We start from the raw sequence: 43,430 nt of genomic DNA, 5'->3' as shown, positions 1-43,430 counted from the left end.
GCATCGAACAAAAACGCGGCGCTCCTGTTTCTTCCAGCAATTCTCTAAAGTCCCTGTCGCGATGTTTATATCCCCTACCTTCTATATGAAGATGATAATGACAGAGTTCGTGTTTGATGATGCCTTCGAGTTCAACATAGCCAAACTTCTCGTAGGAGCTTGGATTGATTTCAATATTGTGGGAACGCAACAAGTATCTGCCTCCTGTGGTTCGCAACCGAGAATTGAAAAGACCTTCATGGCGGAACGACTTATGAAATATTGCCAGTGAAATCTCCTTGATCAGTCCTGTTAGTTCTTCGTTCGTCATATTAACTCCCCTATGTTCAATGTTAAAGAGTTTGCTCTTTCGGCTGTAGCATCGTTAAGGCAATGCGCCCTTTGTCTTTTTCCACTTTTTCCACCCAAGCCGTGACAATGTCTCCGACCGCTACCACTTCCAGCGGATGCTTCACAAAACCTTTTTTCAATTTCGAGATGTGTACCAAGCCATCCTGCTTTACACCAATATCAACGAATGCGCCGAAATCGACGACATTACGGACAGTTCCCTGAACTTCCATGCCTGGCAGCAGATCTTCCATCTTCAAAATATCGTTCTTCAACAGAGGTTGTGGGAATTCATCGCGTGGATCACGGAACGGTTTCTTTAGTGCATCCACAATATCTTTTAAAGTGATTTCCCCGACGCCCCACGTCTCGCTTAACCCAGATAACTCTAGCGTCTCTAATTTTTCGGAGACGCCTGTTTTTCCGACAGATTTTTTGTCTTCGCCCACTAGCTTCAATAGCTTTTCCGCTATGTCATAGCTCTCCGGATGAATCCCTGTTGCGTCGAGTGAATTCTTGCCTTCTGGAATCCGTAAGAATCCAATCGCCTGTTCATAGGTTTTTGCTCCTAAACGCGGAATCTTTTTCAGCTGGACACGTGAAGTAAAGCGGCCATTCTCATCGCGGACCTTGATGACATTTTCTGCTACGGTTTTGCTTAAGCCAGCCACGTATTGCAATAAAGAAGAAGATGCCGAATTGACGTTGACACCAACCTGGTTAACGGCTGTCTCTACGACAAAGGTCAGCTGATCTGCTAGCTTCTTCTGAGAGACGTCATGCTGATACTGTCCAACACCGACCGCTTTCGGATCGATTTTCACCAGTTCAGATAATGGATCCTGCAGACGGCGTGCAATCGATGCCGCACTTCGCTCCTCAACTTTCAGATCTGGGAACTCGGCACGTGCGATATCAGATGCCGAATAGACACTGGCACCCGCTTCATTGACGATAACATACGAAATGTCCGCTGAAGTTTCTGACAGGAAGTCCGCAACAAACTGTTCGGTCTCGCGCGACGCGGTACCGTTGCCGATTGCCATGATCTCAATCGGGTATTTGGCCGTCAAACGTTCCATGATTTTCTTCGAGCCGGCTTGATCTGATTTAGGTGGGTGCGGATAAATGACTGCAACTTCCAGCATTTTACCTGTCTCGTCGATGACTGCCAGCTTGCATCCTGTCCGATAAGCCGGGTCGACACCCAATACCATTTTGTTTTTCATCGGTGGTTGCAATAGTAGATTCCGCAGGTTTTCGGAAAAGATGTGGATAGCTTGAGTTTCTCCTTTTTCACTCAATTCAGTTCGGATTTCCCGCTCAACTGACGGTTGAATCAACCGCTTATAGCTGTCTTCAATAGCTATAGCGACCACTTCGCTTGTCGAACGCGCCTGTTTCATCCATTTGTTTTTCATCAATGTTACGATGCGGTCGACCGGTGGATTGATGGAAACTTTCAAGACATCTTCTTTTTCCCCGCGGTTAATGGCCAAAATACGATGCGGCACAATTTTCTGAATGGCTTCTTCGTATTCATAATACATTTGGAAGACTTGCTTCTCGTCCTCGTGATTTTTCTTGGCAACAGTAGCAATTGTTCCGTCTTTACGTGTCATGTAGCGGGTTTTTTCACGGATATCCGGATCATCCGCAAATAGTTCTGCCAAAATATCCTGTGCTCCTTGAATTGCTTCTTCTGCTGACGCGACACCCGATTCTTCGTTTACAAATAGCAGCGCTTTATCGGATAATTTTTCATTGCCAGGCTCCATTAGCCAATCCGCCAATGACTGCAGGCCTTTTTCTTTCGCGATGGTCGCTTTAGTACGGCGCTTCTGCTTGTATGGCCGGTATAAATCTTCGACACGCTGCAGGACCGTGGCATTGTGAATTGTCTTTTCAAGTTCATCTGTCAACTTTTCCTGTTCCGAGATAGAACGAATCACTTCTATTTTCCGTTGCTCTAAATTCTGAATGTATGTATACCGGTCATCAATTGCTTTGATCTGGACTTCATCCAAAGATCCGGTTGCTTCTTTTCGGTAACGTGCGATAAAAGGCACGGTATTGCTATCTTCAATCAATGCGATGACTTGCGCGACCTGGTTGTTCCTCACGCTAGTTTCTTTAGCAATCAAAGCGTGTATCTGCTGCATTTCCATCTGGACACTTCCTTTCAGTTCCTTTTTATTTTAACACATTCAGAAAAGTGTACGCGTGCCAGAGCCAAGCAACTAATGCAACTGCGTGTTCTGTACACAATCCCGAAAGACTCTTTTAAGCCACCAAGCTATCCCCTTAAAGCAAATCTTGAAATATAATTCTCCAGCAAACAAAAAAAGAAACCATCTCATTTGAGAAGGCTTCCTGCTATAAATGTTGCATCGTCACCCGTTTGAATAGATGCCAAGATGTCACGGTATAATTGCTCGGGAACTGCAGCTTTACGCATCATGGCTTTCGGATTCCTTAAATCCACTCCATCGGAATGAATCAGGAACAAATCGTTTTCCTCGTATGTGTAAAGCTGAGTGCGCAATTTCTGCGGTCGTCCTGACAGATATCCCATTACCGGCAGCGGATAGATGATCTCATCTGTCGCTTTGCGGTATAGGTAAAATCGGATATTGCCGACACAACTGTATTCAAGCGTTTTTTTATTAAAGTCGACTTTAAAGATGGCTACGGCAGCCCCGCGTTTTTGGAGCATCAATCCGTTAAAGCGATACATTAATTGATCAATTGTTTCATGGTGATATTCTCGTAAAATTTCGGGAATGACTTGAGACGATTCACGCGCCACAGGACCACTTCCCAATCCATCGGCTACAGAGCAAATGAAATAATCGTCCGTCAACACAGTGTGATAGCTGTCGCCGGATTCAAAATTCCCTTTTTTTGCTTCGTTGAAAATAAAAGCATTTACGAAACTATGCTGAATTTTCTCCACTACGAAACCCCACCGGCCGCGAGAATAGCTTCCTGAAGTTTTTTAATGGCTTTTCTTTGCAAACGGGAAACATGCATTTGAGAAATACCGAGTTTGTCTCCGGCTTCTTTTTGGCTCAGCTGCTCTATGTAAGTGAATTGGATGATCTGCTTTTCTCGTTCAGAAAGCACATTCATCGCTTCAGCTACAAGCATCCGCTGATCCGCTTTCTCGTATCCATCATCTTCTTGTCCGACTACGTCAAATAATGTAACTGTACTGCCGTCTGAATCCGCCTCTAAAGAGTGGTCCATTGAAAGTGCCTGATAGCTTTTGCCCATTTCCATTGCTTCCAGAACATCGTCTTCTTCAACATCCAGATATTCGGCGATTTCCCACACTTGCGGTGAACGCTGAAGCTCTGTTGTCAGCACTTCCACCGTCGCTTTGATACGTGGCCCCAATTCCTTTATGCGCCGCGGAACATGGATTGCCCAAGTTTTATCGCGCAAAAAGCGTTTGATTTCGCCGATAATTGTAGGCACGGCGAAAGCCTCGAAGCTACGACCGAATGAAGGATCATAGCGCCTAATGGCTCCTAAAAGTCCCAACATGCCTACTTGCGCGATGTCTTCGTGGTAAGATTTACCATTAGAGTATTTTCGCGCAATGGATTCAACAAGACGCTTATAATTCAACACTAAATTTGTCTGGGCTTCTTCATCTTCTGTCTTTTGATAAGCTTCAATCCACTCAAGCACCTGCTCTTTAGTAGGCTGGTTAGGATGAGACTGTTTCGACATCCTTCTCCACCTGCTCTCCTTCAACATGCTTTGTCATGAAGATTGTTACTCCTTCTTGATGGTGAACTTTGACTTCATCCATTAATGTTTCAATTAAATACAAGCCGAGACCTCCTTCACGAAGAAAAGCACCTTCTTCTTGATCGTGGTAAGGACCTACTTTTGCCTTAGTTTCTTCAAAATTGAAGCTTTGGCCGTGGTCTGCTACCATAATTTCAATCTTATCTTCATACAGTGCACAACCGATGACGACTTCGCCTTCTTCACCTTCTGCGTAAGCGTGTTGAACTGCATTGGTCACCGCTTCACTTGAAGCGATTTTCAAATCCTCTATATCGTCAAACGAAAAACCGATACGGCTTGCCAGACCCGAAATGGTCAGTCTTGCAACACCTACGTATTGGGATTTAGCAGGAACTCTCATTTCCACATAATCGAAAGGGCGCATGTCAGTTACCCTCCTTCGCGGCGGATTCGATATCCATAATATCGCCTAAACCTGTGATATCGAAAAGCCGTTTTAATCGTGCAGAGAGTCCTTTTAACTTCACATGGCCACCATTTGCATTGACCGACTTGTAAAAAGCTACGAAAACTCCCAATCCTGTACTATCCATATAATCAACGTCGGAAAGATCCAACTCTGCCTTTAAACCTTGGTGATTCTGATAAGCTTCTAATTTTTCACGTAGAACCGGTGCGGTATGTGCATCGATTTCCCCGTGCACAAAGCCCTTCAGGACATTGTTCGACTCCGTTAAGTCTACTTGAATATTCATTGTGATTCGACACCCCGTTTTTTTGAATTCAATCCCGCTTTTTTGCAAAAGCTGTTCTAAGCTCTAATACCACAATTTATGCACAATTAAACCTTGCCTTACACTTTTTTATAGATCACTAGTGTAAAATCATCCTGAAACTGTGCGTTTTGCATACGTTCAAGCTCATCATAAACGTATTGTACAATCGTTTGTGCAGACTCGTTTTTTTTCTGTTCAACCAATTCAAAAATAACTTCACGCTCAATAAAGCCTTCGTCGTTCCGGCCTTCTGTTACGCCATCTGTCATCATGATCACCAAGTCGCCTTTTTCCAAATCAACCGTATGTTCTTCATAGACAGCCGCCGGAGAGACGCCCAGCAACAGACCTTTTGCGTGCAGCTCAACAAACTCCTTGTCTTTGGAGCGATACATGATAGCCGGTTCGTGTCCTGCCGAGCCATAAGTCAATCGCGCTTGCTTAGAGTCGTAATTGCTGTAGAACATGGAAACGAACATCGAATCATCAACACTTTTCTCAACAATCCGGTTGATAACGCTCAATACGTCTTTTGGCAGCGCATGTGAACTATTCAAACTGTCCATGCCGAATTTAATCATGGACATGCAAAGAGCAGCCGGAAGGCCTTTGCCAATTACATCTGCAATAGCCACCCCAGCATAACCATCATGATCACTGACAAAGTAAATATAATCTCCGTTCATTTTTCGCGCAGGAATAGACAGAAGACCGATATCCAAACCTTCAAGTAAAGGCAATTTAGTTTTTAGCAACGTTTCCTGAACATTCGCAGCCAAATCCATTTCCACTTTCAGCTCTTCTTGCTGCTTTAAGAGGCTTTGCCGTTCCTGAAGTGCCAACCCATAATTGATCATCATTTCAATCAGAAAATCAAAAGAATGCCATACGACATCCGGCAACTCACCATAAAGCTCTTGTATTGCCACTTTGTGCATGCTGATGACGTCTTCTGGAGCAATATTTTCCAGAATAAGCTGCCGACTGAAATTTTGGCCGACATACAAATTCTGTTCCGTCTGTTTTTTCATGTATTCATTTAGAATCTCTTTATATTGATTCTCAATTTCTTGAACCATCGGGCGTTCCCCCTAACGAAGCCACTTGGTAGCTCTTATATCTGTACCTTCGCCTAAAATTGTTTCGATTTTAAAATCATCCATCAACCGCTTGACTCCTGGAAGTCCCGCTCCTAATCCACCAGAAGTCGTAAAGCCATCTTCCATCACTTTGCGAATATCTGGTATTCCAGGACCACTGTCTGCAGCAATAATTAAAATCCCTTTGATGCCATTTTCAGTTAATTGCTGAATTTCAATTCTGCCTTTGCCGGCATATAAATAAATATTGCGAGCAAGCTCGCTGATGGCCGTCGTAATACGGGCCTGGTCAACTGTACCAAAGCCAAGCTCTTTCGCCACATTGCGTCCGAGTTGTCTTGCAGCAACAATATCCCATTCTGTCAAAATTTCCACCGAGGACTGGTCGCTCATTTTTAAGCCTCCAATTCCAATTGAAGTTTATCCAAACCATTTTCTAGATCTAGTGCTGTCATAACATCTTCAAGTCGAATTCCCAACTCGATCAAAGTGATAGCAACTGCTGGTTGGATGCCGGTAATGACTACTCTGGCCCCCATCAGGCTTGACATGCTGATGACGTCCCCCAGAACTTTCGCAATAAATGAGTCGATAAAATCAATAGACGTCAAATCAATCACGACGCCGCGTGCACTTGTTTCGTGCAGCTTTGCCAATAAATCCTCCTGGAATTGAAGGGCTGTCTGGTCATCAAGTTCCCACTGGATCGAAACAATTAATGTGTCTCTTAACTTTAAAATTGGAATTCTAAAATTCATCAGTCTTCAACCTCCACAATTTTCCGATTTGTCCAAGCCAATGCCTGTTCCACGCCTCGCTGCAAAGTGCTTGTTGTTGTAAAATCATTCAAATTAATGCCGAGCGTAACGATTGTCTGGGCAATTTCGGGACGAATTCCGACGAGCATGCACTTTGCTCCGACCAGACGGACAGCATCTGCAGCTTGGATAATGTGATGAGCGACCATTGTATCCACTACAGGAACACCGGTAATATCGAGCAATACGACTTCTGCCCGATGCTTTACGACACCTTCTAGCAAATTCTCCATAATCAATTTTGCTCGCTCTGTATCGATTGTTCCGACTAATGGCATAACTGATACCTTTTCGAAGACAGGAATAAGTGATGCTGAGAGTTCCTGCAGGGCAATCTTTTGCAAGCTGACGGTACGCTCCCATGTTTTGGCGTATGCCTGAATCGTGCTCTCACGAATTGGTGATATCCAATTACTGAATTCCTTTACATAAGCAGCAATATTGCCTTCATGAATAACTCCTTCATTGCTCATACTTTCATAAACAATTTCAGCAAAATTACCAATTGCTTTTGTCACGAACGTAACGGACCATCCGATGCGAACCACTTTTTCAGCAAAATCATTCAATTGGCTTTCATAGGCTTGATGGCTTTCAAGTAAATTTGAAATCATCAACTCCGCGAACTCATGGCTGGTTTGATTCATCAATTCTTGAGGCATCACCTGAAAAGAACGTTCATTTTGCTCGCTCTTCATTTTTTCCTGCCATTGCGAAATGATTTCGGTTAAGTTGCCCTGTATATGTTGAGCCATCTGGTTATTCATACTGGTTAAAAACCCTCCCTGCGACACTATGTATCTTAAATTTTATCTACTACCCTTTATTGTATCGGAAATTCGTTTTTTTCACATCTTTTTTGTCGGCAAGTCTATCCCCTAAAAAAAGACACCTCGAGAAAAACTCTCAAGGTGTCTTTGAAGGAGTATGTATGCTCAAAATTTCACGAGGCCAACGCTAATTTCCAATGCTTCGTCCACTTTTTCCATCAACGTGTCATCAAGTTGAGTGATTTTATCGGTCAGTCGAGACTTGTCAATGGTCCGCAATTGTTCAAGCAGAATAACTGAATCACGCTCAAAGCCATACCTCTTGGCGTTGATCTCCACATGAGTCGGCAATTTAGCTTTTTGAATCTGCGCTGTAATTGCAGCAATGATTACAGTAGGACTGAAACGATTGCCTATATCATTTTGAATCACCAGGACAGGACGGGTCCCACCTTGCTCAGACCCGACGACCGGTGATAATTCTGCAAAAAAAACATCCCCGCGTTTTACAATCAAGTTGTCACCCTCCGCTTACGAGTCGCACTGTCGTGTGCTCCGCTTCGTACTCAGCGTGAGAACATTCACAAGCAATCGATAGATTGATCTGTGACATCTCTACGTAGCCCTTGATCATCGCTTCCCGAATATGATATGAGTTGTACAGATTCTTTGTCACCCGATGCGTGGAAACATAAATAAAATCTCCACTTTCTTGAACACGTTCATCTGAATGAGTTGTCAACTCCGAAATAAATTGTTTTGGCAATTTTACAACCACTTCTTTTGTTTTTGACTTCTCGTACACAGCCGACACCTCCGAAAATCCCGTTCTTATGTCTTTATCTTTCTCATCTTAACATTATATCAGGCTCCTGAAAAGGTAAATTGGAAACTTCGGTACTATCCGAGTAAATCCGCGGCACTCGTTTTGTTAAAATACAGGGAATTTCATACGGGATTGTTTCCAGTCTACGTGCCCATTCATCAATGAAAATCTGCTGCCCGCCTTGGTGTCCAATTAATTGCACTTTTTCTCCAACCGGTAACTTTTCAGAAAGGCGTATCATGCATTGATCCATGCAAATCCGCCCTACCACCGGCACGCGCTGCCCTTTCACTAAAACGTCTTGCCCCTGCAGCCCACGCAGCATGCCATCCGCATAACCAATTGGCAAAGTCGCAATCCATTCATCCTGTTCGGCACGGTAAGTAGCGCCGTAACTCAGCCCTTCGCCAGTTTTTATTTGTTTCACGTGAATGATTTCCGTCTCTAGGCTGAGAGCTGGATATAATTTAAAGTCCATTTCCTCTCCCACATAAGGCGAAGGTGCGATGCCATATAGCGAAATTCCGATGCGCACCGCATCGCAAGCCAATTCCGGATGCATGGTAGCAGCAGCACTATTGGAAACGTGGACCATAACAGAAGGATCCTCCAATATATCGATGACGCTATTCATCGCGTGAACCTGCTCATGAAACAGCGAAGAATCTTTTTCGTCGGCAGTCGCAAAATGTGTGAAGATGCCTTGAAAGGCAAAATCATGATCAGCGATAAAACCAAAGGCCTCGTCTACTTCATCCAATTGAATGCCGATGCGCCTCATGCCGGTGTCTACTTTTAAATGAATTTTTAGCTCGTTCAAATCCGGAGACAACTGAACCGCTGCCATTGACAACCACTCTAAAGAAACTGCAGTGACGATTATATTGCGTTGCTGCGCGACTGGAATAAAACTAGATGGGGTTGCACCCATTACCAGCAACTCAGTTTCGATGCCTTCGTTGCGCAAAAAAAGCGCTTCATCCGGAGTTGCGACTGCCAGCATACTGACGCCATTTTCGATTACCGTCTTTGCTACTGCTAAAACTCCGTGCCCATAAGCATCCGCTTTTACTACTGCGATTACTTGAGCATCCCCGCTCTTTTGTTGAAAAGCCACCAGATTCTTTTTGATTGCACCTAAATCAATGACCGCTTTTGTCGGTCGATAATGTTCCGTCATCGTAACACCGCCCAATTAATTTGTTTGTATCAGAACTTGCGCTGCTGCAAATTCTTTTGAATGCGTAATGGAGACGAGACCCGTTTCTATGTCCCGGAAATAAACAGATGGCTTGCCCTTGGCATCTTTTCTGACTTCGATATCTTGGAAAGAACAGGAACTGCCGATTCCGGTGCCTTTAGCTTTAGAAAAAGCTTCTTTTGCTGCAAAGCGCCCTGCTAAAAATTCTACTTTTCGCGCCACTGTTAATTGATCGTATTCAAGTTGTTCGTATTCAGTTAAAATACGCTCACGAAATTTCGGTGATTTGGCATCCAACCGTCGGATTCGTGACAATTCAACGACATCCAACCCGATTCCTGTAATCATAAATGTTTCTCCTTTCAATCGCAAACAGGTAACAGGTATAATTAAAGATATGAAATAGAGGTGACAAAATGTTTATTCGAACAGAAAGCTTTAAGCAATACCTGCGTATGTATCCGGTCGTTTCCACTTTGATCGCTCTTAATCTGTTGGTCTATGCACTGACATGGCTGCCTTTGCTTGGTGATTGGCTTTACTTTTATGGTGTCGGCTCCAACTTTTACATTGCAGAAGGCCAATGGTGGCGCTTCTTTACGCCGATTTTTTTGCATGGCGGATTGATGCATTTGCTGTTTAATATGTTTTCATTGTTCCTATTCGGACCTGAATTAGAGCGTTTAACAGGCAAAGTCCGCTTTACCACAATTTACCTGTCGGCAGGATTGTTCGCTTCAGCGGCTACTTACTTTTTACAGCCGCTCGATTATGCCCATGTTGGAGCTAGTGGTGCGATTTTTGGAGTCTTTGGCGCATTTGGAGCATTGGTGTATTACGGGGGGCGCGCTTTGCCTCAACTCAAACAAATTATACTCCCAATTATCGTCATTAGTATAGTCATGACTTTCCTGACGCCGAACGTCAATGTTACAGCTCATATCGCTGGAATGATTACCGGGTTTCTAATTGGACTCAGTTATTTCCATCCAAAACGGATCGTCAGCTGGCGGGCTAAAAAATAAGAACAGCCGGAATTAAAAATTCCGGCTGTCTTTTTTTTGAGAAAATATCATTTATCAGCTTTTTATTTCTTTCGTTCCAGACGGTTCATACCAGGCCAAAATTCGGCTGGCGTCTTCTTTTTCCATATGTTGAGTGGTTGCGGTAGCTCCCATCATTCCCGATTTGATGGTCGAATTGATGGAAGCAATCCCTTTGCGTCGCTGAAAATAACTTTGTGTTACTTGAACAACCTGTACCCGCTTCTTCAACATGAAAAAGCGGTGCTTGCTAAGTCCTCTGAATTGCATTGTCAGTTGTTTTTCATCCAGTGCATAGCCTACAGTCCGATGTTGCCAAACTCCAATGGCTACAACAATTGGCACAAGGATTAGTCCCAGCAAGCCGTACGGATAGAAAAAGTAACCTGCTGCGGCCAAAAAAGGCGACAGCCAAAGCAGATCCAGACGATAGAAAAAGTGGACGCTGCGTTTCGGCGCCTTCACCAATTCCGGTGTCCATTCCAGCTCCGGAAACAATTCAACCAGAATGGGGATCATTCGGTCTTTTTTCACCAACGGAAACAAGCGGATTTTTTCATCTTTATCGCCGATCGATCCTCCCGCACTTTCAACCAGGACCGTTGCGTATCCAAAAAATTCACGCAGCGGATTTTGACTCACTTTGATTCCTTGGACGCGTTTCAATGGTACTGAAACTTTTTTCTTTTCCAACAATCCTCTAGTGATATAGATATGATCCTCGTCACGTTGAATGGTGAATTGGTAATTCGCCACGACGGTCATAATAACCGAAATGACCCATGCAACCAACAGCACTAAAAAGATTGTCAACACCACAATCAATGCCCCAAAACGCAGAAACAGCATGACTTCCTCGTAAATGGCATTGTACGGAATCAGTTCAGAAAACTGTGATAGGAAAAGCGCAACTGCCGAAATCACCACGCCGATTCCTCCGGAGGTCGTTGCGAGAATCAATAATTCCTTGATGGACATGCGATAAAGTACTTTCACCTCTTTTTTAGCCGGCGTTTCTACATATTCTACTGGTCCCATCGCTGCAGTAGCTTCTTTCAGATGATATTTAGCGTTTTCCATTTCATTTTCGATACGATCCGCGTCTTCCCTTGATATTGCTGTTAGTTCAGCTTCCGCCTCCCCCACTTTGCCGGAACCCCCTGTTTCCACCTTCACCTTCACCAAGCCAAGCGGCCGATGGAAAATGCCTTCTGTGTAATTTAAGCTTTGGATGCGGTCAAAAGGAATATACCTCTTTTTCTTTACAAAAAGCCCATATTCAATACGCAATTCCCCGTCTTCGAACCAATAAACAAAGCGTTTCCACTTAATGATTCCAGCAATTAGTAAAAAAACAAGAATGACACTGCCCACCATGATAGGAATTAACCCCTGCCACCCTTGATTGAACATCGAACCGACGCCACCGTCTCTGAATATATTGACCCCAAAAATGATAATGAACGGTAGAATCAGTTCCTTTAAACCCTTAATGAAATTTAAAAATGCCGAAATGGGATGCAATTTATAACGTTCTTCATACATCATCTTCCGCCACCCTTGCCAACACTGAAATCCTTGCTCTCAGCTCATCTGCTTCTGCGGTTACTAATGCTGGAATCGTATGAGTGGTTGCAGCTGTCGAAATCGAAATTTCTGCTAAGTCGTATTTCCGCAAAATCGGTCCCTGTTCGGTATCCACATGCTGTACCCGCACCATCGGCACCAATGTCCGGGTAACGATAAATAAGCCATGCTGCAATTCAATTTCCTGCTCACGCACCTCGTAACGCCAGCGTTGCCAGCGGATTTTCGGGAACCAGTAAATCAGCAGGAAACCAAACAGCAAAGTGACTGCTCCGTAAACAGCATACAGCCATTGTGGCCAATCAAAGATATACGTTAGAACACCTGCTCCAATAGCAACCAGCGCAATAACTGCAGTTTCCATGCTGCCGTATACACGCCACACCGTTAAGCCTTTTCGTGAAATTTGATTTTTTGGTTGGTTGTCCATTTTCTTCTCTCCAATCGCGCGCCTATTTATTATACGATTTATTCACAACAACGTTTCATTTCATTGTAACTGATATTCGGACAGCAAAAAAGGACGTATACAAAACAGTTTCCTGTTTTGTATACGTCCTTCGAGTTAATCGGTATTAAGATTCGCTACGGCGAGTCGTACGTCCTGGACGTCCGCCACCAGTTCCGCTTCCGCCTTCACGACGGCGGCTTGCGCCTGAGCTAGCTCCGCGGCTTGAAGATGGACGAGATGAGCTTGAAGAGCGATTGCCTTTATAGCCCCCGCCTCCGCCACTGCGTCCGCTTCCGCCTTTACCTTTATATCCGCCGCCTCCGCGTGATGGCAAAGGACGTTCTTCGGAAATAGAGACTGGAACATCTTCCGGTTCTTTAGTCATTGTTTTAAGAGCTGCTGCAATCAAGTCAACCGCATCATGCTTTTCAAGCATTTGCGTCGCGAATTCGCGGTAATCGCCAAGATTGTTTTTCTCTGTCATTTCAAACAATTGCTCCATCGCAACGCGTTTTTGGCCAAGTACAGCTTCGTTAGCAGTTGGAGGAACTAGTGCTTCCATTTTTTTCTTCGTAGTGCGTTCAACAATGCCCAAGTAGCCCATTTCACGTGGTGTTACAAACGTGACTGCGACTCCTTTTTTACCTGCACGACCCGTACGGCCGATACGGTGAACATAGCTTTCCGGATCTTGTGGAATATCAAAGTTGTATACGTGTGATACGCCTGAGATATCAAGTCCACGAGCTGCTACATCTGTTGCTACCAAGATATCGATTTTGCCTGCTTTAAATTGCTTCAAAACTGACATACGTTTTGCTTGGCTCAAGTCGCCGTGAATTCCTTCAGCAAGATAGCCACGGATATTCAAAGCTTTCGCTAATTCGTCAACACGGCGTTTTGTACGTCCGAAAACGATCGCAAGCTCCGGCTGTTGAACATTCAAAAGACGTGAAAGGAAATCAAATTTCTCGCGCTCTACAGACTTCACGTAGAACTGCTCAATGTTTTCAACAGTCATTTCTTTTGATTTGATTTTAACGATTTCAGGAGTTTTCATGAATTTCTCTGCAATGCGACGGATTGCATCCGGCATAGTTGCTGAGAATAACAATGTCTGACGAGTATCAGGAACACTTGCCATAATTGTTTGAATGTCTTCGATAAAGCCCATGTTCAACATTTCGTCTGCTTCATCGAGGATTAATGTGTTTACATTATCCAATTTAAGCGTGCGACGGTTGATATGGTCTAATAGACGTCCTGGAGTACCAACGATAATTTGCGGACGGTTTTTAAGTGCACGGATTTGTCGGCTAATTTCTTGGCCGCCGTATACTGAAAGAATACGTACGTTTTTATCTTGTCCCAATCTGTAAAGTTCTTCAGAAACCTGGATTGCCAATTCGCGTGTTGGTGCGATGATCAATCCTTGAACATTACCGTCTTTAGTGTCGATTTTTTCAATTAAAGGAATCCCGAAAGCAGTTGTTTTACCAGTACCTGTTTGCGCTTGTCCAATAATGTCCTTACCTTCCATTCCAAGACGGATTGTTCCCTCTTGAATTGGTGTTGCTTCTTCAAACCCCATGCGTTTTACGGACTTTAAAGTTGTTTCGCTAATATTTAACTCTGAAAATTTTACCAAATTTTTTCAATCTCCTTTTGTCTTCATCTGATTTACAAATGGTGTACATTTTAGATGAATTCGTGACAAGGGCGAGCCTTTATGAGGAAGTTTCACGTCGAAAATCATACTCTGTAGTTTTAAGTCAGAGGGGATGTGTGAACAGGAAAAGCTCGGGCTTTGCCGAGCGGTCTGATCGACGGGTGTTTGATGCCCTATCTATAGAACAAACCGTTTTGCTCAAAAAAATACTCTTCACGGGGAAGAGTTTCTCAAAAATGTATCCATTGCTTTCAAAAGAATAACATGTATTTTTTCCATTTGCAATCAATACGCAAAGGTTCCAATAATCAGTTTACTCTGCGACTTTATTCATAAATTCAAAAACTTCGTTAAACCAACTGTCGCAATCGTCGCTGTAACAGATTAAATGCTTGCCGGTTTCTGAATAAATTTTATACTTTTCATCTGAACCAACGTGGTCATAGATGAAGTCCGCTGCAGAAGCCGGGACCACACTGTCCTTGCCGCCTTGAACAATGCAAACCGGGACTTTAATCTTGTCATAATAAGGTTCCACCATTTTTACGATTCGCAGAAATTCAACGGCTGAACTGACAGGCGTATTCATCAGTTTGTATTCGTAAAGATGAAAAGATGCATTTTCCGCCATTTTTCCAGATAACACATCCCGCATTGCCTCCTGCACTTCCTCAAAAATCTGTGCAGGACTGATGTATTTAGCAGCGGCGCTCAACAAAACCAAGCGATCGACCTTGTAGCGCATCGCCAAGTACATCGCGATCAAGCCGCCCATCGAAAAACCAACAATGATGATGCGATCCGCTGATTTCTTCAATTTTTTCAGTGCCAGTTCCGCTTCCATCATCCAGCTTTCAGCTGAAATGCTCTTTAAAGCCAATTTTTCACCGTGTCCGGGGAGTGTCGGTATTTCCACAATCCAGTCGGTCTGCTCGATTAGAAAATCAGCAAATGGTTCGACTTCAAAAGGGCCTCCTGTAAAGCCATGTATACAAAGGACGCCAGTTTTCAAATCCTTCTCCTCTTTTCAACGCTTGAAAGCCTACACTGCTTCGAGTCATAGGCTGTATCAGTCGCTTGCGCTTTTCTTATTATCCAGATTTCAGGATTTAGCAAAGGGTTCAATAATGTTTTCCAGAGCCATGCCCCGGGAGCCTTTCACCAAAATCACCGAGTTTTCATTTGTGTATTTTTTCAATACAGTGATAATCGGTTCATAATCCGTTTCGCTCCACAACAACTTGCCATTGTAGCTGGTTTGCAACTTGTCGTACAGCCATTTCATACGTGGACCGTAAAGACAAACACCCATCAGATTTTCGGAAATGTATTTGCTCAGTGCTTCATGATACGATTGCTCATCGTCTCCAAGTTCTAACATATCACCAAGAACAACCCACTTCTTTTCCTTCATCGTTGTTTCGCGAATAAAATTCAAAGCCGCATTCATTGATGAAGGAGCAGCGTTATACGCATCGTTGATGAAAATGGCCCCGTTATCTGCTTGAATCATCTGCATGCGCATATCGGTCAATGCGGCATCTTTTAGGGATTTCCGGATTTGCTCCTCAGACAAGCCTGATTCAAGAGCGATCAAAATGGCTGCTAAGGTGTTTTTCACCTGATGCTCACCCAATACTGGAATTGTGAACGCAGCGTCAATAATTCCGCTGACCATGAAGCTGCTGCCATTTTCAGTGGCTTTGATGTCTGTGACCGTCAATTCGTTATTGTCGTCGAACCCAAAAGAGACACCTTGTGGAAAGTTTTCCATGAATGGCTGCAATAGCGGCTCATCCCCGTCATAGAAAAGTTTGCCATGCGGCTGCAGGCCAGCGGTGATTTCAAATTTTGCTTCTGCGATCGCCTTACGCGATCCAAGATCCTGCAGATGCGCTTCTCCAATATTAGTGATGATGGCGTAATCAGGGCGCGCCAGTTCAGAAAGAAATTCAATCTGCCCTTTGCCACTCATGCCCATTTCGAGGACAGCGACTTTGGTATCCTCATCTAAAGACAAGATCGTCAAAGGCAGTCCCAACTCATTATTGAAATTACCCGGTGTTTTTTGCACTTTGAAATAAGGCTTCAAAACGCTTGCCACCAAATCTTTCGTCGAAGTTTTGCCGTTGGAACCTGTGATTCCAATGACAATTGCCGACAGTTCATCGCGGTAAGCGCGGGCCATCTCCTGCAATGCCACTTCGCAGTCATCCACGAACAGCAGAGGCAAATCTTCTGGAGCACCCGGCTCGTCGCGCTGCCATAAAGAAGCAGTTGCGCCTAATTCGATGGCTGAACGGACATACTTGTGCCCATTCACTTTTTCGCCACGGAAAGGAATGAACAAATCGCCTGGCTCAAGCGTTCTCGTGTTGATCGAGACCCCCGTAATGTCAAAGCCTTTTAAGTTAGTTTTGATATTCAGCCACTTGGCTACTTGCTCAATCTTTTTTTTCATTTGGCTTCTCCACTCAATCTATTTTAACTTGAAGTAATTGTTTTTCTTCGTGCCGTTCAATCGCTAAAGCGATAAGACGTTCGATTAGTTCCGGATACGGCAGCCCTGTATGCTCCCAAAGCAGTGGGAACATACTATATGGCGTGAAGCCCGGCAAGGTATTGACTTCATTAATCAGGATGTCATTGGCCTCAGTGACAAAAAAGTCTGCACGCACAAGCCCAGAGCAATCCAGGATTTTAAAGGCTTTTTTGGCGTCTACTTCAAGTTTTTCATAAACTGATTCAGCCAATTCAGCAGGGATAATCATCGCTGTATTGCCATCCTTATATTTTGCTTGATAATCATAAAACGCTTTTAAAGGTTTGATTTCTCCTGCGACTGAACAGGCAGGCTCGTCATTCCCAAGAACACCCACTTCGATTTCACGGGCGACTACTCCCTGTTCAACGACGATTTTGCGGTCGAATTTCAAGGCTTCTTTTATAGCAGCAACCAATTCTTCGCGATTATCCACTTTGCTGATGCCGACACTTGAGCCTAAATTAGCAGGCTTTACGAAAACCGGCCAAGCGAGCTCGGTTTCTATCTTATCCAACCAGAAGTCCTGATTTTTGTCCCACTCTCTTCTTATAAAATACACATATGGCGTTTGTTTTAAACCTGCCTGTTCGAACAATTGCTTCATCACCACTTTGTCCATTCCTGCTGAAGATGCTAATACACCATTTCCGACATATGGAATATTCATGACTTCTAGAAGACCTTGGACCGTTCCATCTTCTCCATTTGGTCCGTGCAGTAAAGGAATGATGACATCTAGCATCTCGCTGCTTTGTGACGGGAGGAAACCAGAAATATCATTCGGTTTTGAAGATTCTCCAGACAATTGAAGCTGTTCAATCGTTTTTGCGATTTCTTCAAGGCGATTGCCTTTTTTCCACTCGCCATCTTGTGTGATATAGATTGGATAAACTTCATATGCATCAAAATCAATTGCTTTTGTAACTGCCAAAGCTGTCGACAGCGAAACTTCATGCTCTGCCGATTTCCCTCCATATAATAAACCAATTCGTTTTTTCATCCAAGAAACCTCATTTCGTTTTCCATATTGCTTAGTTTATCATGAACCTTCAGTGACGAATATTTTTTTCCTGTCAGCCGCCAAAAATTTTCAGGCCGACTACTCCGGCAATGATGCAAGACAGAAAGAATAACTTCGCCGGCTGCCGGCTTTCATTGAAAAACAACATGCCAACCAAAACACTGCCAGCCGCGCCGATTCCGGTCCACACTGCATACCCTGTCCCCAGCTCAATAGTCGTTAAAGCTAATGACAATAGATAAAAGCTGAGCGCACCGGACACAATGGTCAAAGCTGTATATCGTTTCACTTTAAAACCATTCGATAGTTTCATTGTCGTAACAAAAACCACTTCAAATAATCCAGCGACAATCAAAATCAGCCAATCTATCATGACTCCACCCTCTTGCTAGTCGTTTCTTTTCCGTCCAGCACTTTTAGCCCGATAATGCCGAACAGCAGCAAACTTAAAAAGAATAGTTTTTCCAAACTGGCATTTTCGTTAAATACCAAAACTCCCAGAATGGCCGTTCCTACAGCACCGATGCCGGTAAAAACTGCATAGGCTGTACCGATCGGGATTGTCTTCATCGCGATGGCAAACAGCCAAAAGCTGATAACGATAAAAATTAATGTTATGAGAGAAGGAACTAAATTTGTAAAGCCATCAGCAAGCTTCAAGCCAATCGCCCAGACAATTTCCGTAACCCCCGCAATCAAAAGATAAATCCAAGCCACATAATTTCCTTCTTTCATTTTCAGACATGCTTCACTGTCTTACCGCAACTGAAAGTGAGCCCGAAAAAAATGATACCTGTTTCCAGGTATCATTTCCATATTTTTTGTTTTCTGTCATAGATGATCTTGCGTGAAATCCCCTGTTTTGTGTATTCTTCAATATCGGACCAGAACTCGTCCAGAAAGGAAATTTCCTCTACTGGGCGAATATGCAATTCGATGGTGTTTTTAGTTTTTTCGGGGTCTGCCAATGAGATGAGCACGCCTTCACGGTAATTCTTTTTTAAGGATTGCAGAATTTCAGCTGGCAATTCCGGAATCAGATCCTTGGCTTTTCGGCGCCAGAAATTCTGTCCATTCTCTTCCCGGCGAATTAAATACGTAAAGTAATTTCCAACAAGCTCATTCAGGCGTTCTAATCTGCGGAAGTAAATTTTTGTGGTTTCTTCTTCTTCGCTGGATAAATACACAAATTCATTTTGAAGAGTTGAATAGAACGGTGTCTTAACCGGCTCTTTTTTGTGTCCAATATACAATAGTTCAGCTTGCTCCTGAGGTGTCAGAGAATTTAACTGCTTTTCACTTTTAAAATCAATCCAGCAAAATTCGCTTTTTTTGTTTGCCCGCGCTTTCCGCAACTGTCCAAACTCTTCCTGTGTAGCGAATTCCATGTGAGTGTGCATGTTAAAAGACGCATCTTCATATGGGTGTTTTAACAGCAGCAGGTTTTTAGGCAATTTCATGGCATCCAAAAAATGGGCAAAGGTAAGTCCGCTGAATAAGGCAAACTGATCAGATTCGTTTAGATAAATGTACAAATGCTGTATGTACGCATCCGTGTTCAACGGTTTTTTTACCATATCCCCCACTCCATTCCATTCCATTTACTATTATACGACCAAAAGAGTTAAATATGAAACATACCTGCTCCGAATGCGTCATTACTTTTGTCATGCGCATATTACAGATATATACGTTATAATAGTTTTCGACTCATAATAATAAAAAGTACAGGTGAAATTACATGCAAACTAACAAAAGCTTTACCGACCGAATCGATTGGTCGCTGGCTTTCATCTTATTTCTGTTCTTTATCGTCAGTCTGGTGGCTATTTCTTCTGCACAGACTTCCGGTCAGTATTTAACGAATTTCGTTCCAAGGCAAGCTGTGTTTTACATCATTTCTATCGCAATGATCGGAGTTTTGATGTATTTTGACCCTGAGCAATATAAAAAGATGGCTTATTATTTATACGGTTTCGGTGTCTTCCTGCTCGTCCTGTTAATGATTTCGCCAGACGGTGTAGGGCAGATTGCTGAACCGGTCAACGGCGCAAAAGCCTGGTTCCATACGCCGTTTGTTAATATTCAGCCGGCTGAATTCATGAAAACCTTCTATATATTAGCACTCGCAAAAATGATTTCTTCCCATCATGAACAAAACCTGTTGAAAACCATTAAATCTGATTTTTATTTACTGGGAAAAATCGCCCTTTGTCTGGTCATTCCACTAGGCTTTATCCTTCTGCAGCCGGATCTTGGGACTGCTCTCGTGTTTATCGCTATCACTTTGGCTATAGTAGTGGTTTCAGGAATTTCCTGGAAAATCATCGTGCCGAGCTTTGGCGGAGTTGCCGTCGTTGGTGCCTTGTTGCTGTGGATGACTATCAATGCGCAGAACTTCCTGTCTAACGCCTTTGGTTTGAAGCCCTATATGTTTGAACGTATTTATACGTGGCTCGATCCCTATTCCTATGCAGAATCCGGGGGATACAACCTGATTGCCGCAATGAATGCCATCGGATCGGGAGAAGTCTTTGGAAAAGGTTACCAGGGACGACAAGTTTATGTACCGGAAAACCATACAGATTTTATCTTCACGGTTATTTCAGAAGACTTCGGGTTTATCGGAGCTAGCGCCGTCATCATCTTATTCTTCATGTTGATTTATCACTTGACGAAAATCACATTGCAGTTCAAGGACACATTCAGCACGTATGTATGCGCAGGGATTATCGCCATGATTACCTTTCACGTATTCCAGAATATTGGCATGACAATTCAACTTTTACCCATCACCGGCATTCCGCTTCCTTTTATCAGCTATGGAGGCAGTTCGCTGATCGGCAACATGCTGGCACTCGGAATTGTCTTCAGCATGAAATTCCATCATAAAAATTATATGTTCGATAAAAACAAACAATAAAAACTCCGACGTCCTACGTCGGAGTTTTTATTGTTGAGAATGCGCTTGAATTGGTTGAGGCAAGGCAATCGCTTTAATTAATTCAACGCGGGATTTTGTGATTTTTGCTTGGATTCCAAGTTTCGATAAGTTTGAAACAATAGTGCGAACATCTACGTTTTTCGCCATCCATATCACCTCTTTGTATTTTTCGTTACTTATTAGAGACGTATTTGAACTTGCCTTGTTTCGAGGACAAGTTATAAATTGTTGACTTTTCTGTGTCTATGTTTATAATACCATCATTTCATGATTTTAAACTTATCATTTTGATGACAATTATGAATATGGTGTAAATCGATTGATTTGCATACCCCTAAGAGGTATGCTACAATCAGAAATAAGGATAGGAGGATCTTCAGATGAGCGAATTGATTGAAGAAACCTTTGCACTGGACAACTCTTGCCGAAAAAGCCACCACCCCCTTTCCGTCAAACGGGATTTGTCCAATCGGTTGAACCGGGTGGAAGGACAGATACGCGGTATTAAAGGCATGGTGGAAAAAGATGTTTATTGCGATGATATCATCACGCAGCTTGCCGCCACACAGTCGGCATTAAACAGTGTCACCAAAGTTTTGCTAGAAGGCCATTTGAAGGGCTGCGTCAAAGATCGCCTGGAAAATGGCGAAGAAGAAGTATTAGATGAATTACTTATCACCATCCAAAAAATGATGCGTAAATAAAAGGAGGAATTTTTCATGAAAGAACAAATCAACCTACAGGTTAGCGGCATGACATGCCAGCATTGCGTGAGTTCAGTAAAAGACAGCGTCATGGCTTTACCAGGAGTCGACAAAGTGGAGGTCTCTCTGGAAAACGGTTCTGTTGACATCGCTTACGATACTTCGGCAGTAGAAGTCAGTCAAATTGCAGAAGCAATCGAAGATCAAGGATACGATGTTGCCACTTTAAGTGAATAGTGAATAGCTGCGGAAACGCAGTTATTTTTTTCAAAATAATATACCCCTAATAGGTATACAATCTCAAAAAAGGCGGGATTACTATGAGCACCAAACAAACTGAATTGGCGATTACCGGCATGACTTGTGCTGCATGCGCCAATCGCGTTGAAAAAGGACTTCAAAAATTGCCAGGCGTTTCGGAAGCTAGCGTTAATTTCGCCACTGAGAAAGCTTCCGTGATTTTTGATGACCAGCAGGCTTCCATGACTGATGTACAAAAAAAAGTAGAACAATTAGGATATGGTATCCAGCAGGAAGAAGTCGATTTTTCCATACAGGGCATGACTTGCGCCAATTGTTCGGCACGTATTGAAAAAGTTTTGAATAAAATGGAAGGCGTTCAACTGGCCAATATCAATTTGGCAATGGAAACCGGCCATGTATCGTATAGTCCTAACACTGTCACTCCTGAGGATTTTGTCAAACGGATTCAGTCATTAGGCTATGATGCTGTGCTCAACCAGGAAACCGAAGAAGCAACAGATCACAAGAAACAAGAAATTAAAAAGAAAACACGCCTGTTCTGGATTTCTGCTGCACTTTCCTTTCCATTGCTGTGGACCATGTTCAGCCACTTTTCCTTTACGTCCTGGATGTATGTACCTGACATCTTGATGAATCCACTTGTCCAATGGGCATTGGCAACACCCGTCCAATTTTGGATTGGCGCTTCTTTCTATAAAGGTGCATATTTCGCTTTGAAAAACAAATCTGCCAACATGGACGTTCTGGTCGCACTCGGGACATCAGCCGCTTATTTCTATAGTGTTTATCTGGTTCTGGCTAATTGGAGTATGAACCACAATATGGGGCTGTATTTTGAAACCAGTGCCGTTTTGATCACACTGATTATTTTAGGAAAAGTTTTTGAAGCAAGAGCTAAAGGCCGTTCTTCTGATGCCATCAAAAAGCTGATGAAGCTGCAGCCCCAACATGCATTGGTTGAACGCCGAGGTGAATTCATCAGCCTACCAATTTCTGAGGTTAACACCGGAGATATCCTGCTGATTAAACCAGGAGCATCCATCCCGGTCGATGCCGCTGTCCTTTCCGGCAACTCGGCCGTTGATGAATCCATGCTGACTGGTGAAAGTTTGCCGGTCGATAAAGAAACGGGTGACGCGGTATTCGCTGCAACCGTCAATTCTAACGGCTCGCTCCGTGTACGCGCCGATAAAATCGGCAAAGATACGGTTCTATCGAATATCATCCGCGTTGTCGAACAGGCGCAAGGCTCCAAAGCGCCGATTCAACGTCTCGCTGACAAAATCTCCAGCATCTTTGTTCCGATTGTCGTGGGCATTGCCATTGTTACGTTTGTCGTCTGGTATTTCCTGGTTGCACCCGGTAACTTTGCGGCTGCACTTGAAAGTACCATCGCGGTTCTGGTCATTGCCTGCCCTTGTGCACTCGGCTTGGCTACACCGACATCGATTATGGCTGGCTCCGGGCGGGCTGCCGAGCAAGGTGTTCTGTTCAAAACAGCAGAATCCTTGGAGAATACTAAACACGTCGACACTATTGTGCTGGATAAAACAGGCACCATCACCAACGGGCGCCCTGTCGTAACGGACTTTATTCCAGCGGACCATTTTGAATTATCGGAATTGAAGAATTTAGCAGCCAGTGCGGAAAGTCAATCTGAGCACCCAGTGGCACAGGCCATCTCCGAGTTTGGCGAATCAAACCTAAGCGTCAGGTCTTTTGAAGCGGTGCCAGGTCACGGCATCCGGGCTACAGTAGCCGACCGGAAAGTAGTCATGGGAAATCGCCGCTTGATGGAGGGGCTCACAATTGACGAAGCTCAGGCTGAGGCTTTTGAACGTGACGGCAAAACTGTCATGTTCATCGCAGTGGATGGCCAATACAGTGGACTCGTTGCTGTTGCCGATACCATTAAAGAAACGGCCAAACAAGCAATTCAAGAAATGAAGAATATGGGATTACATGTCGTCATGTTAACAGGAGACCAGGAACGGACAGCATTGGCAATTGCCAAACAAGTTGGAATCGATGAAGTTTTTGCAGGCGTCCTTCCGGCTGAAAAAGCGGATGTTGTCCTCAAGCTTCAAGGGCAGGGCCGCCGCGTCGCGATGGCAGGAGATGGGTTGAACGACGCACCCGCACTCGCCAGCGCGGATGTGGGCATGGCAATGGGCACTGGAACGGCCATCGCCATGGAAGCCGCTGACATCACCTTAATGCAAGGCGACTTGATGCGGGTTGTTGATGCTATCCAACTGAGCCGGCTGACTGTTCGTAACATCAAGCAGAACCTATTCTGGGCACTTGCTTATAACTCAATCGGCATTCCTATTGCCGCAGCAGGCTTTCTTGCTCCTTGGCTTGCCGGTGCAGCTATGGCGTTCAGCTCCGTATCAGTTGTCATGAACGCATTGCGTCTCCAACGTGTAAAATTAAACAAATAATGATCCATTTGCTGAGAGGTCCAAAAATGGGCCTCTTTTTTGCTGTCATTGTTCTTAAGATGAAACAAGGGTAAAATAAGGGCATATTCTTTTGAGAAAGCAGGAATTCATTATTATGAAAAAAACTATTTTACTGCTGATGTCCGTTCAATTTTTCGTTTACCTAGGATTCGGCATTATCATACCCATTTTACCCGAGGTCGTCGTTCAGCAAGGCTACTCGGAAATTCACGTCGGTGGACTAATCACTATCTATGCCTTGTCTTCTTTTTTCACCGCACCACTTTGGGGAAAGCTTTCCGACAGAACCGGACGCAAAAAGCTCATTCTTTTGGGTCTAGCCGGTTTTAGTTTGAGTTTCTTCTTATTTTCGCTATTTCTCGATAACCTGGTTCTGTTGTATCTTTCACGCATTGTTGGCGGCTTATTCTCCGGCGCACTTTATACTGCTGTGACAGGTTACGTAGCAGACATCACGACAAATGAAGATCGCAATAAATACATGGGTTTTCTGGGTATGTCAATCGGTCTTGGATTTATTTTCGGACCTGCAATCGGAGGTTTGCTCGGAGCGGTGTCGCTTTCTTTGCCGTTCACAGTGTCTGCAGTCCTGGTTTTACTGTTGATGGGTTATGCAAGCCTCGTCTTAAAAGAACCTGTTCGTAAAGGCGAAGCAACAAAGCGTGCAATTTTGCCAAAAGGCTCCAGCACACTTTGGCAATTCCGTATCCGTTACTTGTTTTTAATGTCCTTTATGGTAACCGTTCTACTGGCAGGATTAGAATCCACTTTCCAACTGTTTCAAATCGATCAAATTAGCATTACGCCGCTTCAGCTTGGCTACTTATTTATCGCTAGCGGACTAGTTGATGCTACGATTCAAGGCGGCGTCGTACGCCGAATAAAAAATGGTGCTGAAACAAAATGGATCATTGGTGCTCAATTTGTTACGGCTTTTGGTTTAGTACTTCTGCCCTTCACTAGCAGCCTAATCTTCGCAGGTGTTGCACTGAGCATCTTTACTGCCGGTAATGCTCTTTCACGTACCGCATTGGTGTCGCTAACTTCAAAAGAATCAGGCGGCAAATATGGCACGGCTGCTGGTTTGACTTATTCAATGGATAACCTCGGTCGTATCATTGGACCTTTAGCATTTACGTGGCTTCTAACGATGCAAGCTGGAAGTATTTATTATTTATCAGCTGCTTTAGCGATAGCCAGCATTTTGCTAATCATGTTGTTTAAGGCTTCTACCAAATCCTTGGCAACGACAAAAAAAGCCAGCGCTTCTGCGTAATTGGCAATTTCACTTAGTATGAGCATCGCTTCTAGCGGTGCTTTTTTCATGGTCGAATTTCTTCTAGCTACACAAACAAAATGATTAGCCACAATAAATGAAGCAGGAGAATGCCGGAATAAAGCAAGTTTACGAAAAAAAGCGCATACCGCCACATGCGGGATTGAATCTCAATGAATGGTGTAAAGAGAAAGCTGAAGAGACAGAAGGACAACAAGATTTTGATACCGAGGAGGGCTAAGGGAGACAACGATACTAATAATGGATTGGCTTCATTTATAACACCAAACGAAAGACCTATATAGGTCAATAAACCATCGAAAAAATTCAAAATAACTAAGCTCCAGACATATTTTCTTAACGGTGTACTTTGCTGATCAGTCCTCATGCTTCACACCCCATTTACTAGAAATACATGACCTTAGTAATGGGTTACCCTTAAATCTAAATTTTCAGACAATAAAAACAGGTATTTTTTCATATATTTTTTTGTACAACTAGTAATAAGAAGTGGATTCCATTAAAAACGAGAAAGCAACCGGATAATCCCTTCTCGTTTAATTATATAAGTTCACCATTTACGCCTGTTGAAGTGGCAGTGCAGCTTCTTTCATAACTGATCGGCGCATCAACTAACTAGTTAATGCAATCAAGCAAATACTACTTGCTTCCACAATGTATTGTGCAGGGAAAATATCATAAAGTAAGCTAAACAGTAAATACCCAAGTGCATAATTGCCATATAAAAGAAGCTTTAGAATGGCTGAAAAAACATGAACTTCAGGAATTTCTCCACCATCCATATGATTTGTCTTTGCATTATGAAAAAGATGCTTACATGGCACTGATTTACCAAGAACTTGGCGACAAAGAACTCACAGTAAAACACACGACTAATGCTAAAGATTTGATTGAACCTATACCTAATTTCCCTCATAAAGCATTTGTTCTAAAGGTGTACAAAAAATAACCGCATAGCAAAAGCCCATCAGTCTTAATGATGGGCTTTTGCTTTTGCATGGTAGCGCTGATAGATATCGTAAAACGCGAGAAAATGCTGCCAGTCTTTTTCGAACTCGGGTTGAATGCAAGAAACCTGGAACAGCTGACGCGTTTTCAAATAACCACTGGCAGAATGCAACTCAAATCCTGAAAGATGAGCATCTTCGACTAAAAACTGAATATCTTCTACTGCTTTAAACGTGCGGGACGTCGGGTAGCCAGCGGCCAAGTTTGGCCAGTCTTTCGTATCTTCTTGCAATTTTTTGACATGCTGGTTTAATGTTTCGTAACGTGCGGGATAAGCTCCTAATGCACAGCGCAAGCTTTCTAATAAACTTGCAGAAAACGTAAACGGAATGTCTGTCGCGTAAAGCCCAAGATCCAAATAACTTGGCAAACTGCCGTCTGGATCAATGGGATGGCTAGCAAAGACAATGGCAACACCACTTAATGTGCCAAGTGCTTTGCCACTCGTTGCTGTCGCAAGCCATATATCTTCTAGTGAAAACGGCACAGCACCAAAGCTACTAATGCAATCTAGACACAACTTGACGTCTTGTCTTTTGCAAATATCAGCTAATGCACGAAAGTCATTTAATTGACCTGTAGACGTTTCACCATGCGCCATCAAAACCCAGCCAAAGCCTCCTTGTTCCAGCTGTTCCGCTATTTTTTCTGTCCGAAAAGCTTGTCCCCATGATTCTTCTACTAGCTCAAACTCCAAGCTCCATCGCTGCGCTTGTTGGACTAATCGTTTGCCGAATTCCCCATTTACTAAAATCAGTCCTTTTGAATTTAGCCCCTTTATTTGTGCGAGCATTGCTTCGTTTGCTAACGTGCCACTTCCCGAAAGTAAATGAGGGGTCATTCCTGTCATTTCTTCGAGCATGCGGTCTACTTCTTGTCGAACTTCACGGAAAGCGGCCGACCTGTGAGAAATAGGTGCTTCTTGAAACGGAGCAGCGAGTTGGGCAGTTAACGCGACGGGACCAGGTAAAAACAAGCGACGTTTTGTTTGTAACCTCGCTGCGACAGAGTCATTGTACTGACGACGTGTCGTGACCATCGGAATAAAAACAGCTTCTCCTATCCCTACTGGTTCCGCAAACGCTCGAAACCCTAGTTGTCCGTAAAGTTTCAACTGACGGACTGTTCCAGAAATCACTGCAGAGTCAAACCCTTGTTCGAGGCAATAATCAGATAAGGCTCGTGCCAAAAGGAAAAAAACACGTCCATTGCGATGTTCTTTGCGTACAGCGAGCAAACGGATTTCACAAACCTTGCCGGCATCTGGTAGAAACTCTTCAATTGATCCGATCTTGAGGTCCAAAGAAAAAGGGCGTTCAGAGCGTAAAGCAATCATTCCGACCACTTCTATTCCAGATAGCACAATCAAATAAGTGTTTTGCGCATGATATAGATCGGTACGCATTCCACTACCATTTGCTTCATGTTGAGGAATCTCCTCTACAAAGGTCTCATAGTTTAAACGTGCGATTCCATCAAATTCCGACTCGGTTCGAGCGACTTTGCACCAATACATAATCTTCCGCCTCCTTTTAGCTCCTGAACGCATCTTCTACTTGATAAAGACTCAAATCGATATCAACGGTTTCCCCGAGTGCCAACTTCGCAAGTTGGCCACCGAGATATGGGCCAGCAGTCAGACCCGAAGCGCCAAGTCCATTCGCTGCAAAAAAGCTTGGGTAGCCAGGAACTTGACCGATAAACGGCAACGCACTTGTGGTAGCAGGACGAAATCCAGTGGCAGCGCCGGCCATTTCCGTTTGGCCAAGTCCAGGCGCTGCTTGTAATGTTTTATCCAGAATGTGGTGAATACCGCCCGCCGTTAATTTGTCATCAAAGCCTACACCATTTTCATGGGTAGCTCCAGCAACAATTCTGCCGCTCGCAAAAGGCACAATGTATTGACCGTAAGGAACCATGGCAACTGGCCAATCGCCTGTAGTCGGGTCATCTGCTTGCAACTGAAGGATTTGAGCTTTTTGCGGCACAATGTCTAAATCCAATCCCAATGGCTTGAACAGCTCCGCTGCCCAAGCACCTCCTGTCGAGACGACTCGGTCGGCCAATAAATGCTGGCCGTTCATGTTAACTCCAACAACACACGAACTCTCAATCAATAGTTCAGCATCACCTGTCAGACGTTTCGCTCCCAGTTTGACGGCCGCAGAAATTAAGGCATCGCGAATGGCTTGGCCATCGACGCGAGCAGCTCCACTGACCCACAAAGATCCATATTCTTCCGTTGCAAATGGAAAAAGCAGTCTCGTTTCATCTGGCGATAATCTCTTGATGTCGCCCATTTCGGGTGCATCCAACCGTCGTTCGCGAGCCTTTTGCTCCATTTTGTCGAGCTTGCTGTCTTCGTGGATACTAACAATGCCAACTTGTTTGTAGCCCGTATCCTTCTCACCTAAAGCTTCAAGCTCACCAATCAATTCCGGATAATACTTGGCACCATTTTTCGCCAAACCGTACCAGGCTTTATTTCTGCGTTGTGAAATCCATGGGCAAACGATTCCAGCTGCAGCTCCCGTTGCCTGCCCTTTATCTCCCCGGTCTATTAATGACACCGATGCTCCTGCCTTCGCCGCATGATACGCCGTAGAGGCTCCCAAAATTCCTGACCCGATAATAATCAATGATTTCATTTAAACACCCAGTTTCACAAAGTCTTGTGTCTCTATTCTAATCCAGTCAGCTATGAGACTCAAATCCATCTCACGAATTTGTCAGCTAGGCGGATTCGAATTTAGATTTTGGGGTAAAGTTACAATAGGAAGTCAGCGGAAGTTTACTAGAGGAGGAATTATTCTTATGGAAAGAAGTTCAGCAACCGAAAGCATTTTGCCCATGACATCTATTCGTAGCGGCTCAGGAACCGAAATTGCTCCAGATGTTTATTGCTATACGGTCCAGGTGGCAAATGTTTTTCTTATTGGCAATCCCAACATCAGCAACGAATGGGTGTTGATTGATGCAGGCATGCCACATTCCGCAGAAAAAATACTGAAAGTGGCTGAAAATCGTTTTGGACCCGATCATCAATTAAAGGCCATCATTTTGACGCATGGCCATTTCGATCATGTTGGCGGACTAATCGATATTTTGGAGCAATATAAAGTTCCAGTCTATGCGCATCCGCTTGAATTCTCCTATTTGACAGGCATAACCGATTATCCGCAGCCCGATCATTCCGTCGAAGGCGGCATGGTGGCCAAAATATCGAAAATTTTCCCTATCAAAGCTATCGACATTTCTGCGCATATTCATGAATTGCCATCAGACAGCAGCGTACCAGAAATGCCGGACTGGAAATGGATTCATACGCCTGGCCACTCAGAAGGCCATATCTCATTGTTTCGGGAACAGGGACGCGTACTCATCGCAGGAGATGCTTTTGTGACAGTGAAACAGGACTCGCTTTATAAAGTTTTACGCCAGAAAAAAGAAATTCACGGTCCCCCGGTCTATTTGACGACCAATTGGCGCGCAGCCTGGGAGTCGGTCTGCAAGCTGGCAGATTTGCAGCCTTCCATTGCTGCAACTGGACATGGCAAACCAATGGCGGGTGCAGTTCTCGCAAAAGGATTAGTCGATCTCGCTGAGAATTTCCAACAAACTGCTGTACCCGCTTATGGCAAATACGTCCATACAAAATAAGCTCAGCAATCAGCAGAAACAGTGGGTACTAGTCCCACTGTTTCTGCTTTTTATGCAATTTTTAAAAAATTAGAAAGACAAATGTTTAGTTTTTTAAAGAGATGGGTAAATAAGAAAAGTAGTCTCTGCTCTAACGGGGATGAAAGCAAGACCAAAAAGGAGTTGAGCTTTGATGAGTAAGAAAGCATTATTTATTTCGGATCATGGTGATCCTTTAGCGAAACTCGGTGGCAAACAAGCGGGTGGCCAAAATAATTATGTAAAACAATTAGCGCTTGCATTAGAAAATAAAGGTTGGCAAGTTGATGTCGCCACTCATTGGTGCGATTCTTCAGCTCCTCAAATAGAAACTTTCGGAACCGCATGTCGTGTAGTCAGACTGGAAGCCGGCCATAGAGGTTTTGTTTCAAAAGATGAAATGTACTCCATGCTCCCTGCCTTTTACGAAGAGTTAAAAAGCGCAGTCAGTCTTGAATCCTATGACATTGTCCATACCCACTACTGGCTATCGGGCTTAATCGGCAAAAAACTAAAAAAAGACTTTGGACTGCCCTACGTACACACAGCACATTCACTCGCATGGGCAAAAGAACAAGCGACAGGAGTACACGATCAACGTCGAATCAATGCAGAAGGAGCGATTTTGAGAAATGCTGATCAAGTATTGGCTACCACTAATAATGAAAAGCAATTGATCAAAACTTTTGTTGATTCTCCTTCTCCCATCAAAGTTATCCCCATCGGAGTAGACCAGGCATTCAAAGTGCGTGGCAACCGAACACATTTGCGAAGAAAATTCGGCTACAGCAACCCTCTCTTTGTTTTTGCTGGAAGATTGGAAGTAACCAAGGGTATTTTCACTTTACTCAAAGCTTTTCAATTGCTGGCAGAAAAAACTGGCCCTTCCAACACCCCACATTTAGTCATTGCAGGCGGCGATGCGGAATCCATCGATTTGGAAACCAAATTACCTAAAGACGAAAAGTTACTGGAGGCCATCAAAGGGATCGAGAACCGAGTTGAATTTTTGGGGCCGCAGTCTCAAGATGAGCTAGCCTTATTATTTAATTCAGCTACAGCAACGATTGTGCCTAGCTTCTATGAATCATTTGGTATGGTTGCTGCAGAAGCTCAGGCTTGTGGCAGTCCAATTATTGCGTCAGATGTTGGCGGACTGAAAAATGTTGTTCAAGACGGAATTACGGGGCTACTCGTTGAGACGAAAAATGAGATCGACTTGGCAATCGCCATGGAAGTGTTGTCAGCGAACTCGCTATTAACTGAACGATTAAGCCGCCAAGCCGTACAAATTGCTCGTAAAGACTTTGACTGGGATTCAATTTCCGCTCGAATAAATTCATTGTATGAGGTGATCATTGGTGCACGGAGCAACGCATTTGTTAGCAACAGATTTAGACGGGACACTAGTCGGTGATAAGTTTAGTTTAATGGCGCTGTTGGATTTCTATGGCACCCGAACTTACAAGGTGTCGCTAATCTATATTACCGGCCGTCATTATCAATCTGCTTTATCACTTATAGCAAAAGAAAATCTGCCGGTTCCCCAAGTGCTAATCACAGACGTGGGAACCGGCATTTACACCGGCGATTCTTTGCAACAAGAAATGGCATGGACTGAACAACTAGAACAAGCTTGGATGCCTGACAAGATAGACTCTGTTGCTAGCCAGATTTCAGGATTGGTTTCTCAGAATCTGCCGATTGCTAATCGTTGTTCCTATTTCGCCTCTGATTCTGCTATTGTAGAAGTGTTTCGTGCAGAGCTGGATAAAGCGGGCATTCCACACAAGTTGATTTACAGCGGTGGACGTGATGTTGATATTCTCCCGATTGGAAGCGGCAAAGGACAAGCTCTTCAATATATCTTAGATAAGTACAACCTATCGGAAGCAAAGTTGCTGGTTGCCGGCGATTCCGGAAATGATGTAGAGATGCTCACTATGGGCTTCCCTTCTGTCATTGTTGGAAATGCGCAGCCTGAACTGCTTGAACAGGCTGAACATCCGTCCATTTATCGGGCCCAAAAAAAATATGCCGGCGGTATCCATGAAGCATGGAGCCATTTCTATACGGATTAAACTCTTCCCCTTTGAGCATGAAAAATTTGTTCATGGGGATTATTTTTTCCTCAAAGAACAAGCTTGCATGGTAATCGTTTGTTTTTTGTCCTATATAGTTTATATTTAGTAAGAAGCCATTTTAGAATGAGAAGTTTTTATACATAATAGTATGTAACGTCAATCCACAACAGGAGGAAATTGAGATGAGCAAAGTTTCGAATCTACAAAAAGAGTCCTTGGTTATGCTAAAAGAAACAAGCCGGACCTTTTTCATCCCAATCAGCTTTTTGGAACCAACTTTAAAGAAAACTGTCGGCTCTGCTTACCTTTGCATGCGGGCGATTGATGAAATTGAAGATCATCCAGAGTTGGAAGACCAGATAAAAATCAAGCTGCTAAGCAGTATTCAAAAGATGCTGGCTACAGATTTTGATGAAGCGTACTATTTGGAACTCGTCACTCCCTATGAGCAGTTTCTTCCTCCTGTCACTATGCGCTTAGCTGACTGGATTAGCGTATGCCCTGAAGATATAAAGGGAAAAGTGATGGAATCCACCGCCATTATGGCGGGCGGCATGTCCAAATGGGTGGAAAAAGATTGGGTTATCAAGACGAAAGAAGATCTGGATGAATATACCTATTACGTAGCTGGTCTTGTTGGCACCATGCTATCAGACATCTGGTACTGGTATGATGGCACTGAAACAGATCCAGACCATGCCATTGCCTTTGGCCGCGGGTTACAGGCGGTCAACATGCTGCGGAATTACGATGAGGATTTTGAGCGAGGCGTAACATTCGTGCCAGAAGGATGGACACGCGAGGATATGTTCAACTATGCTAAAGACAATTTGGCAAAAGCCGACCTCTATGTTAAACCGATCAAAAATAAACGGATTCTCATGTTCTGCAAAGTACCTTTAGCCTTAGCCCACAATACTTTAAAAGCATTGAAATCCGGCAAAGAAAAAATGAGTCGCCAAGAAGTTGAAGGTATCGTCGAACAGTTAAAACAAGAAGAACGCTTAAGTTAAATTTATCCGGCCCAGCTTTATTGAGAGGTCGGATTTTTTTGAATCGTAATGCAAGATTTGTGAAATTTAGGAATTTTACTCTATTTCGCTTATAAAGAGTCAACTAATGACTTTTACCTATCAATATGCCGCAGCAAGTTATGGAGAACTCCGTACTTCTTCGTTATTACGCCAGCTTAGGCAAGATGATTGAACTTTCACTTTCTTAGTATGGGCTACGTCCAAAGCAATTAATTAGAATGATCGGTAAAAGTCGATTTGCTCAGTTCAGCTTATACAAGATTTGCAAGTTAGGGGGACTCCAATGACTGTTACTATTTTCAGTATTTTCACTGCTGCGATTTTTATTTTCAATATCATTCTTGCAGCGGCTCTTGTATTTCTTGAAAGACGGGATGCCTCTTCTACGTGGGCTTGGTTACTGGTATTGTTTTTCATTCCAATTTTCGGCTTCTTTATTTACTTGCTTTTAGGCAGACGTTTACGTAAAAAAACACTTTTTAAGTGGAAAGGCAATAAAAGGATTGGGATTGAAAGCCTAATTGCTCAACAAATGAATGAGTTGCACGATAACAGCTTTGCATTTAAAGATTACAATACAAAAAAATACAAAGATTTGATTTACCTGCACCTGCGGAACAATGGCGCTTTGCTGACTCAAGACAACAGTGTCCAAATATTCAATGATGGTCGCGAAAAATTCAATTCGCTCATAAAGGATATTGAACAAGCCACAAATCATATTCACATCCAATACTATATTTTCCGACTGGACGAGTTGGGCACACGGATTGTCAATGCCTTAACCGAGAAGGCAAAAGAAGGTGTCAAAGTGCGCTTACTTTATGACGATATGGGCTCACGCAGCTTGAGTAAACGGCATTTCAAGCAACTTATAGAAGCCGGTGGAGAAGTTGAAACCTTCTTCCCTTCAATTTTGCCGATTATCAATCCACGTTTGAATTACCGAAATCATCGGAAAATCTCAGTAATTGACGGCCAGGTCGGTTATATCGGTGGCTTTAACGTGGGTGATGAGTACATTGGATTAAGCCGCAAATTCGGCTATTGGCGGGATACACATCTGCGCATCGAGGGCAGCGCACTTCATCCTTTGCAAACACGCTTTGTTCGTGACTGGAATCAGGCATCTACACGCCACGATATCGAGTACGATGAATTCTTCTTCCCAGTTAAACCAGCTAAAGGAAATACCTCCATGCAAATCGTTTCTAGCGGTCCAGACGAAGATTGGGAGCAGATTAAAGACGGTTACCTGAAGCTGATTCACTTAGCAAGAGACTATATTTACATACAAACTCCCTACTTTATACCCGATGCTAGTTTTTATGACGCTATCCGCATTGCAGCCTTATCGGGCATCGACGTACGCATCATGATCCCAAACAAACCGGATCACCCTTTCGTCTACTGGGCTACCTATTCCTATGCTGGCCAAATGTTACGAGCAGGAGCACGCGTTTTTATTTACGATAATGGCTTTTTGCACACCAAAATGATTGTGACAGACAATAAGGCATCCACTGTTGGCACTGCCAATATTGATGTTAGAAGCTTTAAATTGAACTTTGAAGTGAATGCCTTCATTTACGATGAAAAGATATCTACTGATCTTGCAGAACTCTTCCATCGAGATGTGAAGCTTTCGACTGAATTGACTTACGAAATGTATTTAGATCGTACGCGAATGATCAAAACCAAAGAATCAATCGCTCGCCTGCTGGCACCTATCTTATGATGAAAGTGGAATGGTTTCGCAAACCCTGAGTAGTAGGATTTTGCCCATAGAAAAACGTCTCCGAGAACAACGGAGACGCTTTTTTTCTTAAATTCCTAAATACTCTTCCAAGGTAATGTCTTTTTGATAAATTTCTGTGGCAATATCTTTGCCGACATAACGAAAATGCCAGGATTCATGCATATAGCCTGTGATTTGTTCGCTGCCTTCTGGATAGCGCAGAATAAAACCGTATTTATGGGCATTAGTTGCCAGCCATTTGCCGCCTGTGGTATCACCAAAGGAAGCAGAAGCCCAATGCTGTTCCAGTCCGGCTTCGCCGATATCAAATGCAAGACCCGTCTGATGTTCGGAATAGCCAGGGCGCGCGCTGTATCGGTCTGCTGCTTGCTGGCCATCCTTCGCTACATAGCCTTCATACAATTGTTTTTGCCTTGCAAAATCCCGATAGGTGCTAAATGCCGACAGATTGAGGCCAGCTTCAGCGGCAGCGGATTTCATCGTTTCAAAAGCTGTACGCGCTTCCGCCACTTCTCCTGGCGCATAAGTTTCAGGCAATGGATGCTGCTTGTTCGCAAGCAGCACGCCATTTATCAAGGTTGGTTGTGAAGGTAATTTACTGTTTTCCGGATAGACCGTAGCATCCGGTGTCTTCTCTACTGCAGGCTCTTCTTCTGCCGCCGGTTGTTCTTCCGACGTTTCCGGCTCTTCGGGTTCAGTTGGCACTGCCACTTCCTCCTTCGGTATTTCTGTAGTCGGCTCTTCAATCGCCACAGCCTCAGCCAATGCTTTCATGCTTTGCTCCACATCCCAATCGTGCATGTAAAACCATACTGCTGCAAGAGTAGCCATAATTGCTGACATGGAAATCACCATCCATTTTATATAGAAATTTTTGTTTTTTTGTTTAATTTTATCCATAAAATCCATGCTTGTCCTTCCTTCTGTAAGCTTCCTCATAATTCTACCATTCTTATTGCTGAATTTCTTCTTCAACGAGCAGTATTTTCTCTAAGCCCCCTGGAAATGAACAATATCATCTTAAAACTCTATATGCGTAGTTCTTCAAATTTACTAGTCCCTTTAGCCGTTTCTTGAGATCAATACAGTGATAATCCAAGACACCTTTTCGAAAAGCATCTACTTGTAGGTTATTCCTTCTAATCTGAATCTTTTAGTAGTTTAAAAAAACCATATTTTAATACAACTTGTACAATACCATTTCTTTGACTTTACTTTTCATTGTATGTATTTAACAATATATTTTACATTTAAATTGACCTTAGACCCCCATAAGACTTATATTTTTATCGAACAAATGAGTACAAATACGTAAGGAGTGGAAACGTTGGATCGAATAACAAAATGTGATATCCAGACATTAATGAAACAATTGGATACACTACTCGAAGAACGAATGAAAGAAAAGTACGAATATACAAAAAAAGCACACTCTCAATAACTGAGAATGCGCTGTTTTTTCATTACTATACCAGAATAGTTGCCAGTACGACAAAAAACAGAACGCCAAAAATGATGGTCATGACGAGCATCCACTTGGCTTCTCGGTGCATGCCAAGCGTCTTCATATGGCGATAACGAAAGCTGTTGGTCAAGACGAACAGCATAGTCATGAACAGCACAGCTACGTCAAGATATCCGAATACCAGAAAAGTTAATGCGGTGACACTTAAAAGCGCAATTCCGATCCCTTGCACGAGTTTCATATTCACGTAAGCATCTCCCCAAAAAGAAAGCCGGCAATGTTTGCCGGCTTTTCATTATTATTTTTTATCTTCCACTGCTTCAAGTGCTTTTTCTGGATGGTTTGAATAGAATTTACGGCCAATAAAGGTTTGAATGATCAACAAGATCCCTCCGACTGCCCAGTAAACCGGTAGAGCCGCCATCGATGTAAATGAAATGAACATGATCATAATGGGCGAAATGTAAACGAATAACTTCATCTGCTTTTGCTGCTGTTCAGGCATGGTCCATAACGACACTTTTGCCTGGAAAAAGTAAACTGCTCCAGCAATCAAAGTCATAATGATATCTGGTGAGCCCAGATTGAACCATAAGAACTCATGAGCTTGAACATCTGGCGAGTAAAGAATGGCAAAGTATAGACCCATGATAATTGGCATTTGGATAACGACAGGCAAACAACCCATATTCAACGGGTTGACCTCGTGTTTTTTATATAACCCCATCATTTCCTGCTGCAATTTCATCTGTTCTTCTTTGTCTTTCGTTTCTTTCAAGCGCTTTTGAATGTCTTCCATTTCAGGACGCATTCCATCCATTTTCACTTTCATTCCTTGCTGACGCTTATATGTGCGCAGCATAAAGGGCATCAATACTAATCGAATGACAAGCGTAATGACAACAATGGCCATGCCATAACTACCGCCGAACAATCCCCCCAAATAATCCAATGAGAAATCGAATGGTTTAACGAAAATCGAGTAAAAGAATCCTTCTTTGTTTTCAACAGCCGAACACCCACTTAATAGAACAGCAGCAACAGCCATCATTATTAATAATGTGATTTTCTTTTTCAAATTAGTCACCTTCACCTTTTTTAACTACTATGAAGTATAACGATAAGCGTAGCAAAATTCAATCCATGAAGCAAACACTGTTGGATTTTTTAATTTTTGTGACAAAATTACGGCTTTCCGCACGACAAGTAGAGCTAATTATCTTAACTGGAGAACTCTCGCAGACAGTTCCACTTTCAGGTTTGCTGAAATGCGTCCGCCCGGAGTGAAGCTTATACTCGTTCCTGTTAATCCATTCGAAAATATGAATTCTTCAGTTCGACTCATATAGCTTGATCACGTTGAAAAATGAGTAAGAAAAAAAGGAGAATTTCTTCTCCTTACTTAGCATTTGGCAATGTATAGCGAAAATACGGAATGTGCTGGCTGTCACGGAATTGCTTTGGCGTGACTGCAGTGTATTTTTTGAAGATTCGTGTAAAATAGCTTTGATTACAGAAGTGGAATTGCTTAGAAATATCCGAAATGCCTTTATCTGAATGGCGGAGGTAGTATTGAGATTCTTCTACACGGCGGACGTTTAAGTATTCAACAAGCGTAATACCGGCGTGTTCTCTGAAGATTCGGGATAGATGACTCGTCGAAATATTAAAATGCTTAGCGATTTCTTCGACTGATAAATCACGCTCTACTTCATCATTGATATAGATAACTACTTTGTTGACTGTTTGATGCCCGAAAGAAGGCTGCTTACGTTCAGAAATGATCGACACAAAGAACTCAATCAGTTCATCTGCCACAAACATGAATTCTGAATCATTCATATGCTTATCCACCAATTCCACACAAGCTGAGTTGAAAGCGAATGCTTTTTTAGGAGGTACGCGCATTTCATAAAGTTTACGTGCCATAACGGAAGACAAGATGATGTAATAATTGCGGATAGAGCGGATAATATCTTTTTCCGAACGAAGTGAGAGCATATCAATCAATTCTCTCAATGTCTCTTTTGCACGCTCTTTTTCAAGGTGATGAATCTCATACATTAATTGTGTTTCAACTTCAAAAAATTTATCCAACCCTTCAATTTGGTTTAAATTTTCTGTTTCGTTCATAAAGATTTTTGAAATAGTTTCTTGAATAGATGGTGCTGTGATAATATTCATTGTTTCCCCGTCTTTCTTTGTACAAGTTTTTGCAACAATATCTCAACTATATACTGAAATAATCTAAAATAATAGAGTTAAGCTGCTAATTTTGTAATTTTTTTGTGCAATTTGCTCTATTAGCTAAAACCCCTCTTATGCCATCAGTAATGTTTTAATACAAAATTTATACTATATATAACGTAATCGTTTTAAAAAGGTTTCATTTCATTCTATAAAACTTAATTTTAACAGGAATAGAAAACAAACCAAAGAAAACAGATATCTAAGTTGAACTAAAGAGGTAGCTTTTTCAACTCGATAAGATTAGCTAACCGAAGAAATCAATCCAGGCGAATGCTTTCGAAATGCCCATAACAAAATCGTTCTTATTACGAATAATGAGTTCAACATGTACAGTTTTCTTTAAATTCCCACTTGGCAGTCGAATGGATTTCAGCGTTTACACCCTGAAATCCATCCGGTAAAATATTCTACTGTTATTCGTCCTCACCCGGCGGAATCAACGCCCGAATATGGCGGGGCAATACTTCAATGACAAAAGGAGTCTTACAGCCCTCGTCACCGTCAATGTTGGAGGACAAAGGTTCATTGGTTTTAATCGACACTTTTGTTGTGTGAACGACCTCTACCGAAGGATCTTCTTCCAGTTTGCCTCTTATCACCGAAGTTGCAATGCGTATAAAGGCTGGAAGAGCCGCATTTCCCACAATGTACAAGTGCAACAGACCGTCATCAGTCAAAGCCTCCGGCGCTAATTTCTCAAAACCGCCTACTGAATTTGTCAGGGCGACTAGTACCAGCTTCGCTTCTCCAGACCATGTTCCATGGTCATGCTCAATCTCAAAATATGTTTCTGTATCTGTGGTTACAGCCTTCACACCTTCGATGAAATAAGCCAAAGCTCCAAATTTGGTTTTTTGCTCCGGATCAACATCATAAGTAGACTCAGCTATATCCCCGATTGCCAATATATTCATGAAGAAGTGTTCTCCAACTTTGGCGATATCCACTCGCTTTTCATAGCCAGTTTTAAGCGCTTCGATAGCTTCCGGGGGATCCAAGGAAATTCCCAAAGCCCTGGCGAAATCGTTGACAGTGCCAAGTGGAATCAGTGAAAACAAAGGTTGATGCGACTGCTCAGCTATTCCAGATACCGCCTCATTGATAGTGCCGTCTCCGCCCATAGTCACAACGAAATCATATTCCTTCTCGCATGCCTCTGCCGCAAAATGTGTCGCATCTTTTTCCTTTTGTGTTTCCCTTGTGTCCACTTCATAGCCCATCGAGACAAGTGTTTCTTCCACTTGCCCCCGATATTCAGCAGCACGCTCTTTTCCGGCAGACGGATTTAATATAAACATTGCTTTTTTCATCATCAGACCTCCGATGGTATAATACAGCTATAGCTATCTTTACACCCGAATCAGGGTGAAAATCCAGAAAACTGCGATTTTTTTCAAGAAAGTAGGAACTGTCTTGCGCCTTTTCATCTATGTTGTTATATTTTTTGCTTTCTTTGACCTATTTGCCCAACTTCCCATCATGAGCACCTATGCGGTGTCTTTGGGTGCCAGCCCCTTTATCGCTGGACTGGCAGTTGGCATGTACTCGCTGTCCAACACATTTGGGAACGTCATTTCCGGTATATTCTCCGATCGAAAAGGGCCGTTTGCCATTTTGGTCATCGGCTTATTGTCGACAAGCATCACATTGTTTACATACACCGCAGTCGATGGACCATATATTCTATTGGTAGTGAGATTTCTTCACGGCCTGGCAGCTGGACTTACGGTTCCTGCTGCATTTACCTACTTGGCCAACCGAACAGAAGCAGCCAAACGTGGAAAAGGGGCTGCATTATCAGGTGCGTTTGTCGGATTAGCCGCAATCCTTGGCCCAGCTTATGGAGCTGTCTATACGAGCCGAAATGATGTACCTGCAACCATGTCCCTTACCGGAACCATGATTTTGCTCATTGGCATTGCGGCATTTTGGGTGTTGCGCAAAACGTCCATAAAAAAAGAAAAGACTGTCAAAAGCTCTATCTCCGTGATGGATATCGTAAAAAACAGTGGCTTGATCCGTTCTTTTTCAGGCGCTTTTTTCCTGATGTTCTCGCAAGGTGTTCTGGCTTATATGCTGCCTTTTAAAGTCGAACGGCTCGGATTAGATCCCCAACTCACCGGGTTGCTGTTGAGTACTTTCGGAATTTCGGCTATCTTGGTGTTCTTGCTGCCGATCAATCGAATTTTTGATGCTGCCAAGCCCATCTATACGTTAATTGCGGGATTTACGGTTATGGGTGCTTCGTTGTTCTTTTTAAGTGCAGCCACAACTGAACTATCACTGTATGCCAGCATGTGCAGTTACGGACTGGGCTTTGCGCTATTGTTTCCATCCATCAATTCCATCTTGATCGATTCGACCAATACTTCATCCAGAGGGCGATCCTATGGCTATTTTTACGCCTTTTTTTCTATCGGTGTCGTAGCTGGTTCTAGCATTACAGGCGCTTTGGCTTTAAGCCCTAACCAGGGATTTATCGTCAGCGGCTTATTATTGCTGGCTGCTTCATTACTTAATATACTAACTTCCAGAAAATAACGGCAGTAAAAAGGATGGTCCGGGACCATCCTTTTTCTTATAGGTTATCTGTATTGATTTTATTTTCAGGATCAACTGATGCCGTATTTTCAGCTTTTTCACTGCTTACGTCATTTGGTGACAGCTTTACGTCTCCAGTTTCCTGGTCTTTCTTCTTTTGCTGCTGCTCGTTATAGTATTGGATGCTTGCTGATGATCCGCCTTCTGCAACCATTTTTTCTTTGCGTTTTTCTGTTGTGTCTGGCGTATCTTCATTTTTTGAAGTTGGATGTTCTTTCTTGTCCAAGTTTTGAGATTCCATGTAAGAATTCACCTTCACTTTCGTATCATTGAAAGCCTTAGTGGCTTTTTCACGGTTTTCAGGATTTTTGAAATATGCATATGCTCCAGCAGCCAATCCTGCTAATAAAAGACCTCTTCCTCTTGCCATTTACAACACTCCTCCATCTGTTTTGTCTAATGCTTAGTATTTACCCTTTTTTCATAAAGCTAATCCTTTTCTATATGTCAAAAGTATTACATTTCACTGCGCGTAAGTTTCATGTCTACATGCGGAATTCCATCTTCATCGTAGCTGTCTGAGACAGGCTCGAAACCGAAGGATTGGTAAAACTCCTGGAGATAGACTTGTCCTTGCAATTGAATCGCTGGTGCATTCCACTCGTTCAATATGTAATCAATGCTGCGCTCCAACAACTCCTTGGCAAAGCCACGCCCTCTCGCTTCTTTACGCACGATGACCCTCCCAATGGAAGGCAACTCGTATTTCACGCCTCCCGGGACCAAACGCGCATAGGACAACACGTTGCCATTTTCGCGATACAGCAAGTGAATGGATAATTGATCGAAATCGTCCAGTTCCGGGTAAGGACAGTTTTGTTCGACAACAAATACATCCACTCGCAGCTTTAATATGTCATATAATTCCTTTGCTGTTAATTCATCAAATCGATAGATCTTCCAGTCCACACTTTCCAGCCTCCCTTTACTTCTATTATTCCACATTAGTGGCTATTGGACTCTTTTTTTGATATGATTGCAGAAAGAATTCCAGAGGTGATTACATGATTCGTACTGGTACATCCGCAGATATCACATCTGTTCAAGAAATTGCTAAAGTTAGCTGGAGTGATACGTACGCTGGTATCATCCCCTCTACAGTCCAACAAATTTTTCTGGATAAATCTTATTCTACTCCAATGATGGAGATGCGTTTAAAAAGAACACTTATATTGCTTGCAGAGCACGAAGGACAACCCATCGGCTTCGCAAATTTCACAAAAGTGGATGAAGATGGTGATGCTGAGCTTATTGCTATCTACATGAAACCGGAATTTCAACGCTCGGGCTATGGCAAACAATTGCTCAACAGCGGTTTGAGCTATCTGCTCAATGGCAACAAACTTTTCGTATACGTAGAGAGCGAAAACGTGAAGGGCCGGAATTTCTATGAAGCAAACGGCTTTGAACTTCTCGAAGAATTTGAGGAATTATTTGAAGGTCATCCTTTGCAAACAACTAAATATGTCTACGACCTAAAAGCAGCTGTCTTATAGGCAATTGATTTTTTCATAGACTCACAAAAAGAGACGTTCAGGCACTTCTGCCTGAACGTCTCTTTTTGTTGTCGCACTAACGCCTGCTTTACAAGGGGCGGTAAGGCGTATCGTCATCGTTGCGGGTTGTTGTAGTGTCATCACGACGCACCTCCTCTTCCCGGGGCACTGAATCTTCTTTGCGATGAAGCTGATCTTCTTGGTACTTGAAGTCATCATCGCGCAAGCTCTGTTTGTGCTGTATCTGTGGTTTGCGGACAAAGCACATAATTGCAGCGATATAGAAAACAATAGATGTCGGTGACAGTAGCCCCGCAAACAAGCCAGCGAGGATAAAGAAAATACCTGCAACGGATGCTTTTCCTTTTTTGCGAAGATTAACCAAAGCGATAATTGCCAAAATTGTACTTAATCCCAATAATGCAATCATCACCCATCCCATAACAGTAAAGCCTGAAGACATCATATCTAGCATTATTTGC

At 43.2% G+C, this 43,430-nt stretch carries 49 protein-coding genes (2 of these 49 only partly in view); 14 read left to right on the top strand and 35 right to left on the bottom strand.

All coding sequences use genetic code 11. The features are described 5' to 3' along the window. The 14 genes from BBH88_RS02930 to acpS form a co-directional block, all read right to left on the bottom strand. Positions 1 to 310: the 5' portion of a SprT family protein gene (locus BBH88_RS02930; protein ID WP_065536182.1), read on the bottom strand. The gene continues 143 nt to the left of window position 1, outside the view; only the first 310 of its 453 coding nucleotides appear in the window; it begins with the start codon at positions 308 to 310; its stop codon lies off the left edge, out of view. Between the two features lie 22 nt (positions 311 to 332). Continuing rightward, positions 333 to 2,498, bottom strand: coding sequence for a Tex family protein (locus BBH88_RS02925; RefSeq protein ID WP_006830178.1), 2,166 nt, complete (start codon positions 2,496 to 2,498; stop codon positions 333 to 335). 188 nt (positions 2,499 to 2,686) lie between these two features. Then, positions 2,687 to 3,286: a PP2C family serine/threonine-protein phosphatase gene (locus tag BBH88_RS02920; protein ID WP_006830179.1), complete on the bottom strand. Its 600-nt coding sequence runs from the start codon at positions 3,284 to 3,286 to the stop codon at positions 2,687 to 2,689. Next, positions 3,286 to 4,068 (bottom strand): RNA polymerase sigma factor SigB, encoded by a 783-nt coding sequence (gene sigB / locus BBH88_RS02915; RefSeq protein WP_006830180.1) that lies wholly within the window; start codon positions 4,066 to 4,068, stop codon positions 3,286 to 3,288. Before sigB ends, BBH88_RS02920 begins: the two co-directional genes overlap by 1 nt. Then, entirely contained in the window at positions 4,046 to 4,516 is a 471-nt protein-coding gene (gene rsbW / locus BBH88_RS02910; protein WP_006830181.1) for an anti-sigma B factor RsbW, read from the bottom strand. The genes sigB and rsbW overlap by 23 nt, the downstream gene beginning before the upstream one ends. 1 nt (position 4,517) lies before the next feature. Then, entirely contained in the window at positions 4,518 to 4,847 is a 330-nt protein-coding gene (locus BBH88_RS02905) for an anti-sigma factor antagonist (protein WP_006830182.1), read from the bottom strand. Positions 4,848 to 4,945: 98 nt separating this feature from the next. Continuing rightward, positions 4,946 to 5,947, bottom strand: coding sequence for a PP2C family protein-serine/threonine phosphatase (locus BBH88_RS02900; protein ID WP_006830183.1), 1,002 nt, complete (start codon positions 5,945 to 5,947; stop codon positions 4,946 to 4,948). Positions 5,948 to 5,959: 12 nt separating this feature from the next. After that, on the bottom strand, positions 5,960 to 6,361 hold the full coding sequence (locus BBH88_RS02895; protein WP_006830184.1) for an anti-sigma regulatory factor: 402 nt from the start codon (positions 6,359 to 6,361) through the stop codon (positions 5,960 to 5,962). Positions 6,362 to 6,363: 2 nt separating this feature from the next. After that, positions 6,364 to 6,726 carry an STAS domain-containing protein gene (locus tag BBH88_RS02890; protein ID WP_006830185.1) on the bottom strand — a complete coding sequence of 121 codons (363 nt, stop codon included), beginning with the start codon at positions 6,724 to 6,726 and terminating at the stop codon, positions 6,364 to 6,366. Continuing rightward, complete coding sequence (locus BBH88_RS02885; protein WP_006830186.1) at positions 6,726 to 7,553, bottom strand: RsbT co-antagonist protein RsbRA; 828 nt, start codon at positions 7,551 to 7,553, stop codon at positions 6,726 to 6,728. The genes BBH88_RS02890 and BBH88_RS02885 overlap by 1 nt, the downstream gene beginning before the upstream one ends. Before the next feature lie 168 nt (positions 7,554 to 7,721). Beyond that, the gene (locus BBH88_RS02880) at positions 7,722 to 8,072 is read right to left on the bottom strand and encodes a type II toxin-antitoxin system PemK/MazF family toxin (protein ID WP_006830187.1); all 351 of its coding nucleotides are present in this window, start codon (positions 8,070 to 8,072) and stop codon (positions 7,722 to 7,724) included. A gap of 4 nt (positions 8,073 to 8,076) precedes the next feature. After that, on the bottom strand, positions 8,077 to 8,361 hold the full coding sequence (locus BBH88_RS02875) for a hypothetical protein (RefSeq protein WP_006830188.1): 285 nt from the start codon (positions 8,359 to 8,361) through the stop codon (positions 8,077 to 8,079). Between the two features lie 43 nt (positions 8,362 to 8,404). Continuing rightward, a complete protein-coding gene (alr, locus tag BBH88_RS02870) occupies positions 8,405 to 9,562 on the bottom strand; it encodes an alanine racemase (protein WP_065536183.1) in 1,158 nt (385 codons plus the stop codon). Positions 9,563 to 9,577: 15 nt separating this feature from the next. Next, positions 9,578 to 9,931, bottom strand: a complete 354-nt coding sequence (gene acpS, locus BBH88_RS02865; protein ID WP_006830190.1) for a holo-ACP synthase — start codon at positions 9,929 to 9,931, stop codon at positions 9,578 to 9,580. Positions 9,932 to 9,999: 68 nt separating this feature from the next. On the opposite strand from acpS, the gene BBH88_RS02860 reads away from it, so the two are divergent. After that, entirely contained in the window at positions 10,000 to 10,608 is a 609-nt protein-coding gene (locus tag BBH88_RS02860; RefSeq protein ID WP_006830191.1) for a rhomboid family intramembrane serine protease, read from the top strand. 54 nt (positions 10,609 to 10,662) lie between these two features. Here the strand turns inward: BBH88_RS02860 and BBH88_RS02855 are convergent, their stop codons facing one another. The 9 genes from BBH88_RS02855 to BBH88_RS02815 all read right to left on the bottom strand — a co-directional run bounded on the left by BBH88_RS02855 (position 10,663) and on the right by BBH88_RS02815 (position 19,476). Then, a complete protein-coding gene (locus BBH88_RS02855) occupies positions 10,663 to 12,171 on the bottom strand; it encodes a PH domain-containing protein (protein ID WP_065537324.1) in 1,509 nt (502 codons plus the stop codon). Further along, positions 12,164 to 12,643 carry a PH domain-containing protein gene (locus BBH88_RS02850; RefSeq protein ID WP_065536184.1) on the bottom strand — a complete coding sequence of 160 codons (480 nt, stop codon included), beginning with the start codon at positions 12,641 to 12,643 and terminating at the stop codon, positions 12,164 to 12,166. Before BBH88_RS02850 ends, BBH88_RS02855 begins: the two co-directional genes overlap by 8 nt. A 145-nt stretch (positions 12,644 to 12,788) precedes the next feature. Beyond that, complete coding sequence (locus BBH88_RS02845) at positions 12,789 to 14,312, bottom strand: degradosome RNA helicase CshA (RefSeq protein ID WP_006830194.1); 1,524 nt, start codon at positions 14,310 to 14,312, stop codon at positions 12,789 to 12,791. Between the two features lie 334 nt (positions 14,313 to 14,646). Continuing rightward, positions 14,647 to 15,345, bottom strand: a complete 699-nt coding sequence (locus tag BBH88_RS02840) for an alpha/beta hydrolase (protein ID WP_006830195.1) — start codon at positions 15,343 to 15,345, stop codon at positions 14,647 to 14,649. 90 nt (positions 15,346 to 15,435) lie between these two features. After that, positions 15,436 to 16,794, bottom strand: a complete 1,359-nt coding sequence (locus BBH88_RS02835) for a UDP-N-acetylmuramoyl-tripeptide--D-alanyl-D-alanine ligase (RefSeq protein ID WP_006830196.1) — start codon at positions 16,792 to 16,794, stop codon at positions 15,436 to 15,438. A 13-nt stretch (positions 16,795 to 16,807) separates the two neighbouring features. After that, positions 16,808 to 17,878 (bottom strand): D-alanine--D-alanine ligase, encoded by a 1,071-nt coding sequence (locus BBH88_RS02830; RefSeq protein WP_065536185.1) that lies wholly within the window; start codon positions 17,876 to 17,878, stop codon positions 16,808 to 16,810. A gap of 73 nt (positions 17,879 to 17,951) precedes the next feature. Then, positions 17,952 to 18,269 carry a DMT family transporter gene (locus BBH88_RS02825; RefSeq protein WP_040852450.1) on the bottom strand — a complete coding sequence of 106 codons (318 nt, stop codon included), beginning with the start codon at positions 18,267 to 18,269 and terminating at the stop codon, positions 17,952 to 17,954. Then, positions 18,269 to 18,616, bottom strand: a complete 348-nt coding sequence (locus BBH88_RS02820) for a DMT family transporter (RefSeq protein ID WP_065536186.1) — start codon at positions 18,614 to 18,616, stop codon at positions 18,269 to 18,271. Before BBH88_RS02820 ends, BBH88_RS02825 begins: the two co-directional genes overlap by 1 nt. An 89-nt stretch (positions 18,617 to 18,705) precedes the next feature. After that, on the bottom strand, positions 18,706 to 19,476 hold the full coding sequence (locus BBH88_RS02815; protein ID WP_006830200.1) for a hypothetical protein: 771 nt from the start codon (positions 19,474 to 19,476) through the stop codon (positions 18,706 to 18,708). 164 nt (positions 19,477 to 19,640) lie between these two features. On the opposite strand from BBH88_RS02815, the gene BBH88_RS02810 reads away from it, so the two are divergent. Continuing rightward, positions 19,641 to 20,822, top strand: coding sequence for an FtsW/RodA/SpoVE family cell cycle protein (locus tag BBH88_RS02810; protein WP_006830201.1), 1,182 nt, complete (start codon positions 19,641 to 19,643; stop codon positions 20,820 to 20,822). A 27-nt stretch (positions 20,823 to 20,849) separates the two neighbouring features. Here the strand turns inward: BBH88_RS02810 and BBH88_RS19350 are convergent, their stop codons facing one another. Continuing rightward, positions 20,850 to 20,990: an Lmo0850 family protein gene (locus tag BBH88_RS19350; protein WP_006830202.1), complete on the bottom strand. Its 141-nt coding sequence runs from the start codon at positions 20,988 to 20,990 to the stop codon at positions 20,850 to 20,852. Positions 20,991 to 21,223: 233 nt separating this feature from the next. Here BBH88_RS19350 and BBH88_RS02805 point away from each other — a divergent pair, with 233 nt between their 5' ends. From BBH88_RS02805 to BBH88_RS02790, 4 genes are all read left to right on the top strand, one after another. Further along, complete coding sequence (locus BBH88_RS02805) at positions 21,224 to 21,547, top strand: metal-sensitive transcriptional regulator (RefSeq protein WP_006830203.1); 324 nt, start codon at positions 21,224 to 21,226, stop codon at positions 21,545 to 21,547. A 15-nt stretch (positions 21,548 to 21,562) separates the two neighbouring features. Continuing rightward, the gene (copZ, locus tag BBH88_RS02800; RefSeq protein ID WP_006830204.1) at positions 21,563 to 21,784 is read left to right on the top strand and encodes a copper chaperone CopZ; all 222 of its coding nucleotides are present in this window, start codon (positions 21,563 to 21,565) and stop codon (positions 21,782 to 21,784) included. 83 nt (positions 21,785 to 21,867) lie between these two features. Continuing rightward, positions 21,868 to 24,255 (top strand): heavy metal translocating P-type ATPase, encoded by a 2,388-nt coding sequence (locus BBH88_RS02795; protein ID WP_065536187.1) that lies wholly within the window; start codon positions 21,868 to 21,870, stop codon positions 24,253 to 24,255. Between the two features lie 115 nt (positions 24,256 to 24,370). Continuing rightward, entirely contained in the window at positions 24,371 to 25,552 is a 1,182-nt protein-coding gene (locus BBH88_RS02790) for an MFS transporter (RefSeq protein WP_006830206.1), read from the top strand. Positions 25,553 to 25,619: 67 nt separating this feature from the next. Here BBH88_RS02790 and BBH88_RS19975 read toward each other — a convergent pair whose 3' ends face one another. Further along, positions 25,620 to 25,940, bottom strand: a complete 321-nt coding sequence (locus tag BBH88_RS19975; RefSeq protein ID WP_407946492.1) for a DUF5658 family protein — start codon at positions 25,938 to 25,940, stop codon at positions 25,620 to 25,622. A gap of 339 nt (positions 25,941 to 26,279) precedes the next feature. Between BBH88_RS19975 and BBH88_RS02785 the strand changes: the two genes are divergently transcribed. Next, a complete protein-coding gene (locus tag BBH88_RS02785) occupies positions 26,280 to 26,522 on the top strand; it encodes a hypothetical protein (RefSeq protein ID WP_065536188.1) in 243 nt (80 codons plus the stop codon). A gap of 24 nt (positions 26,523 to 26,546) precedes the next feature. Here the strand turns inward: BBH88_RS02785 and BBH88_RS02780 are convergent, their stop codons facing one another. Continuing rightward, positions 26,547 to 28,097, bottom strand: coding sequence for a GNAT family N-acetyltransferase (locus tag BBH88_RS02780; RefSeq protein ID WP_065536189.1), 1,551 nt, complete (start codon positions 28,095 to 28,097; stop codon positions 26,547 to 26,549). 16 nt (positions 28,098 to 28,113) lie between these two features. Continuing rightward, entirely contained in the window at positions 28,114 to 29,229 is a 1,116-nt protein-coding gene (locus BBH88_RS02775) for an NAD(P)/FAD-dependent oxidoreductase (RefSeq protein WP_006830209.1), read from the bottom strand. A 166-nt stretch (positions 29,230 to 29,395) separates the two neighbouring features. Between BBH88_RS02775 and BBH88_RS02770 the strand changes: the two genes are divergently transcribed. From BBH88_RS02770 to cls, 5 genes are all read left to right on the top strand, one after another. Beyond that, the gene (locus tag BBH88_RS02770) at positions 29,396 to 30,241 is read left to right on the top strand and encodes an MBL fold metallo-hydrolase (RefSeq protein ID WP_065536190.1); all 846 of its coding nucleotides are present in this window, start codon (positions 29,396 to 29,398) and stop codon (positions 30,239 to 30,241) included. 172 nt (positions 30,242 to 30,413) lie between these two features. Next, on the top strand, positions 30,414 to 31,676 hold the full coding sequence (locus BBH88_RS02765) for a glycosyltransferase (protein WP_006830212.1): 1,263 nt from the start codon (positions 30,414 to 30,416) through the stop codon (positions 31,674 to 31,676). Beyond that, positions 31,639 to 32,340, top strand: a complete 702-nt coding sequence (locus BBH88_RS02760) for an HAD-IIB family hydrolase (RefSeq protein ID WP_006830213.1) — start codon at positions 31,639 to 31,641, stop codon at positions 32,338 to 32,340. The genes BBH88_RS02765 and BBH88_RS02760 overlap by 38 nt, the downstream gene beginning before the upstream one ends. A 185-nt stretch (positions 32,341 to 32,525) precedes the next feature. Then, the gene (locus tag BBH88_RS02755) at positions 32,526 to 33,356 is read left to right on the top strand and encodes a squalene/phytoene synthase family protein (protein WP_006830214.1); all 831 of its coding nucleotides are present in this window, start codon (positions 32,526 to 32,528) and stop codon (positions 33,354 to 33,356) included. 304 nt (positions 33,357 to 33,660) lie between these two features. Then, the gene (gene cls, locus BBH88_RS02750) at positions 33,661 to 35,115 is read left to right on the top strand and encodes a cardiolipin synthase (RefSeq protein WP_006830215.1); all 1,455 of its coding nucleotides are present in this window, start codon (positions 33,661 to 33,663) and stop codon (positions 35,113 to 35,115) included. An 87-nt stretch (positions 35,116 to 35,202) separates the two neighbouring features. Here the strand turns inward: cls and BBH88_RS02745 are convergent, their stop codons facing one another. From BBH88_RS02745 to BBH88_RS02725, 5 genes are all read right to left on the bottom strand, one after another. Beyond that, a complete protein-coding gene (locus BBH88_RS02745; protein WP_065537325.1) occupies positions 35,203 to 36,036 on the bottom strand; it encodes a M15 family metallopeptidase in 834 nt (277 codons plus the stop codon). Positions 36,037 to 36,602: 566 nt separating this feature from the next. Next, positions 36,603 to 36,842 (bottom strand): hypothetical protein, encoded by a 240-nt coding sequence (locus BBH88_RS02740; RefSeq protein ID WP_238323466.1) that lies wholly within the window; start codon positions 36,840 to 36,842, stop codon positions 36,603 to 36,605. A 57-nt stretch (positions 36,843 to 36,899) separates the two neighbouring features. Next, positions 36,900 to 37,679 (bottom strand): membrane protein insertase YidC, encoded by a 780-nt coding sequence (yidC, locus tag BBH88_RS02735; protein ID WP_006830218.1) that lies wholly within the window; start codon positions 37,677 to 37,679, stop codon positions 36,900 to 36,902. 320 nt (positions 37,680 to 37,999) lie between these two features. After that, positions 38,000 to 38,785 carry a helix-turn-helix domain-containing protein gene (locus BBH88_RS02730; RefSeq protein WP_006830219.1) on the bottom strand — a complete coding sequence of 262 codons (786 nt, stop codon included), beginning with the start codon at positions 38,783 to 38,785 and terminating at the stop codon, positions 38,000 to 38,002. Between the two features lie 479 nt (positions 38,786 to 39,264). Further along, positions 39,265 to 40,164, bottom strand: a complete 900-nt coding sequence (locus BBH88_RS02725) for a diacylglycerol/lipid kinase family protein (protein ID WP_238323389.1) — start codon at positions 40,162 to 40,164, stop codon at positions 39,265 to 39,267. A 100-nt stretch (positions 40,165 to 40,264) separates the two neighbouring features. Here BBH88_RS02725 and BBH88_RS02720 point away from each other — a divergent pair, with 100 nt between their 5' ends. Continuing rightward, entirely contained in the window at positions 40,265 to 41,392 is a 1,128-nt protein-coding gene (locus tag BBH88_RS02720; RefSeq protein WP_006830221.1) for an MFS transporter, read from the top strand. Between the two features lie 37 nt (positions 41,393 to 41,429). Here the strand turns inward: BBH88_RS02720 and BBH88_RS02715 are convergent, their stop codons facing one another. After that, a complete protein-coding gene (locus tag BBH88_RS02715; RefSeq protein ID WP_006830222.1) occupies positions 41,430 to 41,822 on the bottom strand; it encodes a hypothetical protein in 393 nt (130 codons plus the stop codon). A gap of 86 nt (positions 41,823 to 41,908) precedes the next feature. Beyond that, on the bottom strand, positions 41,909 to 42,361 hold the full coding sequence (locus BBH88_RS02710) for a GNAT family N-acetyltransferase (protein ID WP_006830223.1): 453 nt from the start codon (positions 42,359 to 42,361) through the stop codon (positions 41,909 to 41,911). A 95-nt stretch (positions 42,362 to 42,456) separates the two neighbouring features. On the opposite strand from BBH88_RS02710, the gene BBH88_RS02705 reads away from it, so the two are divergent. After that, on the top strand, positions 42,457 to 42,948 hold the full coding sequence (locus BBH88_RS02705) for a GNAT family N-acetyltransferase (RefSeq protein WP_006830224.1): 492 nt from the start codon (positions 42,457 to 42,459) through the stop codon (positions 42,946 to 42,948). An 88-nt stretch (positions 42,949 to 43,036) separates the two neighbouring features. Here the strand turns inward: BBH88_RS02705 and BBH88_RS02700 are convergent, their stop codons facing one another. Further along, positions 43,037 to 43,430, bottom strand: the 3' portion of a protein-coding gene (locus tag BBH88_RS02700) for a DUF4064 domain-containing protein (protein WP_006830225.1). The gene runs 185 nt beyond the window's last position; the window shows 394 of its 579 coding nt (coding positions 186–579); its start codon lies beyond the right edge, outside the window; the stop codon is at positions 43,037 to 43,039.

Origin of the sequence: Planococcus antarcticus DSM 14505, from assembly GCF_001687565.2 — a bacterium.
GTDB lineage: Bacteria > Bacillota > Bacilli > Bacillales_A > Planococcaceae > Planococcus > Planococcus antarcticus.
Note: the sequence above shows the minus strand (reverse complement) of the source record. Positions and strands in the feature narration are given on the sequence as shown.

What these genes read in the sequence shown, in the direction of transcription:
- BBH88_RS02780 (WP_065536189.1), bottom strand. Translation starts at nt 28,097, where the DNA reads ATGTATTGGTGCAAAGTCGCTCGAACCGAGTCGGAATTTGATGGAATC.
- BBH88_RS02725 (WP_238323389.1), bottom strand. Translation starts at nt 40,164, where the DNA reads ATGATGAAAAAAGCAATGTTTATATTAAATCCGTCTGCCGGAAAAGAG.
- BBH88_RS02905 (WP_006830182.1), bottom strand. Translation starts at nt 4,847, where the DNA reads ATGAATATTCAAGTAGACTTAACGGAGTCGAACAATGTCCTGAAGGGC.
- BBH88_RS02740 (WP_238323466.1), bottom strand. Translation starts at nt 36,842, where the DNA reads ATGAAACTCGTGCAAGGGATCGGAATTGCGCTTTTAAGTGTCACCGCA.
- BBH88_RS02835 (WP_006830196.1), bottom strand. Translation starts at nt 16,794, where the DNA reads ATGAAAAAAAAGATTGAGCAAGTAGCCAAGTGGCTGAATATCAAAACT.
- BBH88_RS02850 (WP_065536184.1), bottom strand. Translation starts at nt 12,643, where the DNA reads ATGGACAACCAACCAAAAAATCAAATTTCACGAAAAGGCTTAACGGTG.
- BBH88_RS02795 (WP_065536187.1), top strand. Translation starts at nt 21,868, where the DNA reads ATGAGCACCAAACAAACTGAATTGGCGATTACCGGCATGACTTGTGCT.
- BBH88_RS02745 (WP_065537325.1), bottom strand. Translation starts at nt 36,036, where the DNA reads ATGGATAAAATTAAACAAAAAAACAAAAATTTCTATATAAAATGGATG.
- BBH88_RS02730 (WP_006830219.1), bottom strand. Translation starts at nt 38,785, where the DNA reads ATGAATATTATCACAGCACCATCTATTCAAGAAACTATTTCAAAAATC.
- BBH88_RS02755 (WP_006830214.1), top strand. Translation starts at nt 32,526, where the DNA reads ATGAGCAAAGTTTCGAATCTACAAAAAGAGTCCTTGGTTATGCTAAAA.
- BBH88_RS02895 (WP_006830184.1), bottom strand. Translation starts at nt 6,361, where the DNA reads ATGAGCGACCAGTCCTCGGTGGAAATTTTGACAGAATGGGATATTGTT.
- BBH88_RS02790 (WP_006830206.1), top strand. Translation starts at nt 24,371, where the DNA reads ATGAAAAAAACTATTTTACTGCTGATGTCCGTTCAATTTTTCGTTTAC.
- BBH88_RS02925 (WP_006830178.1), bottom strand. Translation starts at nt 2,498, where the DNA reads ATGGAAATGCAGCAGATACACGCTTTGATTGCTAAAGAAACTAGCGTG.
- copZ (WP_006830204.1), top strand. Translation starts at nt 21,563, where the DNA reads ATGAAAGAACAAATCAACCTACAGGTTAGCGGCATGACATGCCAGCAT.
- BBH88_RS02770 (WP_065536190.1), top strand. Translation starts at nt 29,396, where the DNA reads ATGGAAAGAAGTTCAGCAACCGAAAGCATTTTGCCCATGACATCTATT.
- alr (WP_065536183.1), bottom strand. Translation starts at nt 9,562, where the DNA reads ATGACGGAACATTATCGACCGACAAAAGCGGTCATTGATTTAGGTGCA.
- BBH88_RS02705 (WP_006830224.1), top strand. Translation starts at nt 42,457, where the DNA reads ATGATTCGTACTGGTACATCCGCAGATATCACATCTGTTCAAGAAATT.
- BBH88_RS02805 (WP_006830203.1), top strand. Translation starts at nt 21,224, where the DNA reads ATGAGCGAATTGATTGAAGAAACCTTTGCACTGGACAACTCTTGCCGA.
- rsbW (WP_006830181.1), bottom strand. Translation starts at nt 4,516, where the DNA reads ATGCGCCCTTTCGATTATGTGGAAATGAGAGTTCCTGCTAAATCCCAA.
- acpS (WP_006830190.1), bottom strand. Translation starts at nt 9,931, where the DNA reads ATGATTACAGGAATCGGGTTGGATGTCGTTGAATTGTCACGAATCCGA.
- BBH88_RS02765 (WP_006830212.1), top strand. Translation starts at nt 30,414, where the DNA reads ATGAGTAAGAAAGCATTATTTATTTCGGATCATGGTGATCCTTTAGCG.
- BBH88_RS02900 (WP_006830183.1), bottom strand. Translation starts at nt 5,947, where the DNA reads ATGGTTCAAGAAATTGAGAATCAATATAAAGAGATTCTAAATGAATAC.
- BBH88_RS02855 (WP_065537324.1), bottom strand. Translation starts at nt 12,171, where the DNA reads ATGTATGAAGAACGTTATAAATTGCATCCCATTTCGGCATTTTTAAAT.
- BBH88_RS02885 (WP_006830186.1), bottom strand. Translation starts at nt 7,553, where the DNA reads ATGAATAACCAGATGGCTCAACATATACAGGGCAACTTAACCGAAATC.
- BBH88_RS02810 (WP_006830201.1), top strand. Translation starts at nt 19,641, where the DNA reads ATGCAAACTAACAAAAGCTTTACCGACCGAATCGATTGGTCGCTGGCT.
- cls (WP_006830215.1), top strand. Translation starts at nt 33,661, where the DNA reads ATGACTGTTACTATTTTCAGTATTTTCACTGCTGCGATTTTTATTTTC.
- BBH88_RS19350 (WP_006830202.1), bottom strand. Translation starts at nt 20,990, where the DNA reads ATGGCGAAAAACGTAGATGTTCGCACTATTGTTTCAAACTTATCGAAA.
- sigB (WP_006830180.1), bottom strand. Translation starts at nt 4,068, where the DNA reads ATGTCGAAACAGTCTCATCCTAACCAGCCTACTAAAGAGCAGGTGCTT.
- BBH88_RS02715 (WP_006830222.1), bottom strand. Translation starts at nt 41,822, where the DNA reads ATGGCAAGAGGAAGAGGTCTTTTATTAGCAGGATTGGCTGCTGGAGCA.
- BBH88_RS02815 (WP_006830200.1), bottom strand. Translation starts at nt 19,476, where the DNA reads ATGGTAAAAAAACCGTTGAACACGGATGCGTACATACAGCATTTGTAC.
- BBH88_RS02775 (WP_006830209.1), bottom strand. Translation starts at nt 29,229, where the DNA reads ATGAAATCATTGATTATTATCGGGTCAGGAATTTTGGGAGCCTCTACG.
- BBH88_RS02860 (WP_006830191.1), top strand. Translation starts at nt 10,000, where the DNA reads ATGTTTATTCGAACAGAAAGCTTTAAGCAATACCTGCGTATGTATCCG.
- BBH88_RS02830 (WP_065536185.1), bottom strand. Translation starts at nt 17,878, where the DNA reads ATGAAAAAACGAATTGGTTTATTATATGGAGGGAAATCGGCAGAGCAT.
- BBH88_RS19975 (WP_407946492.1), bottom strand. Translation starts at nt 25,940, where the DNA reads ATGAGGACTGATCAGCAAAGTACACCGTTAAGAAAATATGTCTGGAGC.
- BBH88_RS02890 (WP_006830185.1), bottom strand. Translation starts at nt 6,726, where the DNA reads ATGAATTTTAGAATTCCAATTTTAAAGTTAAGAGACACATTAATTGTT.